Source organism: Brevibacillus porteri (assembly GCF_003013475.1).
Lineage (GTDB): Bacteria > Bacillota > Bacilli > Brevibacillales > Brevibacillaceae > Brevibacillus > Brevibacillus porteri.
The window spans coordinates 1-56346 of sequence record NZ_PXZO01000068.1 but is presented as its reverse complement, the minus strand read 5'-3'; the positions used below and the strand labels follow the sequence as shown (position 1 = coordinate 56346).

Annotated in this window: 63 protein-coding genes, 1 other RNA gene and 1 pseudogene (1 of these 65 only partly in view); 45 read left to right on the top strand and 20 right to left on the bottom strand. The window is 46.1% G+C overall.

Features of this window, described 5'->3' with window-relative positions:
• The 3 genes in view from C7R92_RS30205 to C7R92_RS30195 are tightly spaced (at most 17 nt apart) and all read left to right on the top strand, a layout consistent with a single transcriptional unit that may run on beyond the window.
• Positions 1 to 987, top strand: the 3' portion of a protein-coding gene (locus tag C7R92_RS30205) for a permease (RefSeq protein WP_106836672.1). Its footprint begins 18 nt before the window's first position; 987 of the gene's 1005 nt are visible here — the last part of the coding sequence; its start codon lies beyond the left edge, outside the window; its stop codon occupies positions 985 to 987.
• 10 nt (positions 988 to 997) lie between these two features.
• Positions 998 to 1996, top strand: a complete 999-nt coding sequence (locus C7R92_RS30200) for a TIGR03943 family putative permease subunit (RefSeq protein WP_106836671.1) — start codon at positions 998 to 1000, stop codon at positions 1994 to 1996.
• Between the two features lie 17 nt (positions 1997 to 2013).
• On the top strand, positions 2014 to 2466 hold the full coding sequence (locus tag C7R92_RS30195; protein WP_106836670.1) for a GNAT family N-acetyltransferase: 453 nt from the start codon (positions 2014 to 2016) through the stop codon (positions 2464 to 2466).
• Between the two features lie 117 nt (positions 2467 to 2583).
• On the opposite strand, the gene C7R92_RS30190 is transcribed toward C7R92_RS30195, so the two are convergent.
• The 3 genes from C7R92_RS30190 to C7R92_RS30180 all read right to left on the bottom strand — a co-directional run bounded on the left by C7R92_RS30190 (position 2584) and on the right by C7R92_RS30180 (position 4520).
• Positions 2584 to 2988 (bottom strand): SET domain-containing protein, encoded by a 405-nt coding sequence (locus C7R92_RS30190; RefSeq protein WP_017247802.1) that lies wholly within the window; start codon positions 2986 to 2988, stop codon positions 2584 to 2586.
• An 81-nt stretch (positions 2989 to 3069) separates the two neighbouring features.
• Entirely contained in the window at positions 3070 to 3717 is a 648-nt protein-coding gene (locus tag C7R92_RS30185) for a response regulator (protein ID WP_007724217.1), read from the bottom strand.
• Positions 3714 to 4520, bottom strand: coding sequence for a sensor histidine kinase (locus C7R92_RS30180; RefSeq protein WP_017247803.1), 807 nt, complete (start codon positions 4518 to 4520; stop codon positions 3714 to 3716). Before C7R92_RS30180 ends, C7R92_RS30185 begins: the two co-directional genes overlap by 4 nt.
• A gap of 107 nt (positions 4521 to 4627) precedes the next feature.
• Here C7R92_RS30180 and thiD point away from each other — a divergent pair, with 107 nt between their 5' ends.
• On the top strand, positions 4628 to 5422 hold the full coding sequence (thiD, locus tag C7R92_RS30175) for a bifunctional hydroxymethylpyrimidine kinase/phosphomethylpyrimidine kinase (protein WP_106836669.1): 795 nt from the start codon (positions 4628 to 4630) through the stop codon (positions 5420 to 5422).
• Positions 5423 to 5485: 63 nt separating this feature from the next.
• Here the strand turns inward: thiD and C7R92_RS30170 are convergent, their stop codons facing one another.
• Together C7R92_RS30170 and C7R92_RS30165 are read right to left on the bottom strand one after the other, a co-directional pair.
• On the bottom strand, positions 5486 to 6817 hold the full coding sequence (locus C7R92_RS30170) for a DUF4179 domain-containing protein (protein WP_106836692.1): 1332 nt from the start codon (positions 6815 to 6817) through the stop codon (positions 5486 to 5488).
• A 5-nt stretch (positions 6818 to 6822) separates the two neighbouring features.
• The gene (locus C7R92_RS30165; protein WP_208636247.1) at positions 6823 to 7347 is read right to left on the bottom strand and encodes a sigma-70 family RNA polymerase sigma factor; all 525 of its coding nucleotides are present in this window, start codon (positions 7345 to 7347) and stop codon (positions 6823 to 6825) included.
• 126 nt (positions 7348 to 7473) lie between these two features.
• On the opposite strand from C7R92_RS30165, the gene C7R92_RS33320 reads away from it, so the two are divergent.
• From C7R92_RS33320 to C7R92_RS30145, 4 genes are all read left to right on the top strand, one after another.
• Positions 7474 to 7701, top strand: coding sequence for a hypothetical protein (locus tag C7R92_RS33320; protein ID WP_106836668.1), 228 nt, complete (start codon positions 7474 to 7476; stop codon positions 7699 to 7701).
• 72 nt (positions 7702 to 7773) lie between these two features.
• Complete coding sequence (gene splB, locus C7R92_RS30155) at positions 7774 to 8847, top strand: spore photoproduct lyase (protein WP_106836667.1); 1074 nt, start codon at positions 7774 to 7776, stop codon at positions 8845 to 8847.
• Positions 8848 to 9002: 155 nt separating this feature from the next.
• A complete protein-coding gene (locus C7R92_RS30150) occupies positions 9003 to 9644 on the top strand; it encodes a deoxynucleoside kinase (protein WP_069852453.1) in 642 nt (213 codons plus the stop codon).
• A 42-nt stretch (positions 9645 to 9686) separates the two neighbouring features.
• On the top strand, positions 9687 to 10379 hold the full coding sequence (locus C7R92_RS30145; protein ID WP_017247810.1) for a deoxynucleoside kinase: 693 nt from the start codon (positions 9687 to 9689) through the stop codon (positions 10377 to 10379).
• 69 nt (positions 10380 to 10448) lie between these two features.
• On the opposite strand, the gene C7R92_RS30140 is transcribed toward C7R92_RS30145, so the two are convergent.
• Positions 10449 to 11039 (bottom strand): TetR/AcrR family transcriptional regulator, encoded by a 591-nt coding sequence (locus tag C7R92_RS30140; protein WP_106836666.1) that lies wholly within the window; start codon positions 11037 to 11039, stop codon positions 10449 to 10451.
• Positions 11040 to 11072: 33 nt separating this feature from the next.
• Positions 11073 to 11498, bottom strand: a complete 426-nt coding sequence (locus tag C7R92_RS30135) for a VOC family protein (protein ID WP_106836665.1) — start codon at positions 11496 to 11498, stop codon at positions 11073 to 11075.
• Positions 11499 to 11674: 176 nt separating this feature from the next.
• On the opposite strand from C7R92_RS30135, the gene C7R92_RS30130 reads away from it, so the two are divergent.
• From C7R92_RS30130 to C7R92_RS30100, 7 genes are all read left to right on the top strand, one after another.
• The gene (locus C7R92_RS30130; protein ID WP_069852376.1) at positions 11675 to 12412 is read left to right on the top strand and encodes a class I SAM-dependent methyltransferase; all 738 of its coding nucleotides are present in this window, start codon (positions 11675 to 11677) and stop codon (positions 12410 to 12412) included.
• Positions 12413 to 12488: 76 nt separating this feature from the next.
• On the top strand, positions 12489 to 12773 hold the full coding sequence (locus C7R92_RS30125; RefSeq protein WP_017247814.1) for a 4a-hydroxytetrahydrobiopterin dehydratase: 285 nt from the start codon (positions 12489 to 12491) through the stop codon (positions 12771 to 12773).
• A 111-nt stretch (positions 12774 to 12884) separates the two neighbouring features.
• A complete protein-coding gene (locus C7R92_RS30120; RefSeq protein WP_106836664.1) occupies positions 12885 to 13205 on the top strand; it encodes a hypothetical protein in 321 nt (106 codons plus the stop codon).
• The gene (locus C7R92_RS30115) at positions 13202 to 13966 is read left to right on the top strand and encodes a DUF3109 family protein (RefSeq protein ID WP_017247816.1); all 765 of its coding nucleotides are present in this window, start codon (positions 13202 to 13204) and stop codon (positions 13964 to 13966) included. Before C7R92_RS30120 ends, C7R92_RS30115 begins: the two co-directional genes overlap by 4 nt.
• A 56-nt stretch (positions 13967 to 14022) precedes the next feature.
• On the top strand, positions 14023 to 14532 hold the full coding sequence (locus C7R92_RS30110; RefSeq protein WP_106836663.1) for an acyl-CoA thioesterase: 510 nt from the start codon (positions 14023 to 14025) through the stop codon (positions 14530 to 14532).
• Positions 14533 to 14607: 75 nt separating this feature from the next.
• Positions 14608 to 15528, top strand: coding sequence for an aldo/keto reductase (locus tag C7R92_RS30105; protein WP_106836662.1), 921 nt, complete (start codon positions 14608 to 14610; stop codon positions 15526 to 15528).
• 14 nt (positions 15529 to 15542) lie between these two features.
• A complete protein-coding gene (locus C7R92_RS30100; protein ID WP_106836661.1) occupies positions 15543 to 15839 on the top strand; it encodes an RNA polymerase alpha subunit C-terminal domain-containing protein in 297 nt (98 codons plus the stop codon).
• Positions 15840 to 15899: 60 nt separating this feature from the next.
• Here C7R92_RS30100 and C7R92_RS30095 read toward each other — a convergent pair whose 3' ends face one another.
• The 4 genes from C7R92_RS30095 to C7R92_RS30080 all read right to left on the bottom strand — a co-directional run bounded on the left by C7R92_RS30095 (position 15900) and on the right by C7R92_RS30080 (position 18911).
• On the bottom strand, positions 15900 to 16340 hold the full coding sequence (locus C7R92_RS30095) for a thiol-disulfide oxidoreductase DCC family protein (RefSeq protein WP_069852362.1): 441 nt from the start codon (positions 16338 to 16340) through the stop codon (positions 15900 to 15902).
• Positions 16341 to 16419: 79 nt separating this feature from the next.
• The gene (gene hutH / locus C7R92_RS30090) at positions 16420 to 17934 is read right to left on the bottom strand and encodes a histidine ammonia-lyase (protein ID WP_069852360.1); all 1515 of its coding nucleotides are present in this window, start codon (positions 17932 to 17934) and stop codon (positions 16420 to 16422) included.
• Positions 17935 to 18263: 329 nt separating this feature from the next.
• Entirely contained in the window at positions 18264 to 18455 is a 192-nt protein-coding gene (locus tag C7R92_RS30085; RefSeq protein WP_106836660.1) for a hypothetical protein, read from the bottom strand.
• Between the two features lie 6 nt (positions 18456 to 18461).
• Positions 18462 to 18911, bottom strand: a complete 450-nt coding sequence (locus C7R92_RS30080; RefSeq protein WP_244195869.1) for a hypothetical protein — start codon at positions 18909 to 18911, stop codon at positions 18462 to 18464.
• Between the two features lie 224 nt (positions 18912 to 19135).
• Here C7R92_RS30080 and C7R92_RS30075 point away from each other — a divergent pair, with 224 nt between their 5' ends.
• Positions 19136 to 19450, top strand: a complete 315-nt coding sequence (locus C7R92_RS30075) for a hypothetical protein (protein WP_106836690.1) — start codon at positions 19136 to 19138, stop codon at positions 19448 to 19450.
• On the opposite strand, the gene uvsE is transcribed toward C7R92_RS30075, so the two are convergent.
• Entirely contained in the window at positions 19409 to 20335 is a 927-nt protein-coding gene (gene uvsE, locus C7R92_RS30070) for a UV DNA damage repair endonuclease UvsE (protein ID WP_106836658.1), read from the bottom strand. The genes C7R92_RS30075 and uvsE overlap by 42 nt on opposite strands.
• 190 nt (positions 20336 to 20525) lie before the next feature.
• On the opposite strand from uvsE, the gene C7R92_RS30065 reads away from it, so the two are divergent.
• From C7R92_RS30065 to C7R92_RS30030, 9 genes are all read left to right on the top strand, one after another.
• Positions 20526 to 22943, top strand: a complete 2418-nt coding sequence (locus C7R92_RS30065; RefSeq protein ID WP_106836657.1) for an EAL domain-containing protein — start codon at positions 20526 to 20528, stop codon at positions 22941 to 22943.
• A 145-nt stretch (positions 22944 to 23088) separates the two neighbouring features.
• Positions 23089 to 23238: a hypothetical protein gene (locus C7R92_RS32515; RefSeq protein ID WP_017247826.1), complete on the top strand. Its 150-nt coding sequence runs from the start codon at positions 23089 to 23091 to the stop codon at positions 23236 to 23238.
• 4 nt (positions 23239 to 23242) lie between these two features.
• Entirely contained in the window at positions 23243 to 24775 is a 1533-nt protein-coding gene (locus tag C7R92_RS30060) for an amino acid permease (RefSeq protein ID WP_017247827.1), read from the top strand.
• A gap of 143 nt (positions 24776 to 24918) precedes the next feature.
• Positions 24919 to 25380: a hypothetical protein gene (locus tag C7R92_RS30055; RefSeq protein WP_069852348.1), complete on the top strand. Its 462-nt coding sequence runs from the start codon at positions 24919 to 24921 to the stop codon at positions 25378 to 25380.
• A 276-nt stretch (positions 25381 to 25656) separates the two neighbouring features.
• Positions 25657 to 26832 (top strand): amidohydrolase, encoded by a 1176-nt coding sequence (locus C7R92_RS30050; protein ID WP_017247829.1) that lies wholly within the window; start codon positions 25657 to 25659, stop codon positions 26830 to 26832.
• A gap of 27 nt (positions 26833 to 26859) precedes the next feature.
• On the top strand, positions 26860 to 27690 hold the full coding sequence (locus C7R92_RS30045) for a DUF3100 domain-containing protein (RefSeq protein WP_017247830.1): 831 nt from the start codon (positions 26860 to 26862) through the stop codon (positions 27688 to 27690).
• A complete protein-coding gene (locus C7R92_RS30040; RefSeq protein WP_069852346.1) occupies positions 27687 to 28127 on the top strand; it encodes a hypothetical protein in 441 nt (146 codons plus the stop codon). Before C7R92_RS30045 ends, C7R92_RS30040 begins: the two co-directional genes overlap by 4 nt.
• Before the next feature lie 90 nt (positions 28128 to 28217).
• Positions 28218 to 29006, top strand: a complete 789-nt coding sequence (locus C7R92_RS30035; protein ID WP_106836656.1) for an ABC transporter ATP-binding protein — start codon at positions 28218 to 28220, stop codon at positions 29004 to 29006.
• 99 nt (positions 29007 to 29105) lie between these two features.
• Positions 29106 to 29795 carry an MBL fold metallo-hydrolase gene (locus tag C7R92_RS30030; protein WP_106836655.1) on the top strand — a complete coding sequence of 230 codons (690 nt, stop codon included), beginning with the start codon at positions 29106 to 29108 and terminating at the stop codon, positions 29793 to 29795.
• A gap of 58 nt (positions 29796 to 29853) precedes the next feature.
• Here the strand turns inward: C7R92_RS30030 and C7R92_RS30025 are convergent, their stop codons facing one another.
• The 3 genes from C7R92_RS30025 to C7R92_RS30015 all read right to left on the bottom strand — a co-directional run bounded on the left by C7R92_RS30025 (position 29854) and on the right by C7R92_RS30015 (position 33341).
• Positions 29854 to 30507: a SurA N-terminal domain-containing protein gene (locus C7R92_RS30025; RefSeq protein ID WP_106836654.1), complete on the bottom strand. Its 654-nt coding sequence runs from the start codon at positions 30505 to 30507 to the stop codon at positions 29854 to 29856.
• A 108-nt stretch (positions 30508 to 30615) separates the two neighbouring features.
• Complete coding sequence (locus C7R92_RS30020) at positions 30616 to 31302, bottom strand: tetratricopeptide repeat protein (RefSeq protein ID WP_048032371.1); 687 nt, start codon at positions 31300 to 31302, stop codon at positions 30616 to 30618.
• 80 nt (positions 31303 to 31382) lie between these two features.
• On the bottom strand, positions 31383 to 33341 hold the full coding sequence (locus C7R92_RS30015; RefSeq protein WP_106836653.1) for a beta-propeller domain-containing protein: 1959 nt from the start codon (positions 33339 to 33341) through the stop codon (positions 31383 to 31385).
• 182 nt (positions 33342 to 33523) lie between these two features.
• Here C7R92_RS30015 and C7R92_RS30010 point away from each other — a divergent pair, with 182 nt between their 5' ends.
• The 5 genes from C7R92_RS30010 to C7R92_RS29990 all read left to right on the top strand — a co-directional run bounded on the left by C7R92_RS30010 (position 33524) and on the right by C7R92_RS29990 (position 38823).
• Positions 33524 to 35059 carry a fumarate hydratase gene (locus C7R92_RS30010; RefSeq protein WP_069852335.1) on the top strand — a complete coding sequence of 512 codons (1536 nt, stop codon included), beginning with the start codon at positions 33524 to 33526 and terminating at the stop codon, positions 35057 to 35059.
• A gap of 165 nt (positions 35060 to 35224) precedes the next feature.
• On the top strand, positions 35225 to 36445 hold the full coding sequence (locus tag C7R92_RS30005) for a metal-dependent hydrolase family protein (RefSeq protein ID WP_106836652.1): 1221 nt from the start codon (positions 35225 to 35227) through the stop codon (positions 36443 to 36445).
• Positions 36446 to 36596: 151 nt separating this feature from the next.
• Entirely contained in the window at positions 36597 to 36944 is a 348-nt protein-coding gene (locus tag C7R92_RS30000; RefSeq protein WP_017247838.1) for a LysM peptidoglycan-binding domain-containing protein, read from the top strand.
• A 100-nt stretch (positions 36945 to 37044) separates the two neighbouring features.
• Positions 37045 to 37233 (top strand): hypothetical protein, encoded by a 189-nt coding sequence (locus tag C7R92_RS29995; protein ID WP_007724315.1) that lies wholly within the window; start codon positions 37045 to 37047, stop codon positions 37231 to 37233.
• A 180-nt stretch (positions 37234 to 37413) separates the two neighbouring features.
• On the top strand, positions 37414 to 38823 hold the full coding sequence (locus tag C7R92_RS29990; protein ID WP_106836651.1) for an MDR family MFS transporter: 1410 nt from the start codon (positions 37414 to 37416) through the stop codon (positions 38821 to 38823).
• Positions 38824 to 38825: 2 nt separating this feature from the next.
• Here C7R92_RS29990 and C7R92_RS29985 read toward each other — a convergent pair whose 3' ends face one another.
• Both C7R92_RS29985 and yfkAB read right to left on the bottom strand, forming a co-directional pair.
• Positions 38826 to 39080 carry an alpha/beta-type small acid-soluble spore protein gene (locus tag C7R92_RS29985; RefSeq protein WP_007724320.1) on the bottom strand — a complete coding sequence of 85 codons (255 nt, stop codon included), beginning with the start codon at positions 39078 to 39080 and terminating at the stop codon, positions 38826 to 38828.
• A gap of 31 nt (positions 39081 to 39111) precedes the next feature.
• Positions 39112 to 40227 (bottom strand): radical SAM/CxCxxxxC motif protein YfkAB, encoded by a 1116-nt coding sequence (yfkAB, locus tag C7R92_RS29980; protein WP_017247841.1) that lies wholly within the window; start codon positions 40225 to 40227, stop codon positions 39112 to 39114.
• A 78-nt stretch (positions 40228 to 40305) separates the two neighbouring features.
• Here yfkAB and C7R92_RS29975 point away from each other — a divergent pair, with 78 nt between their 5' ends.
• Entirely contained in the window at positions 40306 to 40989 is a 684-nt protein-coding gene (locus tag C7R92_RS29975; RefSeq protein ID WP_106836650.1) for a DUF1385 domain-containing protein, read from the top strand.
• 165 nt (positions 40990 to 41154) lie between these two features.
• Positions 41155 to 41874, top strand: a complete 720-nt coding sequence (locus tag C7R92_RS29970; RefSeq protein ID WP_106836649.1) for a class I SAM-dependent methyltransferase — start codon at positions 41155 to 41157, stop codon at positions 41872 to 41874.
• A gap of 55 nt (positions 41875 to 41929) precedes the next feature.
• On the opposite strand, the gene C7R92_RS29965 is transcribed toward C7R92_RS29970, so the two are convergent.
• Positions 41930 to 42463, bottom strand: coding sequence for a gamma carbonic anhydrase (locus C7R92_RS29965; protein WP_007724325.1), 534 nt, complete (start codon positions 42461 to 42463; stop codon positions 41930 to 41932).
• Between the two features lie 13 nt (positions 42464 to 42476).
• Positions 42477 to 42785 (bottom strand): iron-sulfur cluster biosynthesis family protein, encoded by a 309-nt coding sequence (locus tag C7R92_RS29960; RefSeq protein ID WP_106836648.1) that lies wholly within the window; start codon positions 42783 to 42785, stop codon positions 42477 to 42479.
• Positions 42786 to 42901: 116 nt separating this feature from the next.
• Here C7R92_RS29960 and rnpB point away from each other — a divergent pair.
• From rnpB to C7R92_RS29940, 4 genes are all read left to right on the top strand, one after another.
• Positions 42902 to 43290: RNase P RNA component class B (rnpB, locus tag C7R92_RS29955), an RNA gene on the top strand.
• 262 nt (positions 43291 to 43552) lie between these two features.
• Complete coding sequence (locus tag C7R92_RS29950) at positions 43553 to 45889, top strand: S-layer homology domain-containing protein (RefSeq protein ID WP_106836647.1); 2337 nt, start codon at positions 43553 to 43555, stop codon at positions 45887 to 45889.
• 163 nt (positions 45890 to 46052) lie between these two features.
• Positions 46053 to 47564, top strand: coding sequence for a monooxygenase (locus C7R92_RS29945; RefSeq protein WP_106836646.1), 1512 nt, complete (start codon positions 46053 to 46055; stop codon positions 47562 to 47564).
• 97 nt (positions 47565 to 47661) lie between these two features.
• Positions 47662 to 48147, top strand: a complete 486-nt coding sequence (locus C7R92_RS29940) for a MarR family transcriptional regulator (protein ID WP_106836645.1) — start codon at positions 47662 to 47664, stop codon at positions 48145 to 48147.
• A gap of 481 nt (positions 48148 to 48628) precedes the next feature.
• Here the strand turns inward: C7R92_RS29940 and C7R92_RS29935 are convergent, their stop codons facing one another.
• Positions 48629 to 48832, bottom strand: a complete 204-nt coding sequence (locus C7R92_RS29935; RefSeq protein WP_244195868.1) for a helix-turn-helix domain-containing protein — start codon at positions 48830 to 48832, stop codon at positions 48629 to 48631.
• 426 nt (positions 48833 to 49258) lie between these two features.
• Between C7R92_RS29935 and C7R92_RS33315 the strand changes: the two genes are divergently transcribed.
• From C7R92_RS33315 to C7R92_RS29895, 9 genes and pseudogenes are all read left to right on the top strand, one after another.
• Entirely contained in the window at positions 49259 to 49918 is a 660-nt protein-coding gene (locus tag C7R92_RS33315) for a hypothetical protein (RefSeq protein WP_328137228.1), read from the top strand.
• Between the two features lie 30 nt (positions 49919 to 49948).
• Positions 49949 to 50413 carry a hypothetical protein gene (locus tag C7R92_RS33310; RefSeq protein WP_328137230.1) on the top strand — a complete coding sequence of 155 codons (465 nt, stop codon included), beginning with the start codon at positions 49949 to 49951 and terminating at the stop codon, positions 50411 to 50413.
• Between the two features lie 92 nt (positions 50414 to 50505).
• Positions 50506 to 50655 (top strand): hypothetical protein, encoded by a 150-nt coding sequence (locus C7R92_RS32140; RefSeq protein ID WP_158265783.1) that lies wholly within the window; start codon positions 50506 to 50508, stop codon positions 50653 to 50655.
• Positions 50656 to 50958: 303 nt separating this feature from the next.
• Positions 50959 to 51096, top strand: coding sequence for an aspartyl-phosphate phosphatase Spo0E family protein (locus C7R92_RS33305; RefSeq protein ID WP_328141645.1), 138 nt, complete (start codon positions 50959 to 50961; stop codon positions 51094 to 51096).
• Between the two features lie 113 nt (positions 51097 to 51209).
• Positions 51210 to 51839 (top strand): hypothetical protein, encoded by a 630-nt coding sequence (locus tag C7R92_RS29920; RefSeq protein WP_106836643.1) that lies wholly within the window; start codon positions 51210 to 51212, stop codon positions 51837 to 51839.
• 745 nt (positions 51840 to 52584) lie between these two features.
• Positions 52585 to 53205 (top strand): hypothetical protein, encoded by a 621-nt coding sequence (locus tag C7R92_RS29910; RefSeq protein WP_106836642.1) that lies wholly within the window; start codon positions 52585 to 52587, stop codon positions 53203 to 53205.
• 178 nt (positions 53206 to 53383) lie between these two features.
• A pseudogene (locus tag C7R92_RS29905) lies at positions 53384 to 53596 on the top strand (DUF418 domain-containing protein); the annotation flags it as partial.
• Between the two features lie 91 nt (positions 53597 to 53687).
• Complete coding sequence (locus tag C7R92_RS29900) at positions 53688 to 55730, top strand: molybdopterin-containing oxidoreductase family protein (protein WP_106836641.1); 2043 nt, start codon at positions 53688 to 53690, stop codon at positions 55728 to 55730.
• Between the two features lie 89 nt (positions 55731 to 55819).
• The gene (locus tag C7R92_RS29895; protein WP_106836640.1) at positions 55820 to 56134 is read left to right on the top strand and encodes a hypothetical protein; all 315 of its coding nucleotides are present in this window, start codon (positions 55820 to 55822) and stop codon (positions 56132 to 56134) included.
• Positions 56135 to 56346 lie beyond the last annotated feature (212 nt).

Genomic DNA, 56346 nt, shown 5'->3' with positions numbered 1-56346 from the left:
CAGTTCCTCGTTGAAATAATCGGGGCGCTCCTGCTTGGACTAAGTGTCGTTTGGTTAACAATGGGCAGAGACAGCAGCTTGTTTTCCGGTTGGAGCATAAAGTGGTCCCCATTGTGGCTTGATGTGAAAACCTTTTTCCTTAGTATTTGGCTGGAAGCAATCCCGTTTGTCCTCCTGGGTGTATTCTTTTCTGCCTTTATCCAGACGTTTGTAACGGAAGAGCAGGTGAGGCGCTGGACACCGAAGCATCCGCTCGTGGCCCTGCCGTTTGCCGGGTTACTCGGGTTTTTATTCCCTGTGTGTGAATGTGCCATTATTCCTGTGGTTCGGCGCTTGATCCAAAAAGGGATGCCGCTGTCAGTCGGGATCGTTTTCTTATTGGCGGGACCGATTGTGAATCCCGTAGTTTTGTCATCGACCTATGTCGCTTTCGCCCGACAGCCGGAAATGGCTCTCTACCGGGGCGTTGCGGGATTCGTCGTTGCTCTCATTGTGGGCATGCTTGTCTTCCTGTTTGTCAAAAAAAATCCGATACGACTCGGCATGGAATCCCAAATCAATCATGAAGCCGACCATGTAAAAACGACGGGTGGCAAGCTGTCCTCGACATTTGCCCACGCGGTAGACGAATTTTTTGATATGGGAAAATATTTGTTGTTTGGTGCGTTTATCAGTGCGCTTTTACAGGTGTACATCAGCCGGGATACGCTCATGGACATCGGTCAAACACCGCTCACCTCCAATTTGGTCATGATGGGGATGGCGTATTTGTTTTCGCTTTGTTCAGAGGCAGATGCGTTTATCGCTGCTTCCTTTGCCAATACGTTTTCAAGCAGCTCGTTGCTTGCATTTCTAGTTTTTGGGCCCATGCTCGATTTAAAAACGACGTTGATGCTATTTGGAACGTTTCGATTTGGTTTTGTTGTCAAGCTGGTCGTGGCTATTACGTTTTTAGTCATTTGCGTCACCATGCTCATGCCGATGTAAGGAGGAAAAGATGGATCAGAACAAATTGAAGCGTCATCATATCATGCGCAGTCTGATATTAGCGGGCATTACAGCGTTGTTGGCCTATTTGATCCTGTCGGAAACGCTCAGTCACTATCTCGCACCGCGATTACACATGTTTAGCTATGTCACGCTCGTCATCATGGGCCTTTTGACAATTGTCAGCATTCGGCAAATTTTTGTAGGCAGTAGTGTTTACGATTGCGATTGTGAGGAGCAGCATAAAGTTCCGCGTACACCTATGGGCTCCCTTTTGGTTTACGGCTTGTTTGTACTCCCAATCGTGATGGGATTTGTCATGCCGGATAAAATTCTTGGCAGTGATGTAGTGGAGAAGCGGGGAATCACACTTCTCAGCAACGATGTACGAAAGCTGGCGGATGTTACGGCAAACGCGAATGCGAATGTAAATGCAACAGAGAATGTAGAGCAGACAGCAGAGGTAAAGGAGGATGCCGAGCCAATCGTAGAACCACAGCCAGAGGTTACCAATCAAGGAGCAACACCCCCAGTGCAAGCGACAAACGACGAACAATTGCGGCAGCGATTCTCAAACGGGGGATTTGGTGACTTTTATACGGATATCGCCGTCTTTTTACACAAACAGCCAGTGATTGAACTGAATGACAAAGTGTTCCTGGACGGACTCACCACGATGGAGCTATATGCAAAAGAATTTGCTGGAAAAGAGCTTGAGACGATGGGATTTGTATATCGGCAGCCTGATTTTACGAAGCAGCAGTTTGTCGTGGCGCGTTTTTCCGTCACCTGCTGTACAGCAGATGCCAGTGTTTATGGTGTTTTGGTGGAAAAGGAGGACGCGAACAAATGGGCAAAAGACAGCTGGGTAAAAGTTCGCGGCAAGCTCGAGCTGCGTCAAGTAGACGGATACGACATGCTCGTTCTCAAAGCCTCTCAAGTTGAAGCCGTCTCTGCACCGAAAGATCCTTATGTGTATTATAGCTTTGAATCAGTACCAGGCAGTTAAAAGTGGGGGAAACCGAAATGATCGTGCGACTAGATTTACAGGATGAACAAACGGTACAAAAACTTTGGAACATGCAGCAAAGAGCCTATCGTATAGAGGCAGAGCTAATTGGTACGGAAGATATTCCACCCCTGAAAGAATCGGTAGAACAACTGAGGATATGTGGAGAAACGTTTTATGGCTACATAGAGGAAGGCGAGATGGCAGGGGCAGTTTCTTTTTTGATCGAGGGAGAAACGTTGGATATTCATCGAATGATTGTAGATCCTGTTCATTTTCGCAAGGGAATCGCGAGTCAATTGCTTGCCTCTGTCCACGAGCATGGTTGCAGCAAGCTAGTCGTCGCGACTGGTTCCATGAATGAACCGGCCGTTCGGTTGTATGAAAGACATGGATTTACCTTGACCGTTCAAAAAGAAGTGAAGCCCGGTCTGCGGCTGTCTTTTTTCGAGAAGACACTTCGTCCATGAAAAGGCGAAAGCCCGCCCCGATAACATGGGAGAGATAGAGTTACACAAAACAACCCGGAGAACAGTCACTTTTTCAAGTGTCTGTTTCCGGGTTTTCATTCTTTTTAAAGCATACGCTTATTTGGTTTCATCTGTTTCTTTCTGTTGGTCTTCATAAAACCAGAGAGGATCATCGCAATCCTCATCACCATTGTAGTTGATTAAGATTTCTTCACCCGCTTGAATGTCTGTATACGCATAAAAATCAAACGTGTGGTTATCGAAGTTAATCTCATACGTGGCATTTGGCGTGTAGGAGTGGTTAAATAGCATGCCATAGCCTAACAAGAAAGCTGTATGATTGGCACCGTACTCAAATGCATAATCCGCGAGCAAGGTTTTCTCGATATGCTCATGCTCTTCGTTCAAATAGGGCAGCACGGGCGCTTCATGAATCAGGTCGCCTTTTCGGATATCTTGCGTTGCAAATACACCTCTATTTAATTCTCCATTGCTTAGTTTGGAGGTCTTGATTTCGATCATGCGGATCACCTGCATTTCTTAGGTCTGTGGAAAACGTATCTTTCTAAGGATGACAGTTGATCGAGCAGAAAGCAATGTTTTTTATTTGATGACCAAATGATGGCGAACCGCATAAGCAGCGAGCTGGACGCGATTAGCCAATTGCAGCTTCTCGAGAATGTTTTTTAGGTGGTTTTTCACCGTGTTTTCTGCGATGATCAGCGCCTCGCTTATTTCCCGATTCGTTTTTCCTGCTCCGACATACATGACAATCTCTCGCTCTCGCGGGGTCAGAACATCTGGTACCATTTCATCCGTCGCCTCTTCTTGACGGAAGCGGTACATGAGCCGGGTTGCCATTTCGCGAGTCAATTCACTGTCCTCGCCGAGCAAGGCATGCAAGTAGTTAATCCAGTCGTCAGGCTCTAAATTTTTCAGCAAGTAACCTTGGGCGCCGAACTGAATGGCCGTGATCAGGTCAGCAACGTCATCGGAGACGCTGAGAATGACGACTTTGATGTGCGGGTATGCTTTCTTGACCTCGCGGGTCGCTTCGAGTCCGCTCCATTTCGGCATGTTGATGTCCATGAGCACAAGGTCAGGTTGGATTTGTCCGCATAAGAGAAAAGCTTCCTCGCCATTTTGCGCTTCTCCGATGACTTCAAAAGAGGGATCGGGATCAAGCAGGCTGCGAATGGCCATACGAGCCATCGGGTGGTCGTCGGCGATCAATACACGGTATGCGTTCATTGTATTTTTCCTCCTGAATGAGAAGATAAGCGGATGATTGTACCGCCTGCCGGTCGTAACTGAATGTCGATGGATGCGTTCAACTGGCGCGCTCGCTCGCGCATCATGGACAACCCGTATTTTTTCGTATCGGGAGAAGGGTTGGAGATCCCAATGCCATCGTCCTCAACGGCGAGAACCCAGCCAGTTGTTTCATTCGTCGTGAGGTGAATCCACGAATGCTTGGCCTGAGAGTGCTTGCGAATATTGGCAAAAGCTTCCTGAATGATCCCGAACAGTTGTACTTCTGCGGCGGGAGTAAAAAATCCGTCGTTGACATGCAATTCGCTGACAACGTCGATTCCAGATAAAGCGCTCCATTGCGCAAGCCATTTCTCAAGGCGTTGATCCAGACTGCCTTCTTCTGGCAATGAGCGCAAGTTAAAAATGGCTTGGCGTACATGATTGTCGATGGCCGAAACAGCGACCCGGGCATCGTCCAATTGTCCCTGCTTGAGCTTTACGTTGAGGAAGAACAGAGACTGCGCAATCCCGTCGTGCAATTCGCGGGCAAGGCGTTCCCGTTCTTCATAAACAGCGCGACGAGCTTGTTCCTCGACAATTCGTGCATTCATTTGTTTGAGGGTGTGAAACATCCAAGTGGCGAATAAAAAAGAGAGAAAGAGCGTCAAGAGGGTAATGTATACATTTCCCGCTTCCATAGACATGTAGGGGAGTAAAAAGTCATGACGGATGAACTCGAAGCCCCCGATGATAATGGTTGGAATGAGAAAGGTTAACCAATAAAAGATACGATATGACATGGAAGGTCCCCTTTTCATACAGTTGGCAAACATTCCTTTAGTATACCGAATGGGACGAGCGGATGGTATACTCAGGTGAGAAAAGGTGGAAAGCAGGAGGGAATATCATGAGCACGATTGCGAAAGCATTGACCATAGCGGGTTCAGATAGCGGTGGGGGAGCTGGGATTCAGGCAGACCTGAAAACCTTCCATCAACTCGGTGTGTACGGAATGAGTGCGATCACAGCAATCACCGCACAAAATACATTGGGTGTAGCAGGTGTTTATCCGTTGCCGACAGAGGCGGTTGCACAGCAAATGCATGAGGTGCTGCGTGATCTAGGCGCTGACGCGGCGAAAACGGGCATGCTGTTTAACGCTGATATTATTCGTGCTGTTGCGGGAGAGGTCAAAGCATTTGGCCTGAAAAAGCTGGTGGTAGACCCTGTAATGATTGCCAAGGGAGGGTCAAAGCTACTGCTGGATGAGGCAATCGTTGCATTGAAAAAAGAATTGTTGCCTCTCGCGGAAGTCGTCACACCTAACTTGCCGGAAGCAGAATGCTTGACTGGCATGAGAATTGAGACGACGGAAGAGATGCGCGAAGGGGCGAAAGCGATACATGCGTTAGGCGCCCGCAATGTCCTAATGAAGGGTGGACATATGCAAGGGGACGTAGTCGTGGACATTTTGTTTGACGGTACAGCATTCCATGAACTGTCCCATGAGCGCATCCATACACGTCATACGCACGGTACAGGTTGTACATTCTCAGCGGCCCTTACAGCAGAGTTAGCAAAAAATACACCGCTCATCACTGCGGTTGAAAAAGCAAATCGCTTTATTTTCGAAGCAATTAAGACAGCTCCGCAAATAGGTGGCGGGCATGGGCCGACCAATCACTGGGCGGTTGTAGATTAAGTTTATAAAATAAAGAATGCCCCACAGCGATGCCATACAAGCGGATCACTGATGGGGCATTTTTTATTTGATTTCTACAGAGAATGTACCTTGAAGTCGTACAGGATAGCTGGACAAAGGAAAAGAATAGTGAGTAGGCGTGCCTTTGTTTGTTTTTCGTTTGAATAGCACGGAATAGTTTTGGATGGATGCATCCTCTGTGGAATAGGAGCTTCCTTGCACATAATCATATTCATTTCCGCGGTTGTCCGTCATGTTATACCCAAGAGAGATATGAGAGTGATTATCTTGAGGCGGCACCTTTAAAGAGAAGTCCATGCCCACCACATCATCGACTTGACGCAGCGCCGTTAGTTTTAGGCGATCATCCGGTACTTCTGTGAGTGTACCTGTCTTCGCATCAATCACGATTTGCAATTGATCTTTGTCCAAAGCTCGAATGCCATCTGTTTTCAGGTAGAGCTTTTCTGGTTCCACAAAATAAATGCTCTCTAGATGGTATATCCTTCCGTTTTCTCCGTTATCACGAACAGGAACGCCATTCCCCCAAAAAGCAAACGTCTGCCCTTTTTCATCCTCAAGTCTTAATTTATCAAAATCAAAGACATGCTTTTTATTGGCCGGGTCAAATTTAATACTCACTTCTGTTTGTGTAGGAAAGACTGCAATTTGTTCAATCGTAAACCGCTGTCCGTCAACCGAGACTTCCTTCATCACGGGATACACTTTTTTCTCAAAAGTCTTATACTTGCTTTTGTCGACCACAAAGTCAATCGATAGGGGAGTATCTTGTTTGATATGATCGATTTCCAGCGTAACCTTTGCTGTCATTACATCAGGTATTTCGGTAGCTTCGTTGATGACAATATCAATACGGTTTCGGATCACAGGGTCTTCGCTGCCCATGCCGGACCAGGAAACACCGTGCTCCCACTCCTTTCCAGATTGATCGAACAACTCGATTTTGTGAAGTGCTACTTCTTTATCGGAAAGATCATTCTTCAGTGTATAGAAGAGGAGCATCCGTTTTTCATCTGCTACTACCTGATCAATCGTAAAAGTGACACCCTCAAGTGAACCGCTGGCGCCAATATTTTGGACAAGATTGTGTTCGGCTGCCTTTTGCAAGCCTTTATCATCCCGAAGAAACTCAACGATCTTCTCCATCCCCGGAATCGAGCTGATATAAGCGGCAACAGCAGGTGAAAGGCGAACGGAAAAAATAAACACGAAAATGAACAGACAAGCAACCAGACTAGAACCAATGCGAATCCACCGATTGCGGCTCCGATTTTGACGCAGCTCTTTTGCCTGTTCCATCCCATTCCGAATGTATTGATCAATCTCAGCGGGAATCATGAATGGACCCGCATTCTTTTTTTCATTCTCAAGCATAAAGCTCACCAGCCTTTCCCGAGATCTTTGCGGAGTGCCCCCAAAGCTTTGTGTAGCCATGTTTTGATCGTGCCTTCCGGATGACCGAGTACCTCTGCAATATCGCGTATCGTCCGATCTTCAAAATATTTCAAAATAATGATGTGACGATAATTTGGATTGAGACGAGCGAGAGCCTCTTCGATTTGAATACGCTCGACATTTTGATCATCCATAGGAGTACTTGCACGACTTTGGACGTCCTCTTCCATGGGATCCAAGATGATCCGTTTTCGGCGCTTTTGCTCATCCAGACAAATATGAATAAGGATGCGAGTCAGCCATGTACGAAAATACGCAGGCTGTTTCAATCGTGCCAGCTTGAGATAGGAACGGCACGTCGCTTCCTGAATGGCCTCTAATGCATCTGTCTCGTTACGAAGAAACGCGTAGGCGATTTTATACAGTTGTTCTTTATGAAGGCTGACGAGTTGAAAAAAGGCATCATCATCCCCATCTTTTGCGCACGAAACGAGCTGTTCCAGATTCACTTTTTCCCCTCCTCTAGCATTAGACGGCACAGGTGCCAAAACGGTTTTCATTAATTGCCAGCCAAGCTGTTTTTTTGAACCAATCGCCTGTCCACTGCTTACTGTAAAAGAAAGAAGTGTGTAAGGATGGGGTGCAGGTGCATGTGGATCAAATGGGTTACGATTCATGAATCGTATGGCCTCCCGAGGATTGCTCAGGAATGTCGGCGTTATTTAGAAATGAAAGGAATTCGAGTCAGGCTTTTGTTCAGACAGACCAAAAAAGCAGGACATGTCTATACACTGCAAGTACCGCTAGCTCAACAGGAGCAAGCAAAGGCGCTGCTACGCGATTTTAAGAGCACCCTAAAATAAGGGGCACAGCCATACTTCCCCTTACGTCCAGTCGAATGGCACGGGCATACTAGATGAAGGGGGATGATAGCTATGGGTACGACCCTTTTGGAAAGACCTGAAAAGAAGGAGCAGAAAGGCAGCAAGCTGTTTGTTCCGGATTATATTTTCGTCGAGCCAAATGCACTGAACTATCCTCTTGGTCAAGAGCTGTATCGCCGTTTTCAAAAGGAAGGAATTCCGATGCAGATGACGACCAGCCATAATCAGGTCCGTGGCATCCCTGGGGATACAGAAGTAGAGAAATATCGGAATGCGAAGCGGACCTTGGTCATTGGGGTACGCAAAACATTGAAGTTCGAGACCTCCAAGCCTTCCGCAGAATATGCCATTCCACTGGCTACGGGATGTGCTGCCCACTGTCACTATTGCTATTTGAACACAAATATCGGGACAAAGCCGTATGTTCGGGTGTACGTCAATACAGATGAGATTCTAGATAAGGCCGAGAAGTACATCCAAGAACGCCCGGGTGAAATCACTCGTTTTGAGGCAGCCTGTACATCCGATCCGGTTAGTATTGAGCATCTTACGGGCAATCTGAAACGAGCGATTGAGTTTATGGGCCAGCAGGAGTTTGGGCGGCTGCGCTTCGTGACCAAGTTTCATCACGTGGATTCCTTGCTGGATGCCAAGCACAACAAGCATACCCGATTTCGCTTCAGCATGAATGCTGACTATGTCATCAAAAATTTCGAGCCAGGAACCTCCAGCTTTGATCAGCGACTGGAGGCAGCAGGGAAGGTAGCCAAGGCCGGTTATCCACTCGGCTTTATTTTAGCGCCTTTGTATTGGTTTGACGGATGGGAAGCGGGGTATACCGATTTGCTGGAAAGACTGCGTTCGCAGTTGGTTCCCGAAGCGATGGAGGATTTGACGTTCGAGCTAATCCAGCACCGTTTTACCAAGATCGCTAAAAGCTTGATCCTCCAGCGCTATCCGAAAACGAAGTTGGAAATGAAGGAAGAAGAGCGCAAGTACAAATGGGGGAAATATGGGAAAGGGAAGTATGTCTATCCTGACATCCAAGCAAAGGCGTTGCAGGCCCATTTGGAAAGTGAAATTGCCCGCCTGTTTCCTCAGGCACGCATTGAATATTTTACGTAAAAACCAGACTGCTCTTGATGAAGAGCAGTTTTTCTTATAGCAAAAAAGAGTACCAAATGATACCAAACGACACGGTGCGAATGTTTTCGACAAACGCTTACATACATGCTACAATACGGAGTGCTCTCATTTTCTTGAAAGGAATCGAAGCATACATGAAGTCCATATTGATTACCGTTGAGGGGCCTATTGGTATTGGGAAAACCTCTTTATCGCGGGAACTAAGCCGTGCATGCAACTTGCAGCTACTGGAAGAAATCGTCTACGAAAACCCGTTCCTGGGTAAATTTTATGAAAATATTGCCGAATGGAGCTTTCAACTCGAGATGTTTTTCCTCTGCAATCGTTACAAGCAGTTGCAGGATATTCATTCACAGTTCCTGAATCAAGGTATTTCCGTTGTTTCTGATTACAATATTTTCAAAAATACGATTTTTGCCAAACGAACGTTACAAGAAGATAACCTGCCAAAGTACCTCAAAATTTATGATATCCTAACAGAGGATTTGCCTCAGGCCCATTTGGTGATCTACATGACAGCTTCGATTGAGACCGTGATGAAGCGGATTGCGATGCGGGATCGCGAAATGGAGCGCAGCATGGATGTCACCTATATGGAGAATCTGATTGCTGATTACAACGAGTTTATGGAAGCGTTTGAAAAGCATCATCCAGATACGCCTGTCATCAAATTCGATTGTGACGATTTGGATTTCGTACATAGACCAGAAGATTTGAAGGTTGTACTGGATCGAATTGCACCACGAATTCAAGAGTTGATGGGATCAGTAGGATAGGGAACAAAGGAAAAGTAAGCATGGGGATAAGGAGTTGCGTACATGTCGAGGTTTCAAAACAGCACGCTTCGTGAAAAATACGGGATACCGAGCAACGCAGTGATTACGATCGGGGGGACAGTAGGGGTAGGAAAATCCACCTTTACGCATGCCTTGGCAGATCAGCTCGGATTTCGTGTGTCCGTAGAAAAGGTTGACAATAACCCGTATTTGGGCCGTTACTATAACGATTTATCGCGTTGGGGTTTCCATTTGCAAATTTTCTTTTTGGCAGAACGCTTTAAGGAACAAAAACGGATGTTTGATTATGGCGGCGGCTTTGTCCAAGATCGCTCCATTTATGAGGATACCGGGATTTTTGCCCGTATGCTGTACGAGCAAGGCAACATGACAGAAGAAGATTACCGCACTTATACAGAACTTTTTGAAGCGATGGTCATGACGCCTTACTTCCCGCATCCGGATATTTTGATCTATTTAGAGGGAAGCTTCGATGATATTATTGACCGCGTAAAAGAGCGCGGGCGTCCGATGGAGCAACAAACGCCAGTAGATTACTGGCAGGATTTGTTTGGTCGCTATGATAGCTGGATTGCCTCCTTTACTTCCTGTCCGATTTTGCGGGTCAATATCAACGAATACGATGTTGTGGATGACCCATCTTCGGTAGAAAGCATTATTGCTCGGGCTGCTGAAAAAATTCGAATTGGACGAGCTACCCGCTTTTCATCATAAAAACCCTTTACAATAACAGAGCACCCCTGCATTTTGCCGGTAAGAGGCGGAAGCAGGGGTGCTTTGTTTTTATTTGGTGCGATATCCTTCCAAGAGTAGGGTCATCGCTGCTGAAATTTCCTCCAGGGACTTTTCGTGATCAGGCGTCTCCGAAATCCAGAGCACCGCTTCGTTCATCGCACCAGACAGCAAATGCGTCAGAGCATCGATAGAAACGGGACGTAGGTATCCTTGCTCCTGCATCATTTGAAGCTGCTCCCTGAGATGCCGCATGGAGTTTTCCTCGTCCATTCGGCGCCACGTTTCCCACCCGATGACAGAAGGACCATCGATAAGTAAAATCCGCTTGTTGCGATGTTCGACGGCCGAGGAGACAAAGGCCAGGCAACCCAAGATCAATTGTTGCCAAAGATCCTCACTTTTCGCAGCTTCAGCTTCTACGCGCTCTCCGATTTCTTGTTGGACAGAAGCCAATACTGCCTCAAATAATCCTTCTTTGCTCCCAAAGTTATGGTACAGTGCGCCACGGGTCACCCCGGCTTGTTTCACGATGTCTTCCATGGCGGCATCCGCGTAGCCTTGCCTGGAGAACATCTCTCTTGCCACTTCGATCAGTTTTTGCATCGTCTGCTGTTTTTGCTCTGCTTTGGACATCTTCATGCTAGGCGATCTCCTTACTTATTTCATGCCAGATTATACAGGGTCAACATAACTTTCAGCAAATGCTTCAGAAGGCGGGATTACTTTTATGATATCAAGTAAAATGCCGTTCGGATCGGATGTAATAAAATGCCTCTGACCGAACTCCTCGTCTTTCATGTCGAGATGGAGAGGAAGACCTGCTTTCACTATAAGTCTTTCGTATTCAGCATCAACATCCTCGACTTCGAAATTAAGGATAAGACCACCTTCTACTGGCTTTCGGAAATCCTGTGGAATCGTGTTGTGTGAAGGATCTAAGATGGCTAGCTCAAATGCCGGCGTGCTGCTCTGATTTTGCAAGCTCACATACCAGTCTGCTTCGAAAACCATTTCAAATCCAAAGTGTTCGCGATAAAACTTCGAGCTAGCCGCAACTTGTTCTGTCAAAATGACAGGATAAAAGCTGTTCACTTTCATTATGAATCTCTCCCTCACAATTGGATGACGTCAATTTAACATACATACAGTATGTATGTAAAGTAATTTCTATATTTTTCAACAAAGCTTTCGTACACTTTGCCACACGCAAATCGGCTACGGATAAACCCCGCTGTGGTATAATAAGAACATCTTGGAATTAAAGGGGCTCAGACATGGCAGAAGAATGGTTTGAACGCAGCTTTCGCGAAGATTATGTGCTTGTGTATCGTCATAGGGACGATTCGGCAGCAGATGGAGAGATCGCTAATCTGTTGGAAAGATTGCCGGTAAAGGACACAGGACGCGTACTTGATCTTTGCTGCGGGAGCGGGCGTCATTCGCGTGCGCTGGCTCGCCGGGGGTATGAAGTAGTTGGTGTGGATTTGTCGCCTGTTCTTTTACAGTTGGCCGAGGAACAAAACACCTATCCACAGCTAAGTTTTGCCCGCTGTGACATGCGCGACATTCCGTTTCGCGAAGAATTTGATATCGTGGTGAATTTGTTTACCAGCTTTGGTTATTTCTCCACAGATGAAGAAAATGCTAACGTTATTCGTAACATGGCACAAGCACTCAAAACAAAAGGTGAAGTGGTCATCGATTTCTTAAATGCAGCGTACGTCATCGATAATCTCGTGCCGCACTCTACGAAGGAAGTCAGTGGGATGTTAATTAAAGAAGAACGCTGGATCCAGGATGGGTTTGTGAAAAAGCGGATACTGATTTCCGACGAGTCGTCGAATGAACCGCGTGAGTATATGGAGCAGGTTCGCTTGTTTTCTGCCCAGCAAATGATTGCGATGCTGACAGAGGCTGGATTCGAAAAAATTCAAGTATTTGGAAATTATCAATTTGAAGAATATGTGGCGAATGAATCACCTCGTATGATTTTTTATGCCGTAAAGCAATAGGGTGCGGATAACCTGTACGTCTCGTGAATATGATGGTGTAACAACCATTCATCGGGTAAAAGGGGGCATTGCTAAAATGAGCAAGCTGTCTTTAGAACAGGTCAAATTGTATCTAAGCAAAGTACCTGGCTGGAAGCTGGTAGAAGACCGAATGGCACTCTCACGCACATACCACTGTCGTGACTTTTCCACTGCGATCAGTTTCGTCAACCGTGTGGCAGAGATGCTTGAGCATGACAATCAGCACGTGGAAATTCATTTGGCAGGTGGAACGGTCACGTTTATGTTAGCCACCCGCGAGGCAAAAGGTTTAACCGGTAAAGATTTTGCGTTAGCCCAGACCATTAGCAAAGTAAGCTAACAAGCAGAAGAGAAATAGCCGCTTCCTATAGCGAAGCGGTATTTCTTTTTGGCTTTTTAAGAGCTACTTTGTTATGATGGGCAGTATGAACCATTTCGGAGGGATTACAAGATGGACATTCAGCAACACGAGCAATTGATTCAACTGTTGGCGGAGTATAAAAATCAAAAGGCTTCAGTAGCTTTTACCCAATGGGATACCGATAGTGAAGAAGAGGAAGAGGTAACACAATTCCAAGCCGAGCTCCTCGAAATCAAGCTGACTGACAACGAATTTGAGGAAAAAGATCTCCTGCTCGTGTTTACGACAGCAGAGGGAGAAGAAATGGAAATCCTGATGGAAATTCCAGGTGATGAAGTGGATTTGGCTAGCTATGAGGAAGGCCATTTGCGTATTTTTGGAACAGAATCGGAGATTGTTTTGCAAAAATGAAAACGAAGCGAGCCTTTCGTTATGTAGGTACGCCCGATCCCATGTCTGATAAAGAGGCGTACCACTGCGAAAAATATATAAAGAAAAACAAGCATTCCTTGGTGAGAGCGGGACAATATTTGGTTGATGTAACAGCCCTCCAGGCCTTGTTTCACTTGGACTGTTGGAATTGCAGGACGGTTCATCGCGAGACCTGCTGTGAGGGTGGACAGCCTTACGCCGTAGAAGAGTGGCAGATTCCAATCATGGAGGGGGAAATCCCCTCTATCTCTGCTGGACTCCAAGATAGGTCTGAACGCAATCATTGGCTTCTTCATGGGGTTTGGGATCGTAATGAGCCGCCAGGAACTATTCGCATGCGACATGGCAATTGTTTGTTTTATCAAGAAAACAATGGGCGCTACGGCTGTGCGATTCATGCTTATGCCGAGCAGGCTGGTCGTGAAGTTGAGCCGCTCAAGCCATTTAGCTGTCAACTGTATCCAATCGATTTGATAGATACAGGGGAAGGGATCCTGCTAACGGCGGTTACCAACGAAACGTCCTCCTTTTCCAGATGGGGTACGGATTATTTGGAGCAGTTTTACTGTGCGAGTCCGGCCCGCCGAAAGCTTGCCACGCACATAGATGACAAGCTGTTTGCTTTAGACGGCTATCGCCCAGCCTATGAGTGGAATCTTCCTTTGTTACGTTACATTTTGCAAGAAGATGCAGAGAGAATAGAAGGCATGCTTGCGAGCAGCTATCAATTGGAACGTTGAATGCCGTGTGATATGATGATGTATGCATCAAGTAGATTGATAAAGGAGCAACAGCGATGAACGTCAAGACAACTCAAGAATCTCGTACAATTCAGGCATCACTGGTTCAGCCATCTGATACGAATTACCATGGGACTATTTTTGGTGGTACGATGATGGCTTATATAGATGAGGTAGCTGCAATCGCTGCGATGCGACATTCGCGTCGCCCTGTTGTGACAGCATCAATTGACTCGATTGACTTTCTTGCTCCCGTCAAAATGGGGCATTCCATCTGCCTGGAAGCGTTTGTTTCGTCAACAGGTAAAACGTCTATGGAGATTTTCGTAAAAGTCATCTCGGAAAATCTCCAGACCGGCAAGCGCATTTTGACCGCGACATCTTTTCTCACCTTTGTTGCCCTAGATGAGGAAGGGAATCCGACTGAGGTGCCAGCCATTGCCCCTGAAACAGAGGAAGAAGAGAGATTGATGGCAACTGCAGATGAGCGCAAGAAAATGCGCAAAGAACGAAAAGGGAATCTGCAAGATTTTGTGAGTCAATTGAACATCGAGAAAATCATATAATTTTTTTAGTCTTCACCCTGAACGAACATTCGTTCAGGGGATTCTTGTTTATCCATAATGAGGAGGAATCGGGCAATGAAGTACCGCAGATTAGGAAAAACCGATCTGAACGTATCCGTAATTGGTGTAGGTACGTGGCAATTTGGCGGGGAGTGGGGAATGGATTTCTCGCAAGAAGCAGTTGACCAGATTCTCGACAAAGCAAAAGATCTCGGCATCAACTTGATTGATACAGCGGAATGCTACGGAGATCATCTGTCCGAACAGCTTATCGGAGGATATTTGAATAAAAGCCGCCGGGAAGACTGGATTGTGGCGACGAAATTCGGGCATCATTTTCATGACAAATTTTCTCGAACCAATCATTACGGAGCAAGTGAAGTTCAGCAGCAATTGGAAAAATCGCTGCAAGCCTTGCAGACCGACTATATTGACTTGTACCAATTCCACTCAGGACCTGACGAGGCATTTGATAATGATGGCTTGTGGACTTACCTCGACAAACAGGTGCAGGCAGGAACGATCCGTCATCTCGGCCTCTCGATTGCGAAAAACGACAACATGCATCAAACATCTGCCGCTACTTCGGTGAATGCAAAAGCAATCCAAGTGGTGTACAATCGTTTGGATCAAAAGCCGGAAGAAGGTGTTTTTGCTTCTTGCCAGCAGCAAGACCTGGGTGTGTTGGCGCGCGTTCCGTTGGCGAGTGGTTATTTGAGCGGAAAGTATAAGCCGGGTTCTGTATTCGGTGGAAACGATGTACGACATCGACACGATCAGGAGCATGTTAACAAGCTGTTGCTCCAAGTAGAAGAAATCAAGAAAAATGAAGTTCCAGAAGGAATGGATATGGCGCAGTGGGCATTGGCGTGGTGCCTCAAGCATCCGGCAGTCACCACTGTGATCCCAGGCAGCAAGAGTCCATCGCAGGTAGAGGCAAATGCCAAAGCGGCTGACTATGTGAGCGATGAGCATCCACTAGCGACGTCGAAATAAAAAGGATATGTGCCATGACAACTTCCAAAAAAACGGTAAGAACTTGCGCGAATGGTCATTCATACATGAAAAGCAGTGATTGTCCGACTTGTCCAATCTGTGAGCAAGAACGCAAACCGGACACAGGATTTCTTTCTCTGCTCTCGGCACCAGCTAGAAGGGCACTGGAACACAATGGAATCACAACTTTGGAACAGCTCGCTAGTTACAGCGAAAAAGAGATCCTGAAATATCATGGGATGGGGCCAGCATCTATGCCGAAACTTCGGACAGCATTAAACGAAAAGGGATTGTCATTCAAGAACGAATGATTGGGCACAGCGAATAAAAAAGGAGGAGCCGCGGTAGGACAGCGACTTCTCCTTTTCCTTTTAATCTAAAAAGCGGGATCTGATCTGTGGGGTAGGAAGCATGCATTGTTCTGCTTTGCCCATCCACCGATAGCGATTTCTCGCGACCCAATCATAAATCGGATTGCGGACAGGTCTCGGGATGAGCCGAGCTACGTTTGACAGCAGAGGCCATCCACCTTGAAGCTTGCGGCCAACATGCAAGATCGCATCCGATTTTGTATATAGCTGTCCGTTGGCGATAAAGACCACGGATGACATATCTTTTTCCTGATAGTTGTAATGAGACAAAATTTCCTGCGCTCTCTGTGATTGCAAGGAAGCAAAGTGAATGTATCCATGCGGATCACGCTTTAAAATAAACTGCACAGCACCGTGGCACAGATGACAAACCCCATCAAACAGTAACAGGTACTCAGGATGGTCCAGTTCTCTGCCTGCTTTCATGAGACAGCCCTCCATACTTCTAGTGGTTTGATCTACATGCTTATCCTTAGCTCCATTTTAGCAGAGAAAGACAATGGTTCCTATACACGAACGATTATTCCGTTACAAATGCGAGTGTCCCTTGTTGGATCAGCTCTTCTGCCTTTACGAGATCAGGATGCATTTCTCGGTCTTCATGCAGGCGGGGAATCACCCGACGCAACTGCTCATAGGCTCGCGCTGTACCTGTGCCGAGATCTCCCGAGCCAAAATCAATAGCTTGAGCTGCTGCCAAATATTCAATGGCAAGCACCTTGGTGACATTCGATACGATTGTACGAAGCTTGCGAGCAGAAGTCGTTCCCATGCTGACATGGTCCTCCTGATTGGCAGATGACGGAATCGAATCGACTGATGCGGGATGGCAGAGCACTTTGTTTTCAGAAACGATGGAAGCGGCTACATATTGTGTAATCATAAATCCAGAATGGAGTCCGCCATTTTCGGTTAAGAATCCGGGAAGACCACTTAGCTGTGGATTGACGAGACGTTCTGTGCGTCTTTCGGAAATATTTGCAAGCTCAGCCATGGCAATGGCAAGAAAATCAGCTGCGAATGCCATTGGCTGACCATGGAAATTTCCGCCGGAGATAACGTCGCCGGTTTCTGTAAAAAGGATAGGGTTATCAGTGACGCTATTGCATTCGCGTGTAACCGTGGTCCATACATACTCCAGCGTATCACGAGTTGCACCATGTACTTGCGGGAGGCAACGAAGGCTATATGGATCTTGGACACGTAGCTCACCCTGCGCAGTTGTACGTTTGCTGCCGGATAAGTGCTGGAGCAAGCGCTTTGCTGATTCCTGCTGTCCTGGATGCGGGCGGACGAGATGGAGCTGGGGATCAAAGGCTTTTGGAATTCCGCGCAGCGCTTCAATCGTCATGGCCGCAATCAATTCAGCGCTTTCAAGCAGAACTCGCGAATCATACAAGGCGAGGCAAAGCTGTGCAGTCATTGCCTGTGTACCGTTAATCAGAGCCAGACCTTCTTTTGCCTCCAGTCGAATTGGGGAGAGACCTACTTCACTCAGTGCTTCTTTTCCGGATAGTCGCTTGCCATTGACGAGCGCTTCACCTTTGCCGAGCATAACCAATACCATATGAGCGAGAGGGGCTAAGTCGCCGCTTGCACCAAGGGAACCTTGTTGAGGAATAATCGGATGAACGCCTCTATTGCATAGTTCTACAAGCTGAAGCAATGTCTCTTCCCGAATTCCCGAATAACCCTTTGCTAACGCATTGATGCGCAAAGCCATCATCGCACGGACAACTTCAACGGCATAAGGGTCCCCCATCCCGCAAGCATGACTCATAATCAAATTTTCTTGCAGCTTGCTTACGTCCTCATCTTGGATCATGACATCGGAGAATTTTCCGAAGCCAGTGGTGATTCCGTATACGACTTCCTGCTGCGATACCATTCTCTCCACCATGGCACGTGAGTCACGAACACGATTCAATGCTTCTTCGGTCAATTGGATGTGGGTGGCGCTTCTTGCGATGGAAACAACATCTTCGATACGTAATTGATCCCCATCTACTTTTACAACGTTTGCTTGCTGATTCATCTGTAATTTCCTCCTTTAGCAGAGCAGAGAACGAAAAGAGCGAGGGGTTAGGATATCATATCCTAACCCCTCGCTCGAGAGCATGTATGTGATTGGATGAAAACGTGCAAGCCTGCATTCGTGGCGGCATACGTTCTTCCTCACTTTCGTTCATGTGCAACTGTCTGATTATTTTAGCTATTGCTATCATTGTATCAAATGTCTGCGTGCAGTCAAGATGATCTTGTCACGGCGACTTCCCTAGAGTGTAAAAAACGGGCTTAGTCCTTTTTTTCAAACTGGGCGAGAGTCGTCTCTCGAGTTGGATAAATGTCATACCATGTACTGTGTTATTTCATCCGAAAGGACGTGTAGAATTCCGTGGAAAAGCGACGTAAGATGCCGCCTATGCCTACCGCACTCCCAAGGCGTCCTAAAGAAATGCCGAAACCGCCTTCTTCAGCGATGCCATTGCCGTCTCCATCGATGCCGTCACCTATGAAGCCTTCTCCTGAAAAGCCCAAGTCGGAAAGTCCAATCAATCCGAATCATTCTATTCCTGCGCGCCCAATGCCGCAAAAACCGATCATGCCTGCTCCCAATCTGGCTAACCCGAACGTGCCGAACGTAATGCCGCCAAATCGGATGCCAGCGAATCCAATGCCACCAAACCTCAAGCCGTCCAATCCAATGCCGCCAAATCCGATGCCACCAAACCTCAAACCGTCGAATCCTATGCCAATGCCACCGAACCGGATGCCGGCAAACCCTATGCCTAACGCTTCACCAAATGTCAGGCCAAATGAGAGCCCAAACATGAGGCCAAATGTAAGACCCAATGTGAGACCAAACGTGCGACCGAATGAGAGTCCAAACATGAGACCGAATGTCAGACCGAATGTCCGGCCAAACGAAAGTCCAAACATGAGGCCAAATGTCGGGCCGAACGTAAGGCCGAATGTCAGACCAAATGTGCGGCCGAATGAAAGTCCAAACATGATGCCAAATCTAAGACCGAATATCAGACCAAATATTAGACCCAATGAAAGTCCAAACATGATGCCAAATCTAAGACCAAATATTAGACCAAATATTAGACCGAATGTCAGGCCGAATGCGCGACCGAATGAGAACATAGGAAGAGATCTGGAGCTGTACCTGTTTAAATTCCAGTTTCATATGGACCGGATGCAGTATTTCCATCACAAATGCGATGAGCATCGTGAAAATCGCCGCAAATACATGGAATACCGCAGACATTACAAACATCATGAACGGAGAATGCATCATTATCATGACCGTTGCCAATTATGGAATGACGGTAGCAGTTCCTTTGGTCGAGGCTCATCATCTTCGAGTGGCGGTAGCTCTTCCTCCGGATACAATTGCCGACATAGAAGGGGTCATAGACGAGGGCGTGGGTGTGACTGCGGATGTTCATTTTGAATCGCACGAGGAAGGACGCCAGCTAATTAAGCGGCGTCCTTTTCCATACTCAATTCGTAAATGCTTCAACTGCGACGCCTTTTTTCTTTAACTCGCGCCTTAAAGTAAGCAGGGCATCATCTTTGTTTTTGCATTCCAATATGATGTCCACATTGTAATCCGCCAGCGCACTGACAAATGTCAGGAACGCCTCGGGATCAATATCGTCTGCATGAGCGCGAAAGTCATTTGCTGACTTAGGCGAGGACATGTGCATCTTCGGTGTGCGCTCTCCCCAGGTTTGAATAATGCGTGGAAGGTATTCCGCCCAATCTTCGCCATCAGAATGGCAGTTGTGGTGATGAATATCGAGCACCATCGGCACACCGATCCGTTCGCACAGCTCCAGTACCTCGCGCATGGTAAAAGACATGTCATCGTTTTCCACGACTAAGCGACGTTTGACGTTTTCAGGAAGCAGCTCGAATTTGGATGCAAAACGATCGAGAGAAGAGGCTTTGTCTTCGTATACTCCTCCCACGTGCGTCACCAAGACGGAATTATCGTCAAGCCCCAGTAAATCAAACACTTTTGCATGGTAGGAAAAATCGGCAATCGTCGATTCCAGCACAGAAGGCTTGTCGCTGTTCAATATGCTGTAATGTCCGGGATGAGCTGTCAAACGAATGCCATGATTGCGGATATAATTCCCTGCTTTTTGGAAGTCCCATGCAAATTCTTTTGCCCAATCCCATTCAGCTGCTACTGGATGAGTAGCGAGTGGAACAAATTCAGAAGGAAGTCGATACAAAAAGATATGATTTTCTACATTATAAGCAAGCAAATCCATTAAATTGAAAAAGTTTGCCTGCATAACTTGCCGCAGCTTTTTTAACCGAGCTTGGGGATCTAATTTATTTACTTGGGCAACCGTCGTTTTTTTGTTTGGATTGTTCTTCGTCTTTACACTGATGCAGGCATAGCCCATACGGATCAAGGAAATCTCCCTCCTTTGCTGCAGCATTCCTTTGTAGTATCTCCAAAACGGGAACGTCGTCGGCTTCTTGCCAGAGAATTATAAAACGGATAAGATGGGAGAATGTCACAGGCACGCCAATTAACTTTCCGTGAAAGCGAGGACGTTCCTTGTGAGTAAACTTCGGTAGAGGTTTTTGAAGGAGAATGTAATGAATAGTCTTGACCAATCCTATAGTATGACTCTGGTTTTTCTCTCCTATTTTATTTCAGCAATGGCGTCATACACAGCATTAGATCTAGGCGCACGTCTCCATTTTGCAAAAGGCAGGGGACGTGTGTTTTGGTTATGTGCTGGTGCCGTATCCATGGGGCTTGGTATTTGGGCTATGCATTTTGTTGCCATGCTTGCCTTACATCTGCCGATTGCCGTCCAATATGATAACCTGATTGTATTTTTCTCGATTGTTTTGGCCGTTTTATCATCAGCGCTTACATTATGGATCGTGAGCGAGCAGTCCATGTCCAAAACGAGGGTAGTAACAGGATCGGTTGTCATTGGGTCTGGTATCGCCGGAATGCATTATACAGGGATGGCAGCGATGATGATGAACGCCATTATTCTGTACGATTGGCTATGGTTTACCATATCTATTTTCGTTGCCATCTTGGTTTCGATGGTTGCGTTGATGCTTACGTTTCAATTGCGTTCGGTGGACCCAGTAAAAGGTCTCTGGCGTAAAATTATTGCAGGGCTGTTGATGGGGGCAGCCATTACCGGTATGCATTACACTGGTATGTACGCCACCACATTCGTCGCTCACGAGCACATGACAATCGCAGTGATCTCGCATGATGATTCGGGCCTGATCGCTACTATGATTGGCATTGTCATCGTAATGATTCTGGTCGTGACATTGGCTTCTGTATACGTGGACAAGCAATTCGCAGGGAAGAGCTTGCGCGTGCTAGAAAGTGATCAACGCTATAAATCGCTATTTGAGCACAATTACGACGGGGTGATCTTTTACTCGATCGATGGTAGCCAAAGCGTCATGAATCCTGCGGCAATGAGATTGACAAAGGAACGGAGCTTGCCTCTCGAAAAATTAATGAAGATGTGTGCTTCTAAAGATGCCGAGCTCATATCGACAAACTTTACAAATGCAGTGCAAGGTGAGGCGCACAACTACGAGATCACCTTGACCACGAGCGAGGGTCGTCAGCTTCATTTGAACATGACCCATACCCCCGTGTTTGTCGATCAGCAGATTACGGGTGTCTTTATGATTGTGAGAGACATTACCAATAAGAAAGAATACGAGACAAAAATCAATTATCTCGCTTTTCACGATTCGTTGACTGGTTTGCCGAATCGCCGTTTTGTCGAACAACAACTGGATCAGGTGATCATGGAGGCACAAAAAACGGATCAGCAAGTATACGTGTTGTTTCTGGATCTCGACCATTTCAAGCTGGTAAACGATTCCTTGGGGCATGATTTTGGTGACCTGTTACTTCAGGAAGCCTCCTTGCGTTTGCAGGATTGTGTGTGCAAAAAAGGAACGGTGAGCAGGCTTGGCGGAGACGAATTCATGGTGATTCTAACGGATGTCATGGAAAAAGAAGTTTCATCCATAGCGAATGAAATCAACCAAAGGATTGAACAGGCATTTTTTATCCATGGGCACGAGCTGTACATAACGACGAGTATCGGGATTTCTCGATATCCAGAAGATGGACAAGACAGAAGTGTCTTGATGCGTAACGCAGATGCGGCAATGTATGCAGCCAAAGACAAAGGAAAGAACAGTTTCCACCTGTACGTACCGAATCTGGAACAAGCAGTGAATGACAAAATGAATATTCAAAATGAATTGAATCGCGCTTTGGCTAGGAGAGAATTTCTATTGCATTACCAGCCACAGGTATGTGCCAAATCAGGCGCAATCGTTGGTGTAGAAGCGTTGATTCGTTGGAATCATCCTGAACGAGGATTGCTTTTGCCAGACCAGTTCATCTCTGTAGCAGAAGAAACCGGGTTGATCGTACCGATTGGAGAATGGGTGCTGCGGACGGCCTGCAAACAGAACAAACAATGGCAAGAGCAGGGACTCATGTCGCTTCGGGTAGCCGTTAATCTATCTGCGCGTCAATTTCTCAAACAAGACTTTACCCAGATGGTCGCTGAGATTCTGCACCAGACAGGGTTGGCACCGGAATACTTGGAGCTGGAAATCACAGAAAGCAGCATGATCGACGTCCAACGCGCCACACAGGCATTGAAGGAGCTGAAGCAATTAGGGGTGCACGTTGCGATTGACGATTTTGGAACGGGTTACAGTTCTCTCTACTATCTGAAAGAATTTCCGTTGAATCGTTTGAAAATAGATCGCTCGTTTGTGCGCGACATGATCGGACACCCTTCCAATCAGGCCATCGTATCCACGATAATTTCCATGGCGCATCATTTGCAACTGCGTGTGATCGCGGAAGGGGTCGAGACAAAGGAGGAGCTTGCGTTTTTGCAGGAGCATCTGTGTGAAGAAGTTCAAGGCTATTTATTCAGCAGACCGTTACCGAGTGAAGACGTAGCCTTTTATTTGCAAGCCCAAAAAGGCGCTAGTTAAACAAGAGGAGCAACTCTCATGAGTTGCTCTTTTGTTTTGCAGCTGCCAGTCAAATGAGGTGGTATAGCTGTCAAATTGGCACGTAAAATGTACTATTCCTGCTAACTTGTCAAGGAATTGCATCTAGGACGAAAGGAGGGAGAGAATGCTGGCTCTAGGTGTCGTCTTATTGCTGTTTACCATTGGAGTTGCGATTGCCATTGGGTATCGGGCAAACGAAAGCGTCCGGCAATTTGATGAAAGCGCGCATGAAAGCTTTATCGGTTCCCAAGCAGAGAAGGGAAGGGAGGGATAACGAAATGCGGCAGGAAAAAGAACAGCAATTACTCGAGGACAAGAGAGACCTGAACAAGTTTGGTTATGCGCAGGAATTACTGAGGGATATGGGTGGCTTTTCAAACTTTGCGATCTCATTTTCGATTATCTCTATTTTGACAGGTGCAGTATCTTTGTACGGACATGGATTACTGTATGGCGGTTCTGGCATGATGGGCTTCGGATGGACCTTGGTAGCGTTATTTGTCATCCTGATTGCAGCATCGATGTCTGAACTCGCATCAGCGATCCCTACAGCTGGAGCGCTGTATCACTGGGCAGCCATTTTAGGTAGCAAACGGTGGGGGTGGTACACAGCGTGGATCAATCTCATTGGCCAAATCGGGATAGTCGCAGGTATTGACTATTCGTTCTCTTTGTTTGCGGACCCACTGCTCGCGAGTGCGTTTGGTTATACCTCAACAGAAACAACCACGTTAATCCTGTTCGGGATCACACTCCTATTGCACGGTACGTTTAACCACATTGGAATTCGACTCGTGGCCCGGTTAAATGACTTCTCCGCTTGGTACCATATTGGCGTCGTCGTCATACTCGTCGGAAGTCTCGTCTTTTTCTCCCGTCATGATTTGCAACCGCTTGATTACCTCTTTCAGGTCGGTCAAACCTTTTCTGACAAACCGTACGCGATTGCTTTTTTAATTGGGTTGTTACAAGCGCAGTGGACGTTTACTGGCTATGATGCATCGGCGCATACGATTGAAGAAACGATTAATCCGCGGGTTCGTGCTGCCTGGGGAATTTATACGTCTGTGGCCTTTTCCTTTATTTTTGGATTTATCATGCTTGCTTTTGTCACCTTATCCATCAAAAACGCAGCGGCTGCGAGTGAAGCGGAAAATGCATTTATTTACGTGATTAGCGAGGCATTAGGAGGCACATTTGGTTCAGTGGTGTTGTGGCTGGTTACCTTTGCGATGTGGTTCTGTGGCTTGGCGTCCATTACTTCCTTCTCGCGAATGTTGTATGCGTTTTCACGTGACAAAGGAATGCCGTGGAGCCACCAGTGGGCGGAAATATCGACCAAGTACAGAACGCCAGCAAAAGCAATTTGGCTGGTTATCATTCTTTCCTTTGCGCTTGCCTTGTTCGATTACATCGTGAAAAGCATCAATCCGAATACGACGTATACCACTTTGGCATTTCTTACGGCGGTAAGTGTCGTTGGGCTTTATGTCGCCTACGGAATCCCCTTGTACCTCAAGCTCCGGGCGGAATCGCGAGGACTATTTCAGCGGAAGCATTACGGTCCCTGGCATTTGGGGAACTGGAGTAAACCCATTAATGTGCTGAGCTTGATTTGGATCCTCTTCATCTCGATTATGATGGTGATTCCACCCAATCAAACAGCTGGGTATGCCTTGATAGCCATGTTTTTGGTGCTTCTGATCATGGATTTGGCTTATTACCGGAAGCATTTCAAAGGCCCGCAAGCTGCGCTGGGCAATTCGGAGGAAGACATTAAACGTCAGGAAGCGAAATTTCGGGACTCCTAATGGAAAAGAAGTTGGCAGAGCCTCCCTTATGTCAGTATTGGCATAAGGGTTTTTTTTCGTAGATGGTGGTTTTGCATAACGAATGGCAGAGGACGAAAAGCTAACAGTAGGAAGGAAATAGAAATACATATGGGAGGAACGCGATGAAAAGAATGAGATGGGTGTTGCTTGCAATGGGAATCGCGCTGATGGCTCACGCAACGACGAGTTTGGTTCCTCAGGTGAGTGGGTATGACGGATATGTGCGTGAAGGAAATACCTCGAATCGGTATGAAGTCGCGGGTATTACAAATGCAGGCGCATTCGAATCCTTTTATGGAAAACTTCAAGAGGCGGTCAAAAAAAATGACAAGACAGAAGTAGCCAAGCATATCAGGTATCCACTGCGTGTGAACAAAGACGGAAAAAGCCATTTTATCCGAGATGAACAGCAATTTTTGGAAGAGTATGATCGAATCATGACGGAGAAGGTAAAGGAAGCGTTTTTACAGCAAAAGGTAACAGATACGTTTGTCAATGATCAAGGCGTGATGGTAGGGAATGGAGAAATGTGGCTGGGGCAATTTTCGAATCGCTTTGTCGTTTTTGCAGTAAATGTAGAATAGGACAAGGGCTTTTCTCTAGAAAAGCTCCCACTCTAGCAGAGCAAATGTTTTTATTGTTACAAATAGTATATTTTACATGGACATTATCGATAGAAAATTCTAAAATAACAAATAAATAGACAGTTACAGATGTGGATTCGACAGCTTTGTCCTCGTGGAATGGACGTTTGTTATTTTCATCGTTCCGTGATAGAATTCACAAAACGATATTTTTTTTAGTTAAACTTAACTGATTCGGAAGATTTTGAGGAAGAAAGCAGAAAAAGGAGTGATTGTGTGAGTTTGGAAACGAAGAAATGGGCGGATGAAGTAGCTGAGCAGGTAGTCTCATGGCGAAGATATCTCCATCAGCATCCAGAATTGTCGTTTGAAGAGGAGAAGACGTCTCAATTTATTTACGAAACGTTGGAATCTTTCGGGAATTTAGAGCTTTCGCGTCCAACTAAAACGAGTGTCGTCGCTCGACTGATCGGATCACAGCCAGGAAAAGTTCTTGGCATTCGTGCTGACATTGATGCGCTCCCCATCCATGAAGAAAATGATGTGCCATATGCATCAGGAAAAGCTGGCGTGATGCACGCGTGCGGACATGACGGTCATACAGCGATGCTGTTGGGAGCCGCAAAAATTTTGTCCCAGTACAAGGATCAAATCAAAGGCGAGGTTCGTTTCTTCTTCCAGCATGCCGAGGAGCTGCCGCCAGGTGGTGCTGCTGAAATCGTAAGAGCTGGTGCAGCAGACGGACTGGATTCGATTATCGGCATTCATTTGGCATCGTACATGCCTGTCGGGAAATTCGGTGTACTTTACGGGGCACTTACTTCATCGACAGATCGCTTCGATATCAAGATTCAAGGCAAAGGCGGGCACTCCTCGCAACCGGAAGCATCGGTTGACCCGATCGTCATTGGGGCACAGGTTATTACTGGCCTGCAACAAATTGTATCCCGCAATGTCAGTGCGTTGGACAAGGTCGTTATTTCGGTGACGATGCTGAATGCAGGGACAGCTTATAACATCATTCCGGATTCGATGACACTGACAGGCTCTACGCGCTGTTTCGATGCGGAGATTCGCAAAAATATTCCGATGTGGATTGAACGAATTGTTAAAGGAATTACGGAAGCGCATGGCGCAAGTTATGAATTGACGTTCTCACATGGCTACACATCGGTTGTCAACGACAAGCAGGTGACGAAGCTGATGGAGGATACGATCCGCGAGCGTTGGGGAGAAGAAGAGATTATTTACATTGATCCTTTGATGCCGGGTGAAGATTTCTCTGAGTATTTGAAAAAAGCTCCAGGCTGTTTTATTCAATTGGGTGCTGGCAATCCAGACAAAGGCTTTACGTATCCGCACCATCATCCACGTTTTGATTTTGATGAGGATGCAATGGTACGCGGCGTGGAATTGTTTGTTCGGGCAGCTCAAAAAGTCGTCATGGAGTAGAGCGAGATAGAGTGAGGGGGATGTTGTATGGCAGAGGGACGCGTCAATGAGTACAAGCTGCATTTTATCGTACTTGTTCTCGTCGCATTGACAGAATTTATCGGGACAAAGAAAATCAGTATTGGCATCGGGGTTATCGCTTTGTTTCCGATGCTCTACGCCCTCGTTTTAGGCGGGGCAATCAGCTGGCCTAAGTTTAAATTTTTGAGCGAAAAAGAAATGAACGTCGCAGCCAATATTTTGGGTGTTTCGTTCTTGATCTTTATTGCGAAGCTGGGAGCCAATATCGGTCCTGAGCTGCCTAAGCTACTTGGTTCTGGTGTATCTTTGATTGTTCAAGAGATGGGACACATTGTAGGGACAATCGCATTTGGTTTGCCAGTCGCATTGTGGTTGGGTCTGAAGCGTGAAGCAATTGGGGCTACTTATTCTCTCGACCGTGAGCCAAACTTGGCGATTATCGTAGAAAAGTTCGGAGCAAACTCTGCCGAAGCTCGCGGCGCGCTGGGCGTATATATTTGCGGAACCTTGTTTGGTGCCATTTATATGTCGATACTTGCAAGTATTTTAGGAAGCAGTGGGTTGTTTCACCCGATTTCTCTGGCGATGGGAGCCGCGGTAGGTTCCGGTAGTATGATGGCAGCAGCAACAGGCTCATTGGCTGTCATTTTCCCAGAAGCGCAAAAAGACATTGCTTTTTATTCCGGTGCGGCAAACTTGATGATGAGTATCGTCGGAACGTACGTATGTATCTTCTTCTCTTTGCCGGTCACACAAAAGCTGTACGCATGGCTTGAGCCTATCATTGGGCGCAAAGGCGCTTCTTCTGCAGCAGAAGGGGGGAGAAAAAGCGCATGAATCAAATCTTGACGATTTTTATCATTGGCTTCATTGCTCTCATCGGTAACTGGATCGGTTATAAAGTACCATTCATGGAATCTTTGCCAGGTATTTTGCTCTTGGCGGTCATTACATTGATCGGAATGGGCTTCACTCGCATTCTTCCGTTCAAATCTCCCGTCATTGTATGGATCTCTTTGTTTGCGATGCTTGCGACATCCCCGTTTTTTCCAGGGAACGAATATACGGCTGCTGCGATTGCCAAGATCAATCTGCTCGCATTGGCCACGCCGATTCTCGCGTATGCAGGTCTATCACTCGGAAAAGACGTTCATCTATTCAAACAGCTTAGCTGGCGTATCGTAGTCGTGTCTCTCGTCGTCTTTACCGGCACGTTCCTCTTCGCTACGCTGTTTGCGGAGATTGTATTTAAGCTTCAAGGCAAATTTTTATGAAACTGTTTTTGTGTTAGGGCCTCCGTGTGCTTCCATATGCCATGGAGGTTCTTTTCACATACAACTGTGAGAGTCAGGAGTGGAGAGAGCATGATCATTGATGTGAGAAAGGTTACCTGGCAAAGGGATGAAACAACGATTCTGCGAGACATTGCCTGGCAAGTGCAAGACAAGGAGCATTGGTGTTTAGTCGGTTTAAACGGCTCTGGTAAAACCAGTCTGTTGAATATCATTTGTGGCTATGTGTGGCCGACAAAGGGAGAGGTCAGTGTATTAGGCAATCTTTACGGAACAGTCGACTTACGCGAGGTGCGCAAATCAATCGGCTGGGTAAGCACAGCACTGATGGCACAGCTTCACGAGCATGAAACCGCACTCCGTGTCGTCTTGAGTGGACGAGAAGCAACCATCGGCTTGTATTGGGTTCCAGAGGAGGCAGACGTAGAGAAAGCGTCGCATTTACTCGATACTTTTGGATGCCGTGCATTAAAAAACAGACGTTTTGCGGCTTTATCGCAAGGGGAGAGACAAAAAATACTGATTGCTCGTGCATTGATGGCTTCCCCTCGATTACTCATCCTAGACGAGCCTTGCACTGGACTGGACTTGCTTTCAAGAGAACAGCTGTTGGCCATGATCGAACAAATCGCCAAACAGCCAAACGGACCAACTCTCATTTATGTAACCCATCACATCGAAGAAATTTTGCCTTGCTTCACGCATACCTTGCTGCTAAAAGCGGGAGAAGTAGACCAGGCTGGAACAACAGATGAGGTCCTGACGGCAGAGCGTCTGACAAGCTTTTTCGGTGTACCTGTTTACATTCAACGCTCACAAGGAAGATCTTGGGTAAGCTTAGGGGAAGAGGCGACAGTCTGATTGTGTCGGATAAGTTTGGGCACGAATCAGCACGGTTGTGCATGATTGTGTATAATAGCAATAAGAAATTGTATCTGGGAGGAGAGGAGAGATGGAGGCATGAACAATGTGATTGCACCAATCACAGACTCCACCTGGGCGATCATCACCTATGAGGAAGCGTGGAATAGCTTCGTAAACAGCTATGTGATCAAACAAGGGAATGCCTTTGTATTGATTGATTCTCACCAGCGCAAGCAACGCTCTTATTTTCAACAGGCGTTGGAAGAGATTGGGGTCAAGCCAGAGCGAACTGAATATGTCTACTTCACTCATCGACATGCTGATCATATTGGAAATGCCGATATGTTCCCTTCTCGAAACAATTGGATTCACCTCGACGATTATTACGAACTGGACGATTTTTCACAGACGCTATTCGGCCATACGTTTACAGGTAGTGGGGGAGATCTGCCTTCCCTGCGTTTCCGACAGCTTTCTTTTCATACAGAAGGCTCTGTTGCCTTCTTTGATCCCCAGACGAAAATTTGCTTTGTTGGCGATCATTTGTGCTTTGAAAACACAGAACTCGGTCAAATCGTTGGCGGGGAAGTGGACTGTCGGACAGCTTATCAAGAACACTTGAAGCAATGGGTAGCACGTGAACCAGAGCGAGCGGCGGAGTTTACGGAGGGCTTGGAGATTTTGCAGGATTGGCCCATTGAGTATTTAGCCACTGGTCATGGCCCCATTCTTCAAGGCGAAATTAAGGTGTTTTTGCAGGAACTCATTGCCATTGCACGTAGGTAATATGGACAAAAAAGACTTGTGCGCCTCAACAGGCTGACACAAGTCTTTTTTGTCCGATTTATTTTGAAGCAGGAAGTTCTGCTTTGTCCGCTTCTTTCTCTGTATCCTCTACTTTTTCAAATGCTTTGTCCAAAATTTGAACATTATGCTTTTTCTTCAATTCCTTGATCCACGTACTCATGTTGGAACGTTTGTTTTTATCTTTGACTTTCTCCGTTACCTTTGGACGTACTTCTTCCAGCGTACCATCGAGCTTTTCTTTGTTTTTCTCATAGTATTCCTTGATTTGCTCTTCCGTGATCGGGTAAGCTTTCTCGAACATCTTGTCCCTTAACAGGATCAAACGTGATCTCTCACGCAATTCATCCTCGGTAATTTCTTCCTCAGTCAAATACTCTTGGAATTTCTCAGGCCCCATTTTTTCTTTGATTGGGTTAATTTTTGCGTCCAGTTCCTGATCACTTACCGTGACTCCCTGTGCAACCGCTTCTAGTTTATATATTTCTTTTATGATGAGATCAGACATCACGCGTTTCCCAGCTTCTTTTTTCATAGCCTCGTATACTTGATCTTTGGAAATAGAGACAGTTCCTACTTTAGCCAGTGCCTCTGTAGAGGAAGTAGCAGAATCTTTTCCAGGTGTACAGCCCGCTACAGCGAGACCGAGTACAAGTGCTGAGACAGCAAGTATAGATACATTGAATTTTTTCATTAAAAATACCTCACTTTCATGATAGTTATACGACTGTGCATAGAGCAGCGTTACGGGGACAGGAAAATAAAAACCGCACACATAAAGCAATGTGCGGTCGTCAATCGATTAGCTGGCTTGTGTAGAGGCTTTTTTCCACTCTTCCAAGCGTTTTTCCAGTACGGTGTGATTCAGATGCAACAGACTGGCTGATTTGTCCATCAATTGCTTGAGATGGGAAAGGGCTCGCTCGTAATTTCCTTTGGCAGCTTCAATCTCTGCCAAGCAGAAGAGCTTCCAGTCTTTTGCCGATCGTTTGCTTGCGATGAGCTGGTAAGCTTCTATCGCACTCTCTACTTCACCCAGGCGGGCGTGTGAACAGGCAATAAGAGCTAAGGAATCAGTCATTCCCTGATCACGCTGGTAAATACGAAACGCCACTTCCAACGATTCGTTGTATCGTTCGGATGAATAGTAAACGATCGCCAGGTTGTAAAACAAGTAGTGAATCATCGCTTGATTGAATAACGTTGGTCGTTCTTTGCAAACGTTGATTCCTTGAACGATATATTTTTCGGCCATTTCATAATTGCCAAGCATGATCTCATGTGTTGATTTATCCAGCATAGCGACAGCACGGGAACGGTTCTTCCGATAGGAAGCCTCCAGCCAGCGCAATCGAATATTCAAACGGCGTTTGAATAGATTGGCCATGTACTGAAAGCGGAAGGGCCAGTGCAGGCGAATAAACATAACCAACAGCACAGCCGCAATCCCTGCCAGCGTTGATGTCAAATTAAAACTCAAATACTCCACGTAGTGACACCCTCTCTATTTACGCTGCATCTATTACCCCATCTTAGCACAGAACCTGTCCGCATGACAGAGCATTACCGCTATTTCGTCAATGGCAAGATATTCTCTTTTTTAGGGGTAGAGAGCTGCTGTGTTTTGACGTAATCGTCAGAAACGGTATAGAGTGTGTCGCCAATCGTGAGTATCCGTTTAATGTTACTGGAGCTGTCGTACCAGCCTTCGCCTGCTTTCGCGACATCTTCCTTCGACAGATGGGTGATCTGATCTGTCAGTTGAAAACCTTTTTGCAGATCGAGCTGATATACATAGGCACCTTGGAAAGTAAAGTGGCCATACTCGCGCATATCGTTTTTGGCTTTTTGTTCAGCTGTCCGTTCGTGGACGGATACAGGAAAAGCGAGCAGATTTTTTTCTTTGGAGAACAGCAGAGCCTTGTGATTGCGCAATAGCTCGGAGTCTGTTCCTCTGTCCCCGATAACAGTCTTGAACTTTTCCTTCGGTTTCGTTACATCACTGACGTCAAAGAGGGCAATTTTCATCCCTTGGTAGTACGCCCAGTCTTTATCAGATTCTGCTTCTTTACCAAAACCGATGATATGGTTTTCATCATACGGGTGTAAATAGTCGCTGTAACCTGGAATTTTGAGGGCACCTAGTATGCTTGGAGCAGAAGGCTTCTTCAGATCGAGAACGAACAGCGGGTCGACTTTTTTGAAGGTCACCATGTAGGCACGATCTCCCATGAAACGGACAGAGTAAATGCGTTCTCCTGGAGCGATGCCTTCCAGCTTGCCAAATACCTCGAGTTTGTTGTCGAGAACATACAAGTTGTTTTTTGACGTAAGCTCATCGTCTCGCCACATGTTCCCGCTCGTGGTGGCGATTCGGAAATAACCGTCGTTTTCATCCATAGAAAATTGGTTCAGAATGCGTCCAGGCACCGACCCTTTTCCCGTATACCGAATGTCTCCCTTGTTCATGGCAAAACGATAAATGGTTGTATCAGACTCGATGGAAGGTGCAATCAAAGGAGTTGTCGCTCCTTTTTGCTTAACCGCTACTGGCTGAGCACTGTTCTGGGTGACGGCTACATATAGATTTTTGGTGGATGCATAGATGTTCTCGCCAGCACCAAGATACGTATTCAGCGACATTTTTTGTTTTGCATCATCCAGATTCACGCCGGCGACGATCAAATACTCTGGACGAAAGTGATCCGGGAAGTAACGAATCTCGCTGTAGGGAATGGTTTGGTATTGGTTATGATGGACGCTGTCTTTATACGTTGGACCTGGCACTTCTGCTTTCTCTTGCATAATACGATACGTATCCATGTAATGGTTGGCTGTCACGTACAAGCTCGCGCCGATTTTGCGGGACGACATGTACTGGCCTTCTAGCTCCAGTTGACGAATGAGCCGAGGCTGTTTTTTGTCCGTAATATCGTAGATCATGGTTTTCACGGATTGCATTCCTTGGTATCGGGGGATGCCTCTTTTAGAAGCAGGATCTGGAGGATAGGAGATGGTCTCATCCGCTTGCCCGATTACGATGAGTCTACGATCGTCTACGTACATTTCTTGTGGTACGAATTTTCCATTGTCATAGCTGATACGGCTTGCGACCTTCATCTCGGTGGCTGGATACGCTTTGATGATGCGTACTTCATTTTGCGTAGATTGATAAAGATAAGTTCCATCTGACTTTACGATATCTGCTTCATCGACGCCCTGCACTTGTGTGTTCGTTGTGGAAAAATCACCGCGAGCAGCGCCACCGGAAGTGTCCGCTACTTTGTTGGCTGTGCTAGGTGCTGCTACTGGCATAGCGGCAGTCGTTTCCATGGTGGCGTAATGGTAGCTGTCCAGGTCTGATGACTGGATGAGCTTTTTTAGCTCCGCATAGGAACCGACTACTGGCAACTCTTCTGTAGATGCGGCTTGAACGGTTGGCTCCGCTACTGTACCTGTTGCGAACAGGAAGGGTATAGCGGTCACCACCATCATGGAGGCGAGAAGCCCGGCAAATGTTCTTTTCATTTTGATCCCCCTCATATCTGCTTCTTGCCAAAATTTGTTGTCGGTAATAAGACGAAGCACGATTACGGAATGTTTCACGCACTCTTTGGACAGCAATCTACGGACAGGTGGGGGAGCGTGTGCTATAATAATAGGCGGTTTATGCTACCATTTACACCACTACGTCAAAAGGGGCGTCATAGATGGAAAACTTGAAGCAAAGCATTCTGGAACTCATCACGGATACTTCTACGAATCTACCACCAGACGTGCGTCGTGCCGTCAATGCAGCTAAAGTGAAAGAGGATCTTGGCACTCGTGCAGCGCTGTCTTTGTCTACGATTGCGGAAAACGTCGTCATGGCAGAAGAAAATGTTTCTCCGATCTGTCAAGATACGGGGATGCCAACTTTCGAAGTAAAAACTCCGGTTGGAGTCAACCAGCTGATCATTAAACAAGCCATCAAAGAAATGATTGCAGAAGCAACCAAAACAGGTAAGCTGCGTTCCAACTCCGTAGATTCCTTGACGGGTGAAAATACAGGGGACAACCTCGGACCAGGTACTCCTGTCATTCACTTCGAGCAATGGGAAGAGGATGAAATCGAAATCAAGCTGATTCTCAAAGGCGGCGGCTGTGAGAACAAGAACATCCAATACTCCCTGCCCTGTGAACTCGAAGGCCTGGGCAAAGTGGGCCGCAACCTGGATGGCATTCGCAAGTGCATTTTGCACGCAGTATACCAAGCACAAGGACAAGGCTGTAGTGCCGGCTTCATCGGCGTAGGAATCGGTGGCGATCGCACCTCCGGTTATGCACTGGCGAAGCATCAATTGTTCCGCAAAGTAGAAGATGTCAATCCAAACGCTGATTTGGCTGCATTGGAAGACTACATCATGGAAACCGCAAACCAACTCGGAATCGGAACGATGGGCTTTGGTGGAAACGCGACTCTGCTCGGCTGTAAAATCGGCGTGGAAAACCGCCTGCCAGCAAGCTTCTTCGTATCCGTTGCCTACAACTGCTGGGCCTTCCGCCGTCAAGGTGTTCGCCTGAACCCGGAGACTGGCGAAATCCTTCGTTATCTGTATAAAGATGAAGAAGTGGCGATGGACTTGACGCCAGTAGCAGCTGCGGACGAAACAGACGATGAGCCTCGTGAAGTTGTTCTGCAAGCGCCGATCACGGAAGAACAAATTCGCAGCCTGAAAGTGGGCGATGTGGTTATCATCAACGGAGAAATGCACACAGGTCGCGACGCGCTGCACAGCTACCTGATGGATCATGACTGTCCAGTGGACCTGAATGGTGGCATCATCTACCATTGCGGTCCAGTTATGATGAAGGATCATGAGGGTGAGTGGCATGTAAAAGCGGCTGGTCCGACGACTTCCATCCGTGAGGAGCCTTACCAAGGCGAAATCATCAAGAAATTCGGAATCCGCGCCGTTATCGGAAAAGGCGGAATGGGTGCAAAAACACTGAAAGCATTGAATGAGCATGGTGCTGTTTACCTCAATGCAATTGGTGGGGCAGCACAATATTACGCACGCTGCATCAAAAAAGTAAACGGTGTTGACTTCATGGAATTCGGTATTCCAGAAGCAATGTGGCACTTGAATGTAAAAGGCTTCGCGGCAATCGTAACGATGGATGCGCATGGCAACAGCTTGCATGCGGATGTCGAGAAAACGTCTGCAGAGAGACTGGCACAATTTGCTGCACCTGTATTTAAATAAGGGATAAAGGGAAAACCTCTGGCGCACTTCTGTGTAGCCGGAGGTTTTTTTATTTTTTACGAGGCCTAGAAACAAGGAGGAAAAGGTTGGATGCATGATGAACTTTCGAGGGACTAACCAGGATTGCGGACAGATGGATTTTCATTTTTGACAGGGGGGACAGAAATGAAATGGTTGATTGCTGATCGCGTTATTATCGGAGATGGAGAGCATGTAATCGAACAAGGCGTTGTTGGGATTGATGAGCGAGGAAAAATTTTCGCAGTGGGGACAGAATCAGAGCTTACGGATTCCATTTCGGAAGGAGAGGTAAAGCGGTACAGCGGATGCTCCATTTTGCCAGGCTTAATCGATTTACATGTTCATATCGGGTATTGGTGGAGTAAACCAGACTCCGCTGAGTATCGCAACAACGATGGACTGGTGGCTTTACTTGCGACAGCGAACTTGAAAGAGGCACTTTCCTTGGGGGTTACGACGATCCGCGATGTAGCAGCACCAGATGGATTGTGCAGTACGCTGAAGTTGGCGGCCAAGAACAAATTCATTGTTTCCCCTCGTCTTTTTCAGGTCAACCAAGGGATTATTATGACCGGGGGGCACGGTTGGCAATTAGAGGGTGCCTTGCGAGAAGCAAATGGTCCGTGGGAAGTGCGGACAGCCGTACGTGAACAAGTGAGAGCAGGAGCCGACTGGATCAAGCTCATGACGAGTCACCGTACAGCAACGCCGGAGTTCACGCAAGAGGAGCTGGATGCGGCGGTTGATGAATCGCATCGTTTGGGACGGAAATGCTGTGTGCATGCCTCGCTCCAACCTGCGATTCAGATGGCGATTGATGCGGGATTTGATACGATCGAGCATGCGACGTTTATGACCGTCGAACAGGCAGAACAGATGAAAGAAAAAGGACTGGTATGGGTACCGACCATGGTCACCTTTTTCCAGATTGCTGATTACTACAAACATATTTGGAATGAGCAACAACAGGCGAATCAAGGCATATTGAGCGAAGGGCTTATCGAGCAGGGAGCCTTTTTCATCGAATCGGAAAAGGCGTACCGGGAGAACTTCGCACGATTGATAAATACGGGCGTAAAGATCGCTACGGGTACGGATATCGTATTGGAAGGCTATCCGATTACCCCTGTGGCAGAAGAGATCAAGCTGATGGTGGAGCTGGGAATGGAGCCAATTCGTGCGATCCAGGCTGCTACCCAAAGCGCTGCTGAGGTGCTGGACCAAGGGAACAAGATCGGTACGTTAGCGCCAGGTTATTTTGCAGATTTGCTTGTGGTAAAAGGGGATCCACTACAAGAGATAGAGGTATTGAAGCAAGTGGAAGAAGTATTTCTTGAGGGTGTGACAGTCTATTCCAAGTGTTGATGGGACTGAGCCTTGTTCTTGCAGGTTTGTAACGGCGTTTGTACTGGGTGTTTGACTATTCTTTGCCAAAATGGGCATTGGTTTATTGCGCGTGTACCAGGGCGGGCATAGGTTAATAACGAATGATCACAGAAAAAAAGGAGTGAGATTCGTGAACTATGTAGTCCGTTCGGGAGATACACTGAACAGCATTGCGGCTCGTTTTGGTGTATCCGTTCAAGAATTGATCCGCGTGAATAATATCGCCTATCCCTACTACATTTACGTTGGACAAAATTTGTATATCCCGATTACTCCGACTCCGACACCAGCTCCTGGTGGGGATGTCGAGCGTCGTTTGAATCGACTGGAGAATCGAGTAGATGCGCTTCGCGAAGATTTTCGCAGGCTGGATAATCGAGTAGATCGTTTGGAGAACCGTGTCACTCGTCTGGAGCGGGCCATTACGCCGACACAACCTCCGCGCCCACGTCCGACCGGCACGCCTCGTCCACGCTAAGTAGCCGGATAGAGGGCCGAATAATTTTCCACACATCGCTATTTCCTCTTCGCCTGATCCTGCATAAAGTGATACGAGAGGATTAAGAGGAGGTGCGGCCATGCTAGGGTTAAATGGAAAAAACGTCCGACACCATTTCATGGGCGTCTATGGAAAAGTGGTGCAGATTCGTGAACTGGTGGATGTGATCGACCAAGTTTTTGACTCTGTAAACAAAGTGGGCGACATAGGAAAGGCGATGCTTGGACCTCGTAAGGCAAGTGCCAAAAAGCTCGACAAGCTGAGATGAATGGAAAAACAAGAAAACCGCGTCCATAATGGAGGCGGTTTTTATTTATGATTCATTCGTAGTTCTTAGGGGCAGACTCTATCATCAGAATAACTCATCAGAAAGAAAAAGTCTACTCTTTTTTTGAAAATTCCCTTATATTTTTGGAGCTGTTATCAACTGACTTCAAAAAGGGGAGTGATGGAGTTGAACAAGGAAAAGCGTCGCGTAGGATTGGTTACGAGTGGAGTACTGATGGGGCTAATCTTGTCATCGTTGGATCAGACGATTGTATCAACAGCCATGCCGACAATTACCAAAGAGCTGGGAGGTCTTTCTCTTTATAGCTGGGTGTTCGCCATTTATATGCTCACATCAACCACGAGCATGCCCATCTATGGGAAAATGGCGGACTTGTTTGGACCGAGAAAAATGTATGTGATCGGTTTGTTTCTGTTTCTTGTGGGATCTCTCCTGTGCGGCATGGCTAATTCCATGACGGGTCTTATTGCCGCGAGAGGAGTTCAAGGGTTGGGCGCTGGGGCATTAATGCCGGTTGCGTTCATCATTGTGGGTGAACTGTATCCACCCGAAAAGAGAGGCAAATTTCAAGGACTTTTCGGAGCTGTCTTTGCCATGACGAGTATACTCGGTCCCTCGTTGGGAGGAATTCTCGTGGAGAATCTGCCGTGGGGATGGATCTTTTTTATAAACCTTCCTATCGGTATCACTGCTTTATTGATCATTGCTCTAGCCTTTCGTGACCAGCGGCACTATGCTAAGAAGCCAGTGATTGATTGGTATGGGGCGACTAGTTTGAGTGCAGCCATCATTTTCATCCTGCTGTCCCTTGTTATGGAGGGGAGGGAATACAAGATCGGGTTAGGGGGAGCGGGTATCTTCCTTCTCGGTTTGTTCATCTGGATTGAAACCAAAGCAAAGGAGCCCCTGCTTCCGCTTTCCCTATTTCGCATTCCGGTCATCGGATATGGCAATCTCGTAGGATTCTTTGTGAGTGCCGCTTTGTTCGGTGCCATCGCCTATATCCCTCTGTTCGTTCAAGGGGTACGCGGGGCGAGTCCCTCAGAAGCTGGATTCCTTTTAGTGCCACTCATGCTGTCCGCAGCGATTTCTTCGACGGGTGGGGGAAGATGGATGGAAAAAGCTTCATTTCGGGCGATTTTGATTCCCAGCTTACTCATCATGGCGACCGGCTTTTTCCTTCTGAGCACGATTGATGGAGAGACAACCAGCACACAACTCGTTAGCTACATGATTGTCACAGGTTTAGGCATGGGGGCAATCTATCCGGCACTCGGTACAGCCGCACACAGCGCTGTAAAACCGCAAGATCGGGGCGTTGCTATGTCGACATCGCAATTATTTCGTTCCATTGGGGGGACGATTGGAATCAGCGTGTTTGGGACCATTGTAGAATGGCGAATGCGGGCAGGAATGGTGTTTAGTGAAGCTATGCACGGTGTCTTTGTCACTGGATTGATTCTAATTGGAATCAGTTTGATAGCCAGTGTTCTAATCGGCAATACTCGATTGCTCGACAAAGAACCCCGCCATTCGCATAACTCAAATAGCGGGGTTCCCAAACAATAGGATCACGGTTTTTTATTCATGCCTTCCATTGCCATCCGAACCATTTCTCTGACCATACTGCCGCCCAAGCGTCCTCCGATTCGACCGGCATCGTGAGAGGTTAATTGTCCATTGTAGCCGGGCTGCAATGGAACATGAATTTCTTCTGCGACCTCGAATTTGGCTTGCGCGGGATCAGCAACGTGTGCAACCTGCGCTTTTAGGGCGTCCAGTCCTTTTCTCGCCTCGGGGACGAGTGGGCGTTTGCGTCTGCTCATGGTAGATCACCTCACGCCCTAGTGTGCCCAATTAGACGAGTGCTTTGCGCAGAGTGAAATCAGTCTCCTGATAGTAAGTATTAGCAACGAGCAGGTTAGGTCCTGCACATCCAGCAGCAGGGCAAAAGCAATTGATCTTCTGATTCAGCGTGTGTTCTTGCCATTTTCCAAACATCGACTGGAGCTGGTCGGTTTGAATATTGCCCAATGGCTCTACATCCCCGAAATCGGTCACGATGACATCGCCGGTGAAAATGTTGATGTTAAGACGATTGCGACCATCAGGATCATTGCGAGTCGTCACATTTTTCGCTGAGCGTAGTCTGCTGATCAATTCCCTGTCTGCCGCTTCAGAACTACAAGCGAAAAACGGAAGCGTCCCGAAAAGCATCCACAAATCTTCATTACGTACATCGAGCATCCGATGAATGGCTTGACGAAGCTCATCGAGTGAAAGTACATCCAGATCACGGGCAAAATCACTCGCGTACATCGGGTGTACCTCATGTCGCTTGCTGCCCATCTCCTGAATCTGACGATGGAGGGTATCGAGCTTTGTCCATGTGCGATGATTCAGCATCGTTTCGGCTGAGACAAATACACCAGCTTCCGAGAGCTTGCGGGCATTTTCCATCATCTCTTGAAACTGCGCTTCCGCTCTTTTGATTGAAACCGGCTGCCGTGCTTTTGCGTAAACAATATCATGGAATTCTTCGGGAGTAGACCAGTTCCATGAAATATGCATGACGTCGATGTAAGGCAGGATCAACTCATACCGAGAAAACGGCATGGACATGTTGGAGTTGATTTGCGTCCGCAACCCACGATCTGCTGCATATTGTAGAATAGGTGCGATCACAGTTTTCACGGTGCGCTCGCTGTACATCGGTTCTCCGCCTGTTATACTGATAGTAAGCAGGTCTTTTGCTTCATCGAGACGACGGAGTATGAGATCGACAGGGAGAGCGGGATCGTCTTTGTATCGCAATGTATCACCAACCGCGCAATGCTCACAGCGGAGATTGCACAGATTCGTTACAGTAAACTCGACGCTGGTAAGTTTATAGGCGGGGGGTGTCGCATTGAACAACGGCTCCCATGGATCGTGTAAAGGTGTTAATGATGTAGTTGGAACCATGCGGATCAATTGTGGAAACCTCCTTCATTCTGCGTACAACTCAACCTATTATAACGACATTAGGGCGGAAGGAGAATAGCTAACGAGATGATTATGGGGATGTCTTTTGGACGCGGTGTGCTTTTTCATGATCGAAATGTGCTGGCTTGCGCGGAAGTAAAAGACGGCGTGATTCATATGTGGGCGGAAAAAATCACATTGAAAACGATTGGGAAGCTCTGGTATCGAATATTTTTCTCCTTTCCGTGGTACTATCAATTGTTTCATCTCCTGCTTGCTGGTTATGTACTGGCAGCGATCGTGAAGCCTGACTGGGCCATCATCGATCCGATGTGGGTAGCTGTATACATCGCAGGCTTTCACTTCGTTTTTCCGAGAATGATGAAAAAATTTCACGGTGCGGAACATAAAGTGTTTAGCTATGGCGGTAAGAAGTCGCTAGCAGCACTGAAAGAGATTCAACGGGCAGATATTGTGAATGACGGTTGCTCGACGAATCTGGTCGTGTGGTTTTTTACGGGGTTCATTTTGTCCGTATTCTTTTTACCTTTAGAATGGAGTGTCGCATGTGGGGTAGTAGGACTGCTTGTGGGCATGCTCGGGGATCGCTACGTGCGTAAATATTTCGGTTTTCTTTACAAGCTATCGGCTTTCTTTCAAAAATACAGCACGACCAAAGAACCGGATCAGCTTCATTTAGAGACAGCGATCCGCTCGTATATGCTATTTGAGCACATTCGCGAAATGGATCGATTGCAGAATGCTTCGTAAGGAAAAAGGGGTGTTTCCACTATGGATACGCCGCTTTTTTTTGTTCCATGCGCAGGTTGGTTGTGACATTGAATCCTGAAAAGTATTTTGGTAATATTTGCTCAACTCATCCCATTTCTTTTGAAAAGGGATCGAGGAATATGAGATGAGGAGAGCCGAGACGAGATGAGAAAAGAACAGGATGTAGGGGTATACGAGCAAGTGGGAGTGGCAATGACATGTCGTTCCTATCAAGAGTATGTGGATATGTTTTCACTTTCAGACGAAATCTTGGCGATGGGACCGATCCTGGATGTCGGTGCAGGAGCGTCCTCTTTTACAGCAGAGGCATGCCAACATGGACGAGAGGCAATCGCAGTCGATCCGCTTTATGAAATGAAGCCAGAAGAGATTTATACGAAGGGGAAGCGAGAGATCGAGGAATCGACGCAAAAGCTGGCTGGTATCGCACACACCCTTCATTGGGAATATTACGGCTCGCTTGGCCAGCATCATCAAAACAGAGAAAGGTCACTGGAGCAATTCATTGCCGCGTATCGTGCCGATGAAGGCATCGGTAAAAGATACGTCGCAGGCTTGCTGCCGGAATTGCCTTTTGCAGACGATCACTTTTCACTGGTGCTTGGCAGTCACTTCTTGTTTTTGTACCAGCAACAGTTCGATGAGCAATTTCACTTGAACGCGATCAAAGAATTGCTGCGAATTTGTCAGCCTGGCGGTCGAATCAGACTCTATCCGTTAATCGGATTGGATCGCAAACCATATAGCAAGCTGCCACAGCTCATGGAAGAAATACGACGGTTCGGCCACACAGCCAGTCTGGAACCGACGAACTTTCGGTTTTTAGTGGGCGCTACGCATTATTTGGAAATTCGTAAATCATAAAAAAACAGGGAGAATAGAAGGTGCATGTGCGCCTTCGACCTCCCTGTTCCTTTTCCTATTCCCGTTCTAGCGGGCTTTCTTCCAGTTGGCGATACATCTTTCCTTTATCTACATACGATTGGCGAATGCGTACGAATTCTTTCAAATCTGCCTCGTTAAGTTCGCGTTTTACTTTCGCTGGATTGCCGACAACAAGCGAGCGAGGTGGCACTTTCATGCCTGGAGGAACGAGTGCACCCGCAGCAACCATGGCTTCTTCCCCGATTTCCGCACGATCCAGAACAATCGCGCCCATTCCAATCAATGCACCGCGTCGTACCACGCAGCTATGTAGAACGGCATTATGTCCAACGGTCACCTCGTCTTCGAGGATCAACGGGTTGTTCGGACTTTGATGCAGGGTGCTGTTGTCTTGCACACTGACGCGTTTTCCAATGACAGTTGGAGCGATGTCCCCGCGGATCACGGTGTTATACCAAATAGAAGAATCCTCACCGATTTCGACATCGCCAGAAACGACGGAGCCTTTTGCCAGGAAAACAGTAGGGTGAATCTTTGGTTTGATGTTTTCAAATGATAAGAGCAGCATAGTAACCTCCTAATCAATGAGTAAGCGAGCAATCTGTTTGCATCGGGCGCGGATGGAAAATGGAGAAGCGGCCAGTTGCAGGATCGCAGTCGATGACTGTCCCGGAGAGCTTGTCTATCTCATGCGTTTGATAAAAGAAATGAATCCCACTAATATCTTGGACAATATCGTATTTGTCCGCTTCCGTAATGGCGATGCTATATGTATAGCTACCACAACCCGTCGTAGTCGGGACGAGTCTGATTCCGAGATCTTCAGCATCCGCTTCTTCCGCGATCATTTGTGCAAGACGTACTGCCGCAGTTGGAGTAATGGTTATCATCGTCCTACCTCCTTGTAGCCATTTCTATTGTACTACAAATGGAGCTTCCAAATCCTGCTTGTTGACCATGTATGAGGCATGTGATAGAGTAGATGTTACTGATTCTGATGTGCAGGAAATGTGGGTAGTCGCTGCCGTAATCGTTTCGACGATTGGCGGTAGAGGAAAGTCCAGGCTCGCCCAGGCTGAGATGCCTGGAGTGTTCGTACCTGGTGCAAGCCAGGGCAGTGAGGTGCAAGCCTTGCTGACGGCGTGGAAAGGGCTCTCTCTGAGGCCCGAGTACGCTGAAAGTGCCACAGAAACGTAGCTTTTCTGGCGACAGAAAAGATGGAACGCGGTAAACCCTGCGAGCGAGAAACCCAAATTAGGTAGGGGAACCGTCCTGAAGGAATCAAACGGAAAGGACGGATGGTATCTTCGGATGCCATAGATAGATGGCTACCACTCTTGGTGCGAGGGATTGCCCCGCTTGAAGCACGGGAGAGACAGAACCTGGCTTATAGCATTTCCTGCTGGAATGAAATGTAAAACCACCTGAGATCTCAGGTGGTTTTTTTACGTTCTGCGAAATATCGTGAACCCGCTACCTATCCATGTTTGAAGAACAGTGGAATGATTTACCGTGAACAAACTCTGAAACTTTTTCGGAAATCTTGTCGTCTAAAAAGAGCATTCGGCAGAAGAAAACAGTTCTACTGCGGACAATTCCATCATTTCTTCAAATGGGAGTGTCTGGTAAAACTGTTACATTGATGGAGGGGTTTATTTTGCAAAAAGCAAAGAATCGAGCAAGTAAGGATTTCAAAAAATTATTGGCGACAGCTGTTCTGGCTGGATCGCTTGCGTTGCCGGGTACCGGATTGGCTGCTACGGCACTGCCATTCTCCGATATCGGAGGAAACGTAAATAAAGATGCGATTCTGACATTGAATTATGCTGGTGTGTTAAAAGGGTATACCGATGGCACGTTCAAGCCGAATAAAGAAGTGACGAGAGCGGAGTTCGCCAAAGTTGCGGTGTTGGCACTCGGGTACACAGATGCACAAGCAAAGCTCTTGCAAGGAAAGACAGCCTTTAAAGACCTGCCTGCAGATCACTGGGCGACAGGCTATATCAATCTAGCCGTATCGCAAGGCATCATCAAGGGCTATCCGGATGGCACATTCAAACCTAACAACAACGTAAAAATTGCGGAAGCACTGACCGTATACGTTCAAGGCTTGAAGATCGACGTTCGTCCATCAGCTTCAAGCGAGTGGTACATCCCGTACTTACTGGAAGCAGACAGAGCTGGTATTTACGATGCAAAAGAAACACCGACAGCAGCAGCTCCGCGTGATATTGTGGCAAAGTATACAGATAAGTTCATGGAAACACCAGTATACGCAAGCGGTGCTTACTATGACAAAGATGGCAATGCAAAAGGAACCATTCAAAAGTTGCCAGTAGTAAAGGGCGCAGTTGCTTCGTATGACAAGTCTGACAAAAAGCTGAAACTAGTCGGACAAAACAAAGAAATCGAAATAGCTGATTCCGCGCAAGTATACGGCAATCTGGTCGTAGGCGCGCAGGTGGAATACATTGCGAAAAACGGCCGAGTGGCGTTCCTCACCGTTGTTACTTCTGACTCCGAAATCGTCGAAGGAATCGTGAAGACTGGCCTTAATTTTACAACGGCTGTAGGTGATGAGAAGAAATTCAAGGCAATCGTCAATGGAAGAGAAGTCGTTTTGGAAGTAGAAGATGGCGTAAATGTAAGCCGTTCTCACATCGGCCAAAAGTTTGTGGCAGTCGTCGGCGACAATGGCAAGATCAAGTCCATCACGATTAGCGACAACACGACAAAAGGAATTGTGGAAAAAGTATCTTCCGTGAGCGGTTCCAACTCGAAGAATGAGCTAAGAGTAGACGGCACGACCTATGTTCTGGATTCCAAAGCAACGATCAAAGGCAAGGCGCATCCAGAAGCAAAAGAAACAAGTGCTTCGTTCTCTGACATCGAAAAAGATGACTTAGTCGAGCTGACACTCAACGTGGATGGCAAAGTATCTGAGCTTGTTTACACAAAGCTGAGCTTCACGGATACTATCACTGTTGATACAGACAAAAACCGGATTCGCGTTGGCAGCGTTAATTACGAGGTGCATGAAGATACCGAGTTGTTCGTAGACGAAGACGAAGTAGATGAACTGGATGAGTTGACGAGCGGTCAAATTGCAGTTCTTACGTTTGACAAGAATGGAAATCTGATCAAAGTAGAGCAGGGTGTAGGTGCAGCTACGAACAAGCTGGTCTCAGACACAACCGCATATCAAGCAGGAAAACTGGCAACTGTGAAAATCGACGGGAAAACCTACGACATCTTGACCAATGCGAAGCTGACTGTCGATGGCAGCTCCGTATCTCCAACGACGATTAAAACTGATCAGTTTAATGACCACCGTATCCTTACGTGGAAATACAACGTCGGCACGAATGACATTGTGGAGCTGACATTGGAAAAGCAAACCGTAAAAGGCTACGTGACGAAAAAATCCGGTTCCAAAATTACCGTGAACGGGAAGGTGTATGAGCTCTTGTCCGGCGTCACGATTGACAGCGATGCAGCATCCAACGACACCGAGTACACGCTGACACTCAATAACGCTGGCAAAGTAAAGGCCGTTACAGGTGCGCCTAGGAAAGTAAGCGGTGTGGTTGATTCTGTTGAGGTTCGAAACGATGACGGCAAGGTGACTTCCGCGAAAGTAGAGGTTAACGGCAAGACGTACGATGTAACGGATGAGGATGCGATTGAAGACGTCGATCAATTTGAGTACGTGACATTGACCCTTGATCGTGACGGCGATGTCATTGCTGCTTCCGTCAGTGGAAAGCTGGCGAAGGAAAACGTGAGTTTCGTCGGAATTGAATCCCGTGTGAACAAAGACAAATACGTATTCTTCAATGATGTATCGACGAGCTTGAAGATGACAGAAGACGCGAAGATCAAATACTACAACGGTAATGACTTGAAAGAAAGCGATCTTTCCTCCAAGGATAAAGTGGATTTGTGGACAAACGATCAAGGTCACGTATATGTGATTGTCGTAGCCAAACGATAAGAAAATAAAAAAGGCGATCTCTTGCTCGATTCGAGAAGGGGTCGCTTTTTCATTTGTCAGGATAGTTTTTAGTAAGTATTTAATTGAAAAACATTTTCAATTAAAAGAGGATGTGATATATTCAAATTGTTTTGTGCAAAACAAAAAACAAGGAGTGGTTTTCATGCAATTCGATTATGAAGTGATTATTGTTGGCGGTGGACCAGTTGGAATGATGCTGGCTGCAGAGCTGGCGTTGGCCAAAGTGAAGGTATGCGTGTTTGAGCGCTTAAGGGAAACAACCCCTTATTCACGGGCACTCACTTTACATCCACGCACACTGGAAATCCTGGATATGCGCGGGTTGAAAGCGAAATTACTTGATAAAGGAAAGCCGATTACGACAGGTCATTTTTCAGCACTTGATACACGCTTGGATTTTTCTGTCTTAGATTCTTCCTCCAACTACACACTGATTATTCCCCAACATGACACGGAGAAGGTACTAGAAGAGTGGGCGAAAAGTCTAGGGGTGGAAATACGCAGGGCAGAGGAGGTAGTGGCAGTACACCAAAATCAGCAAGGGGTTGAGGTTGAGGCTGTCGGGCCGAATGGAAAGGCTGTGCTGACGGCACTATACGTGGTCGGTGCAGACGGCGCTGCTAGCATTGTCCGTAAGCAGGCAGGCATTCCGTTTATCGGTAAGAATACGACTTTTACGGCAATGCAAGGGGATGTTGTTTTGAAAAATCCCCCGGAATCAGGATTACCTTCCTACTTTAATGAACATGGTATGGTCATGATTGTACCCTTGCCAGCAGGGATGCATCGAGTGGTACTGATCGATCCGGAGCGAATGGCAGTGCCAAAGGAAGAACCCGTTTCATTGGAGGAATTGCGCGCTAGTTTACTGCGTATTCTTGGAGACGATTTGGGAATTTCCGACCCGTTTTGGATGACTCGTTTTGGCAATGCGACCTTGCAAGCTCAACGTTATCGGGAGGGTCGGATTTTCCTGGCGGGAGATGCAGCGCATATTCATTTTCCAGCTGGTGGACAGGGGATGAACGTTGGTCTACAAGAAGCAATCAACCTAGGTTGGAAGCTGGCGGCCCAATTAAAAGGCTGGGCACCGGATTGGCTATTGGACAGCTATCATACAGAGCGTTTCCCCATCAATACCGCATTACTAACGAATACACAGATGCAATCGCTGCTGTTCGGTAGTTTGGAATTCTCTCCATCCGTCATAGCTTTGAGGAATATGCTGTCCACCCTGCTGCAAATACCCGAGGCAAATTATCGGCTGGCTACCCAAATCTCTGCGTTCAATGTCCAGTATGAACCGAATGGAGAGACGCAGCCGCATGTATTGAACGGTCGACGTTTTACAGAGCTGAATCTGCGTCTTGCGAACGGTGAGTGCCAGAATGCATACGAGCTTTTTCATTCTGGTTCATTCCTCTTGCTACATTTTGGCTCGGATGAACGATTGGACGCTGCTTTAGATTGGTCGAAATACAAGCATGTCCATGTAGTTCGCGCGTCGCTTGCTAAGGGAGCTGCTGATTGGCATGACGTGCATACAGCGTTGATTCGACCGGATGGATATATCGCATGGGCAGTTTCACAGGAGGAGTCTAATCCGATGGAAGCGATTCGGAAAGGAATCATCCACTGGTGCGGACATGATTGATTGCAACAGGATTGTTTCGTGCGAAACAAAATGAAATTGTTTTTCTCGAAACAATCAGTGTATAATGGAGAGGAGATGTTTATCTAGGAGACATGATATGCAAAGCACAGAACTTTCCAAGCAGAGGATCATACAGCTTTATATTCAGCTAGTCACGCAGCAAGAGCTGCGAGAAAGCAAATTGACTGCGCGAATGGCAGAAGAGATGCAGATGCTGGAATCCGAGATGGGGATGAAGCTAAACCTTACGCTATCCGAAATTCATTTCATTGCCTGTATCGGGGATCATGGTCCCATCAATGTCACCACGATTTCGGAAAAAGTCAACTTAACGAAAGGGTCCATAACCCGAATTAGCAAGAAGCTATGGAAGCTTGATTTCATTAAAAGGCAACAGCTGGTTGATAATAAGAAAGAAGTGTACTTTCGGCTAACCGCAAAGGGACAAAAGCTGTATAAGATTCATCACCGGATGCATCAGGACATTGAACAGCGATTTATGCGCTTTCTGGATAAATACACACCTGAGCAATTAGCATTTTCCCGCGAACTGTTGGAGGACTTGCTGGATTGGGATTTCTAAACTCGTAGACAAAAGGGCCGCCATCACACTGATGGGGCCTTTTTCATTGCCTCGGGGCCTCTTGACAACTGAAACGGTTTGTCTCGTTGATCTAGTAACATAGGTTCAAGAAACATAATTATCACCAAGAATAATTATATCAGTCGACTTTGCGTGAAACGGTCGTAATGAATGGAAGTAACGCTTCGCTAGATAGCGGAGATAGCTAAAGCGTGGCCATCTAACAGCAAAGTTCTTAATGGATCGCAGAGCAAATCCGAATCTTTTGACTCCTTACGGCCCAGATTACCCATCCACTTATATGACTCCGTTGGAGGAAGCAAGAAGGAGGGGAAATCCACAAATGATTACTTTACGTGAAAAATATGTCTGTGAACAATACTCTCGATAAGCAAAAAAGCCGAATTACCCCACGGTAATCCGGCTTTTTTGCTTATTCAACCTTAGGGTTGAATTTTACATTTCTCATAGGATACCGCTCTTAGTTAGGTATACGTCTATCTTTCCACTCGTCAACGTCTCTTGGATCGATGTTGAGAACTTCGCAAATATGTAGCGCAATCGTCACAAAGGGAACGGTAATCCCGTATTCAATGTTCTGATAATGTTTCAAGGATACGTTTATGATCCTGCTTATTTTTTCCTGAGATAATTTCTTGTCTATTCGCGCATCTTTTAGTTTCAAATCTGGGAAGCTCTCCTTGATTCGTTTACTCATATGTTAAACTGTTAGCGAATTTTTAATCACCCATAATACTTGGTGAATTAAAATTCACGTAGTATACATACTGTTATTGCTAAGTTTTTACATTTCGATAACTGATCTTTTTGTTTCTAAAAACTAAAATGCAAGCGGAATGAAATTTCATAGAAGGGTGTGAACTGCATGCATGAGCAATTAAATTGACGGAATCATAAATAAGTTCAAAGAGGATTATACGGTGAATATTTACATAATTTTATATGTACATGACTAAGGGGGATTTCTTTTAGTATGGAAACAAGAAAAACAACACAAATATCGGTACGCTCTGAAATAGATAGAAATATAAAAGAGAACGGATATATACTTAGTAAACTAGGTGAATAGAGTGGTGTTAATCCTGGACATTTGAGTGAGATCCTAAATAGCAATCCACCACGCGCTATTACAATTGGTCAACTTGACACGTTGGCTAAAGTCTTTGAAAAGGCTCCTGGTTGGTTGTACGAGTTGTACCCGGAAGAGTGTATAGCCGAGGAAAAAATCTCGCGGCCACGTTTGATCCCTTATTTGGTTCGATGTGCCGAGCTTGGGCGTCAGGATTGTATTGAAGCGGTTGTCTCCAGATTACTAGAGAACCCTAAAAACGTTTCCATTCTCTTCACTGTTGCAGAGCAATTATTTCAAAATGGTGGAAAGGCTATGTCAGTCCCCTTTTATCAGCTAGTGATTGAAACGGAAAAAGATAGTCATTCGGATCACTTTCTGATAAGTCAATATCGGTTATTTCGTGCGTTACAAGGTACAAGTCCTGAAGACAACTGGAAAGCGGTCATACGGTTTGAACCCTATCGGAACAGATTGTCCGAAAATCACCAATTGGACGCGTTGCTACATCTAGCGAATGCGTGCTACATGTTGCAGAAGTGGAAAGATGTTGAAAAATATGCTGACGAATTACGGACCCTAGCTATTGCAGTCTATCAGGATCAACTACGCAAGAAAGAGAGCGGTAAAACGGATGAAATGTTACACACGGAACGTCATCTAGTTGTGTACTATGGATAAAGCTCCTTGTTAAAAGGAGTTGCTCTGACAATGCTAGAACAATATGAAGAAGCGGAAAAACACGTGATTGAATATACTGATCTTACTTGGTTTGAACTGTTAGATGAGATAGGGCATCAAGAAGTAAAGAAATTCAATATCTGGGGCAGAGCTAACTTATATGGACTTAGTTTGAAGAAGGGAAACGTGAATATCCTCTCAGATTATGCCGATTTCTTAACGGAACATCCAAATGAAATTCTCCCCGGTATGTTGACTATCATCGAAGCAGCCAATAAGCATGATTTTTGTATAGATGAACTGTTACATCGTTTTTCTGCTAATCTATCTAGCTTTCATGACCAGCAGAACCCAATAAATTTCAGCCAGAATTTTCACTTTTGGGATCAAAAGACTGAATATGAATTTAGAAAAGGAAACACGTCACAAGCAATAGATCAGTTACTCCTGTGCCTTGATTTATCTGACAAGATGACCTATCACCAAGGATTTTAACGTTGTGTCACAAAGTTTTGGAAACACTTACCACACGCAACAAATGAGCAAAAAGATCGGTATCAAGCTATTTTAGAAGGGAGAGTGTGAATATGAAGAGATTTTTTGTTTTGTTATCCATGGCTTTGAGTTTTGGGCTATTTTCCAGTGTTGGCCAGGCTTCTATAGCCAGCGAAACGCCATCTATTTCTGCTGTTTCTCCTCCTCCAGTTATGCAATATCATCACGGCGTAGGAGGCTAAATAGAGTTTGATAAAGGGTTCGAAAAAGCATCCCCAACAAAAAAGGATGCTTTTTTTATTTTCTCATTTTTCTAATAACAGTGAATTTGGGAAAATGCAGTATAGTTATAAATGTATCTATTGTAAAAAAAAGGGAGGTGATAACCATAGGATCATTTGCATATAGAAAGGGCGTTCCACCCATTCGTCAGGTAAATGGAACGCCCGCAGGAGGAGCAGATACAGCTCCTATAAGTAAATGTACCACGCTACCGTTAGATCGGGAAGGAGGAACTTATCACGATGTAGATCATTTGAAAAACATTGTGGAACAATTACGGGAACAACTGGTGCAAATTGTTTTTGGAGAAGAATGATTTGTTGGATGATGAAGTCGTAAAATTAAGTCAGCAATTGGATCAGTACATCCTGGTAATTCAATCAAGAATGATGCAAAAATAAGAAAAAGAGAAAATAAGGTTTTTTTGAATTAAGGTAATCACAACTGTAATTGGTAATATATGTTACAACTATTTTGTAATTAAAATTTCTGATAATGTACAGGAGGGTAAAAAATGAATATTAAGAAACTTTCTTTCGCAACTCTCTTACTTAGCAGTTTAGTTGTATCTGGAGCTGGTTCTGCACTCGCAGTATCTCAAGGTGAGACTATTAAAATAGGTAACCTAAAAATCGTTGAACGTGTATATGAGAACCCAGTAGAGTATGATTTTACAGATGCCCTTACAAAGAGTGATTCATCTAAGATGGGTCCCTTAGGCAATGATATGACTGGCAAAGTGTATGAACTGTCTAAGAAGGACCTATACAAATCAAAATCTTATGAAGCTGATATTGAAAATGATAGTAACGAAAACGATTCCTTTTCAAGAAAGGTTACAAGAAAAACCTTTCTGACTGGAAAAATAGGTGTGGAGGCCGAGACGAAAGTCAATTGGAGGATAATAGAGGGGAAAGTTGGGATTAATGCAGAAGTTTCATTTGGAGAAGAAGACATTATAGAAACAACCCATAGTTGGGTCATACCAAAGCGTACGATTACAACTGTTGAATACGGATCAAAAGCTGTAAAAACAACTGGAAGCTTAAACGAATATTTTCAAGGCAGAGTAGTAGATTCTAACTACGTAAACGTCAAATATTCGTACAAAGAGTATTCTAGTAAAAAATCAAAAGATCTATGATCCGACCTCTCCATTTACTTTTCGTTTGCAGATATGCCGGGTAACGAGACAATCAAAAATTTGCTTGCTGAGACTCCTTCACTCGTTCAAATTGAGTTAAACAGTAAAGAGAGCCGGTATACGATTTCGCAACAACTAAAGCTAAAAGAAAATTTGACAGAAGCTGATAACCAGGCGCTATTGTCTCCTGCTAATTACCGATTTCAGGTCATAAACGAAGAAAAGCTCTCTGTAGCTAGTTTTATGGGTTTAGAATATTCGCTACTTCCTGAAGATAATCAGAAGTAGCAAATCGCTTGTTACGGATTGTACCTCTTGTGGCATTCGTGGCCACATCCTACATGGTATTTTGGGGGTACTGACAACCAAATGTGACTTGGATGTAATAAAAAACTCGTTTTCCTGTACGCTAAGGAACTCGAGTTTTTTCATATTGCAAGTACCCTTGGTAGTAGCATCCATTGTTCTCTGGAATAAGGTATTTGGAGTTAGCGATACAGGCGTTGAAAGAACGAGGAGAATTGCATACATCCAGGATTAGAACAGCGTTTGTTAAAGCGTAGAAATAGGGTTAAGGCTATTATTCCGGAAATCATTAGCCTGATAGGGTATAATTTCCTTATTAATAGCTCTAGAGTTCTCGTATTCTTTACACTTCAAATCTAACAGGCAACGGAGAGTGTGATAATGAAAAAAGTAGCATGAATCACGCTTATGTAGCGTTGCTAGGTTTCAATGCATACCTGTGGCAACATTGATTAAGGAAGTAAAAGCCGATCAGAAAAACACAAAAAGCGTCCCAAAAGCAACGCAAACGACTTCGGCTTCGCTTTTGTCAGTTTCGACTCCGGTTATGGATTTAGCCAATCAAGGGATAAGGCCAACCAATGTATCGGCGTATCTGGTTGAACAAGCAGTAGTTCAGTCAACCCCATCAGAGTTGGTAGAAATCAAGACTGGCACAAAAGCGAAAAAGCAGTCATCGACAAAGCCCCTACAGACGGCATCAAACAAGCAACCAAAGAAAACGGTCAAAAAGCCTTCCAAATCATCGAGACAATCGAATGGTCCAGACGTTCAGATGACCTTTACAGTTGAGCCAACTCGGATACATTATGAAGAGACGACCTATACAACGACGAGCAGCTACGGCGGTGGGTCGTACAATATGCCGCTCCAATATAATCCGTATAGGGGAAAATTCGAAGAACCATTCAAAATTACTCAAGACAACATATATTCTGATACTCCGACGTTAGACGAACACAAACAGAGACTTGGTATTCCAGTGACTATTGAACCGTATGTACCTCCTGTAAAAAAGGATCAACAACGACTCGCACCGCAGTCGTATCCAAGAAGATAGCGTAAATTTGTGTCGCTGTACTTTTATACAACCGATAACTATGGGGGACCTATATTGATTCCTCGATAAGACATTAAACTTCCGAAAAGGTAACTTTTCGGAATAGTTTTTTTAGACAACAGGAAGATCATAATAAAATAAGTCTACACATTCCTTACATACAAAAGTGTTTTGTAAATTAACCTTCTTTGTATGGAATGAAGCGATGCTTGTTCTTTTCTTGTCACCAGTAGCACTTGATTTAGGGGGACGTCTTAGTAACGGGATTGCTGCTTTGATTGCCGTGGGTAATTGGATGCTTTCTCTGCTATTGGCCACGATTTTAGAAAAACATAAGTTGAACGGCCCATTAGAAATCGTAATGAGACGATTGGTAAATAAAAATCATTAAATTCTCATTCAGCAGGGGTAGTACCTTCTTTTTTCAATCGATTATAATAGCGTAAAAAGCTAGTTACTGTTATGAGAAAGAGGGAACCTCCATGACTTATACGACCCAGGAAAACGGTGTTTTTCCAGCAGTCTGTTCACTTGATTGCCCGGACCAATGTGGATTGCTCCTTCATAAAAAAGAGGGGAAAATCGTCAAAATTGAAGGGGACCCGAATCATCCGGTGACGAAGGGGAATATTTGCAACAAAGTCCGCAACATGACAGAGCGCATTTACGATCCCAAGAGACTCACCCATCCGTTGAAGCGTATTGGCAAAAAAGGGAGCGGGGAGTTTGTTCGAATCAGTTGGGAGGAAGCCATCACTACCATAACCGAACGCTGGCGTGCCTTGATCGACTCAGACGGTCCCGAGAGCATTTTGCCTTATAGCTTTTACGGAAACATGGGCCGGATTAGTGTGGAAGGAATGGATCGCCGTTTTTTCCATCGTATGGGGGCTAGTCAACTTGACCGTACAATATGTAACAGTGCAGGGGCTGTAGGGTACAGCTACACGATGGGTGGAGCCTTTGGAACAGATCCGGAAGACACCGTTCATACCAAGCTGTTCATCATGTGGGGGATCAATACGGTTAGCACCAACATGCATCAAGTAGTGTTTGCGGAACAGGCTCGAAAAAATGGGGCGAAAATCGTCGTGATTGATGTCCATAAAAATCAGACGGGTCGATGGGCTGATTGGTTTATCCCGATTTTACCCGGAACAGATACGGCTTTGGCTTTGGGTATCATGCATGTGCTTTTTGCTGAAAACTTGGTGGATTCAGCCTTTATGGAGAAGTATACGGTAGGACATGAAGAGCTCAGGGAGCATGTACAGACGTACGATCCTGCTACCGTATCAGCCATAACGGGTGTCCCTATCGACGATATTTACAAATTGGCGAGAATGTATGGCACGACATCCCCCTCCTTTGTTCGCATTGGAAATGGCATTCAGCATCACGACAATGGTGGAATGTGTGTAAGGACGATTGCTTGTCTTCCGGCCCTGACAGGGCAGTGGCTTGTCAAAGGCGGTGGGGCCAATAAAGGGAATAAAGGTTTCCTGGAGCACAACAAGCTTGCCGTGCAGCGACCAGATTTGCTGGCAAATAAACAGACGAGAGTCATCAACATGAATGAACTTGGAAAGGCGTTGCTCGATACAGATCCACCGGTGAAATCGCTCTTCGTCTATACGAGTAATCCAGCCATTGTCGCACCGGAGGGAAACAAAGTGCGGCAAGGCTTGGCAAGAGAGGACTTGTTTACGGTCGTACATGACTTATTTTTGACAGAGACGGCTCTTTATGCGGATATCGTTTTGCCAGCGACATCTTCTTATGAAAATACTGATTTTTACACGTCGTATTGGCATCATTACATTCAACTTCAGCAGCCGGTGATCGCCCCATTTGGAGAGAGCAAGTCCAACACGGATGTTTTCCGCTTGCTGGCTGCTGCCATGGGGTATGACGAACCTGCTTTTCAAGACAGTGATACAGAGATGGTCAGACAGGCGTTAGAGGGGCACGGCAATCCTCATTTGGAAGGAATCACGTTTGAAACTTTGGTAGAAAAGCAATATGCCAAAGCAAATCTGGAACCTTTCTTTTTGGAACACCTTCCCACTCCAAGTGGAAAAATTGAGCTTTACTCGCAAGCAATGGCAAAACGAGGGCTGCCCCCATTACCTACGTACACGCCATTGGTGAATGATGGGGATTTCCCGTATTTATTTGTCCCAGGGCCCAATCACAATTATTTGAACTCCACGTTCTCGAATAATGAAAAACATAAGAAGATGGAAAAAATACCCCGTTTACACATGAATGTGGCGGATGCTGGTGCTCTAGACATTTGTGATGGAGATACGGTCCGCATATGGAATGAGCGGGGAGAGTGCGAGCTCGTGGCGGCTGTGGGTGAAAATGTTCTCTCGGGTGTCGTCGTGAGCCAAGGCTTATGGGCAGACAACGAAGGTCCGAAGCATTATGTAAATGCCCTCACACCGGACCGAATCGCGGATATGGGCGGAGGCGCGACGTTTTTCTCTGGACGGGTTGATGTGGAAAAGATTATTCGATAAAAGCAGCGAGTGCCCGACTGTAGCAGGGCAATCGCTGTTCCATTTTTTCGTGAATGTAGCGGAACACTAACAGGGGAGAAAGTTTCCTTATGCTTGATTCCAATCAAATAAAGCGACTGATTAAAGAACGTTCAGAACTTCACCTGAATGATCCGAGAGTATATGAATTTTGGGGAAAGTTGACTGAAATACTGAGTGCCAATGTTTTAGAAACCATCGAGTTCTTCGATACCTGCACAGAGCAAGAAGCGTATTGGCTTAGTGAAATTTTTGAGGATATCTCAGCAAGAGTTAACAGTCAGGATTTTATCGAATGCATAAAGAGAGTGGACAGAAAATATCCAGAGTTACTGCTTGCAAAAGATAGTAAGGTAGCTGAGGAGTTTATGGCCCCCAACCTATGAAATTTTAGAAGCGCCAAACCAACCATAAAAAAAGTGTCCCTACTGCACATGACAGAGGGACACTTTCTCAGTGCGCCCAGCATGGGCGATAACTCTAGGGTGTAAGTCCCGAACGGGGGTTGGCTGTACCAACCGTTAGCTCAAGGCAAGGGTGTCTACCGTGAGGTGGAATCTGGAGGAAGCCGGCGGCAAAGTCCCGACCTGAGGTACAC

Excerpts from the sequence above, each read along its gene's own strand:
- C7R92_RS30200 (WP_106836671.1), top strand. The coding sequence starts at position 998 with ATGGATCAGAACAAATTGAAGCGTCATCATATCATGCGCAGTCTGATA.
- C7R92_RS30195 (WP_106836670.1), top strand. The coding sequence starts at position 2,014 with ATGATCGTGCGACTAGATTTACAGGATGAACAAACGGTACAAAAACTT.
- C7R92_RS30190 (WP_017247802.1), bottom strand. The coding sequence starts at position 2,988 with ATGATCGAAATCAAGACCTCCAAACTAAGCAATGGAGAATTAAATAGA.
- C7R92_RS30185 (WP_007724217.1), bottom strand. The coding sequence starts at position 3,717 with ATGAACGCATACCGTGTATTGATCGCCGACGACCACCCGATGGCTCGT.
- C7R92_RS30180 (WP_017247803.1), bottom strand. The coding sequence starts at position 4,520 with ATGTCATATCGTATCTTTTATTGGTTAACCTTTCTCATTCCAACCATT.
- thiD (WP_106836669.1), top strand. The coding sequence starts at position 4,628 with ATGAGCACGATTGCGAAAGCATTGACCATAGCGGGTTCAGATAGCGGT.
- C7R92_RS30170 (WP_106836692.1), bottom strand. The coding sequence starts at position 6,817 with ATGCTTGAGAATGAAAAAAAGAATGCGGGTCCATTCATGATTCCCGCT.
- C7R92_RS33320 (WP_106836668.1), top strand. The coding sequence starts at position 7,474 with ATGGGGTGCAGGTGCATGTGGATCAAATGGGTTACGATTCATGAATCG.
- splB (WP_106836667.1), top strand. The coding sequence starts at position 7,774 with ATGGGTACGACCCTTTTGGAAAGACCTGAAAAGAAGGAGCAGAAAGGC.
- C7R92_RS30150 (WP_069852453.1), top strand. The coding sequence starts at position 9,003 with ATGAAGTCCATATTGATTACCGTTGAGGGGCCTATTGGTATTGGGAAA.
- C7R92_RS30145 (WP_017247810.1), top strand. The coding sequence starts at position 9,687 with ATGTCGAGGTTTCAAAACAGCACGCTTCGTGAAAAATACGGGATACCG.
- C7R92_RS30140 (WP_106836666.1), bottom strand. The coding sequence starts at position 11,039 with ATGAAGATGTCCAAAGCAGAGCAAAAACAGCAGACGATGCAAAAACTG.
- C7R92_RS30135 (WP_106836665.1), bottom strand. The coding sequence starts at position 11,498 with ATGAAAGTGAACAGCTTTTATCCTGTCATTTTGACAGAACAAGTTGCG.
- C7R92_RS30130 (WP_069852376.1), top strand. The coding sequence starts at position 11,675 with ATGGCAGAAGAATGGTTTGAACGCAGCTTTCGCGAAGATTATGTGCTT.
- C7R92_RS30125 (WP_017247814.1), top strand. The coding sequence starts at position 12,489 with ATGAGCAAGCTGTCTTTAGAACAGGTCAAATTGTATCTAAGCAAAGTA.
- C7R92_RS30120 (WP_106836664.1), top strand. The coding sequence starts at position 12,885 with ATGGACATTCAGCAACACGAGCAATTGATTCAACTGTTGGCGGAGTAT.
- C7R92_RS30115 (WP_017247816.1), top strand. The coding sequence starts at position 13,202 with ATGAAAACGAAGCGAGCCTTTCGTTATGTAGGTACGCCCGATCCCATG.
- C7R92_RS30110 (WP_106836663.1), top strand. The coding sequence starts at position 14,023 with ATGAACGTCAAGACAACTCAAGAATCTCGTACAATTCAGGCATCACTG.
- C7R92_RS30105 (WP_106836662.1), top strand. The coding sequence starts at position 14,608 with ATGAAGTACCGCAGATTAGGAAAAACCGATCTGAACGTATCCGTAATT.
- C7R92_RS30100 (WP_106836661.1), top strand. The coding sequence starts at position 15,543 with ATGACAACTTCCAAAAAAACGGTAAGAACTTGCGCGAATGGTCATTCA.
- C7R92_RS30095 (WP_069852362.1), bottom strand. The coding sequence starts at position 16,340 with ATGGAGGGCTGTCTCATGAAAGCAGGCAGAGAACTGGACCATCCTGAG.
- hutH (WP_069852360.1), bottom strand. The coding sequence starts at position 17,934 with ATGAATCAGCAAGCAAACGTTGTAAAAGTAGATGGGGATCAATTACGT.
- C7R92_RS30080 (WP_244195869.1), bottom strand. The coding sequence starts at position 18,911 with ATGTTTGGACTTTCATTCGGCCGCACATTTGGTCTGACATTCGGCCTT.
- C7R92_RS30065 (WP_106836657.1), top strand. The coding sequence starts at position 20,526 with ATGAATAGTCTTGACCAATCCTATAGTATGACTCTGGTTTTTCTCTCC.
- C7R92_RS32515 (WP_017247826.1), top strand. The coding sequence starts at position 23,089 with ATGCTGGCTCTAGGTGTCGTCTTATTGCTGTTTACCATTGGAGTTGCG.
- C7R92_RS30060 (WP_017247827.1), top strand. The coding sequence starts at position 23,243 with ATGCGGCAGGAAAAAGAACAGCAATTACTCGAGGACAAGAGAGACCTG.
- C7R92_RS30055 (WP_069852348.1), top strand. The coding sequence starts at position 24,919 with ATGAAAAGAATGAGATGGGTGTTGCTTGCAATGGGAATCGCGCTGATG.
- C7R92_RS30045 (WP_017247830.1), top strand. The coding sequence starts at position 26,860 with ATGGCAGAGGGACGCGTCAATGAGTACAAGCTGCATTTTATCGTACTT.
- C7R92_RS30040 (WP_069852346.1), top strand. The coding sequence starts at position 27,687 with ATGAATCAAATCTTGACGATTTTTATCATTGGCTTCATTGCTCTCATC.
- C7R92_RS30035 (WP_106836656.1), top strand. The coding sequence starts at position 28,218 with ATGATCATTGATGTGAGAAAGGTTACCTGGCAAAGGGATGAAACAACG.
- C7R92_RS30030 (WP_106836655.1), top strand. The coding sequence starts at position 29,106 with ATGAACAATGTGATTGCACCAATCACAGACTCCACCTGGGCGATCATC.
- C7R92_RS30025 (WP_106836654.1), bottom strand. The coding sequence starts at position 30,507 with ATGAAAAAATTCAATGTATCTATACTTGCTGTCTCAGCACTTGTACTC.
- C7R92_RS30015 (WP_106836653.1), bottom strand. The coding sequence starts at position 33,341 with ATGAAAAGAACATTTGCCGGGCTTCTCGCCTCCATGATGGTGGTGACC.
- C7R92_RS30010 (WP_069852335.1), top strand. The coding sequence starts at position 33,524 with ATGGAAAACTTGAAGCAAAGCATTCTGGAACTCATCACGGATACTTCT.
- C7R92_RS30005 (WP_106836652.1), top strand. The coding sequence starts at position 35,225 with ATGAAATGGTTGATTGCTGATCGCGTTATTATCGGAGATGGAGAGCAT.
- C7R92_RS29995 (WP_007724315.1), top strand. The coding sequence starts at position 37,045 with ATGCTAGGGTTAAATGGAAAAAACGTCCGACACCATTTCATGGGCGTC.
- C7R92_RS29990 (WP_106836651.1), top strand. The coding sequence starts at position 37,414 with ATGGAGTTGAACAAGGAAAAGCGTCGCGTAGGATTGGTTACGAGTGGA.
- C7R92_RS29985 (WP_007724320.1), bottom strand. The coding sequence starts at position 39,080 with ATGAGCAGACGCAAACGCCCACTCGTCCCCGAGGCGAGAAAAGGACTG.
- C7R92_RS29975 (WP_106836650.1), top strand. The coding sequence starts at position 40,306 with ATGATTATGGGGATGTCTTTTGGACGCGGTGTGCTTTTTCATGATCGA.
- C7R92_RS29970 (WP_106836649.1), top strand. The coding sequence starts at position 41,155 with ATGAGAAAAGAACAGGATGTAGGGGTATACGAGCAAGTGGGAGTGGCA.
- C7R92_RS29965 (WP_007724325.1), bottom strand. The coding sequence starts at position 42,463 with ATGCTGCTCTTATCATTTGAAAACATCAAACCAAAGATTCACCCTACT.
- C7R92_RS29960 (WP_106836648.1), bottom strand. The coding sequence starts at position 42,785 with ATGATAACCATTACTCCAACTGCGGCAGTACGTCTTGCACAAATGATC.
- C7R92_RS29945 (WP_106836646.1), top strand. The coding sequence starts at position 46,053 with ATGCAATTCGATTATGAAGTGATTATTGTTGGCGGTGGACCAGTTGGA.
- C7R92_RS29940 (WP_106836645.1), top strand. The coding sequence starts at position 47,662 with ATGCAAAGCACAGAACTTTCCAAGCAGAGGATCATACAGCTTTATATT.
- C7R92_RS33310 (WP_328137230.1), top strand. The coding sequence starts at position 49,949 with ATGCTAGAACAATATGAAGAAGCGGAAAAACACGTGATTGAATATACT.
- C7R92_RS32140 (WP_158265783.1), top strand. The coding sequence starts at position 50,506 with ATGAAGAGATTTTTTGTTTTGTTATCCATGGCTTTGAGTTTTGGGCTA.
- C7R92_RS29920 (WP_106836643.1), top strand. The coding sequence starts at position 51,210 with ATGAATATTAAGAAACTTTCTTTCGCAACTCTCTTACTTAGCAGTTTA.
- C7R92_RS29900 (WP_106836641.1), top strand. The coding sequence starts at position 53,688 with ATGACTTATACGACCCAGGAAAACGGTGTTTTTCCAGCAGTCTGTTCA.
- C7R92_RS29895 (WP_106836640.1), top strand. The coding sequence starts at position 55,820 with ATGCTTGATTCCAATCAAATAAAGCGACTGATTAAAGAACGTTCAGAA.